Raw genomic sequence first — 40,833 nt, 5'->3', positions numbered from 1 at the left:
AGTTAATTCAAACGGTTGCCTTTCAATTTCTGACCCGCCTCAGGGGCGTGTCCCTCGAAAGAGATGCGTATTCTACAGAGCTCACTTGAGGTGTCAACGGTTCGTTATAACTTTTTCGCGAATCCGGCAATTTAACGTCATAACTCTGTTTTCACGGCTGCCGCCGAGCGGCTGGCTTTCTCTCTAGCCTCTGTTATCGAACCGGCTACTGCAAGAGCGACGCCCATTCGGCGACGCCCCTTGAGTTCCGGCTTACCGAAAAGCCTTATATAGGTGTCGGGTTCGGCCAGAGCGTTTTCAACCCCTGTATAGCTGACCGTATCTGAATCTCCCTCAGGAAGAATAACTGCGGAAGCAGACGGCCCCTGCTGGCCTATCGCCGGTATCGGTAATCCGAGTATCGCGCGGGCGTGCAGAGCAAACTCCGATAAATCCTGAGACACTAGTGTCACCAACCCGGTGTCATGGGGGCGCGGTGATACCTCAGAAAACCACACCTGGTCGTCCCGAACAAACAGCTCAACACCATAGACACCATACCCTCCGAGATCTGACACAACAGCCTCTGCAATCTCACGCGACCTTTTAAGTGCCTTCTCATTCATCGGCTGCGGCTGCCAGGATTCACGGTAATCACCATCCTCCTGGCGATGGCCGATAGGATCACAGAAGGTTATGCCGTCCCGGTGCTTTACCGTCAGTAATGTTATCTCGTAATCGAAGTCCACAAACCCTTCTACGATCACCCGTCCTCTACCGGCCCGGCCGCCTGACTGGGCGTAGTCCCAGGCGGCTTCTATATCACCGTTGGCTTTGACAGTACTCTGGCCCTTTCCAGAGGAGCTCATTACCGGCTTGACCACCAGCGGCAGCCCGATTTCTTCCACCGCGGCAAGATAATCATCTCTGGATTCGGCAAACCGATATGGCGACGTAGGAATCCCCAATTCCTCTGCCGCCAGGCGGCGGATACCTTCACGGTTCATCGTCAGGTTAACAGCCCTCGCTGTCGGGATGACCCCATAGCCTTCACTTTCCAGCTTTACCAGCTCAGGCGTGGCGATGGCCTCGATCTCGGGAACGATCAGGTTAGGCCGCTCCTGTTCAATCACGTGGCGCAGCGCCTCTCCGTCAAGCATATCCACCACATGACTGCGGTGGGCTACCTGCATCGCTGGCGCATTGGCGTAGCGGTCAACGGCGATGACTTCCACCCCGAACCGCTGAAGCTCGATCACCACTTCTTTTCCCAGTTCGCCGGAACCACAAAGAAGAACCCGGTAGGCATTATCTTTCAGCGGGGTTCCTATCTTTACCGATTCAGCCGCAACCGTGTCAGCCATGCTTCGTGGTCCTTTCATTAGTTGATCTTTGCTTTCTGTTCGCGTATCGCGACTTTTTCCAGTACCGCCCGACGCTCTTCGTCGCTCATACGCGACCACTGCATGATTTCATCACTGGTGCGCTGACAACCGACGCAAACATCATTTTCATCCAGCGCACAAATACTGACGCAGGGCGACGATACCCTATCCCTACGGCTCATTGTCCGGGCTCCCAGGGCTTCAGACAGTCCAGGTAGTTACCGGCATTCTTCACATAGTGCGCCGCACTCATCTCCAGCATTTTCTTCTGGCTGTCATTAAGCTCACGCTTTATCTTCCCGGGGGAGCCTACCACCATGGAGCCGTCAGGAACTTCCATACCTTCCGGGATCAGTGTGTTGGCACCGATCAGGCAGTGCTTGCCAATTTTCGCGCCATTCAGCACCACAGCATTGATACCAATCAGCGAGTAGTCTCCAATCTGGCAGCCGTGCAACATTACCTTGTGCCCGACGGTAACCCCCTTCCCCAGGGTCAGCGGGATGCCCGGATCGGTATGCAGAACCGCTCCGTCCTGAACATTGGATTCCGGCCCGACCGTAATCAGCTCGTTATCACCGCGGATGACCACGTTGAACCACACGCTGGCCCTGCCCATCAACCTGACACTGCCAATGATTGTTGCGTTGTCAGCGACAAATTGACCGCCTCCTTCCATTTCGGGTTTCCGGTCACCCAGCTCATAAAACATGTCAGCCTCCTTGAGGGGGTTCGAGAAGATCAATGCCGGCATCGTATACGGCGTTCAGGAAATCAACCAGTACCACAGCGGAAAGCCCCCATATCTGGTAACGCCCCCACCGGTAGCAGGGTACATAAAACGTATTATTGAGAAAATTCAACGGATCCGTGCGGTGACGCTTGTCTTCCAGGAAAAATTCAACAGGTACCCTGAATATACTTTCGATTTCTGCAGGGTTTGCAGTCAGGGGGTGATCGCCGGGTATGACACCAACGTATGGAGTAACCAGTATCTGGTGAAGCGACATTACCTGACTAAGGGGTGCGATCAACTGCACCTGTTCCGGAGGCAGATCGATTTCTTCATGGGTTTCCCTGAGTGCCGTCGCAGCCAGTGATTCGTCCTCGGGGTCGCGCCGGCCGCCGGGAAAAGAGACCTGTCCGCGGTGAGTGCTCAGGTTTTCAGACCTCAGGGTAAAAATGATTTCGGGGTTGTCATGGTTATCAGTAACCGGAACCAGCACGGCAGCTTCGGGGTAATCCAGCGTCAATAAGCGGGGAACGTATCCTGACAGGCGTTTGGTAAGAAGATCGCGCAAAACACGGCTCCGTTTTTACATCTGGCTATTGAATGAGACGCCGGCAGCACGGATAGTTACAATTGCTACCACACATTTGTCCAGTATACGGTGAAACGAATGAAATACTGCAGTACATGCGGCCATCTTGTCGAACAGCGCGTCCCTGAAGGCGACAATCGTCACCGTTATGTGTGCATCAGCTGCGAAACCATTCATTATCAGAATCCCCGGATTGTGGCTGGAACAGTCCCGGTATGGCAGGGCCAGGTGTTGCTATGCCGCAGGGCCATAGAGCCCCGTTACGGTTACTGGACATTGCCTGCAGGATTCATGGAGAACTCTGAAACAACCCTTGAAGCTGCTACCCGGGAAACCAGGGAAGAGGCGCTGGCCGAAGTCACGGTAGACAACCTCTACACCATCATCCATGTGCCCCACATCGACCAGGTCCACATGTTCTACCGTGCAACGCTTACCAGCGAAGATTTTGGGGCCGGCGAGGAATCACTGGAAACGAAACTGTTTGCCCTGGAAGACATTCCGTGGGATGAGCTATCGTTCCCGACCGTGCGTCGCACCCTGGAACTTTATCTGGAGGATGTTCAGAAAGAACACTTCCCTGTGCATGTAGACGATATACGCTATCGCATGACATCCCACGACCAGTAAACGCTACAACTCTTCCATACGAAACACTTCATACGCCGGTTCTTCGTAGGGGTGCGACTCCTTTAGCGCCCGAACCGCCGAGCGGATCAGTTCATCCCTGCAAACCAGCTCGACACGGAACTCGTCAACCTGTTCCACTGCGCCAGTCTGGCCAAGATATGGATTGCTGCCCTCAAGAGGGCGAAACTGACCCCGCCCTTTACACTGCCAGGCGCAGCAATCGTAATCTCCGATGCGGCCAGCACCCGACTCAAAAAGTGCGGCCTTGGTGATCTCCAGGTGACTCTCCGGGACGAAATAACACATCTTATACATGACCATTCAGCTCCTTTTTAACAACGTCCTGCCGGGTCAGGAATCCCGGTTTCAGCGCTGCCGATGCGCATATTATTTGTACAGATTAAGCAGTTAGCTACTTACCCACAGAATCTGTGGATAACTCTGGGGAAAGTTTTTGGGAACATGCCCTCACCCCCCGTAATTACTGCACTTTTGTTAAATTGGCGACAAATTCACCTACTTCATTAATCGTATAATTATCAATAGTTTGAGTGATGTCGATAAACAATGAAGCTGAAACCAACGCTTTGTTTACAGAACGCACAACACTGCACCCGGAATGTGCATAAAGTATTTTAGTCAAGGGGATTTTCGCACTTATAAACAGAAATTTCTCTTGAAAACTGTTGAAATTTCACATCCCGAAAACGAGAAAGCCGGCCCGGGATCAGTCACCATTCTGGTGCATCCGGGCCGGCTTTCTCATCTCTGGTAAAGGCTTAGCCGAACCAGCACCTGGCGTTGCGGAACATACGCATCCATGGCGCATCTTCTGCCCACTCCCGAGGATGCCAGGAATGCTGAGAGGTGCGAAAGACCCGTTCAGGATGAGGCATCATAATGGTGACCCGACCATCTCTTGTGGTAACACCAGTGATGCCCGCCTCGGAACCGTTAGGGTTGTAGGGATAGCGTGTCGTGACATCACCGCGGTTATCCACGTAGCGCAGTGCAATCAGTTCATTCTCGCCCAGCTGGTCAGCCGTGGTGCCGGTGGCAAACTCCACTCTGCCTTCACCATGCGCAACGGCTATCGGCATTCTGGAACCTGCCATGCCATCCATGAACACAGAGGGCGAAGACATCACTTCAGCCATCACCAGCCTGGCCTCGAACTGCTCCGACTGGTTGCGGACAAACCGTGGCCAGCCTTCACTGCCCGGGATCAACTCGTGAAGGTTGGACAACATCTGGCAGCCATTACAGACGCCCAGCGCCAGGGTGTCCTGACGATTAAAGAACGCCGCAAACTGGTCGCGAACCCGGTCACTGAACAGAATAGACTTGGCCCATCCCTCGCCGGCACCCAACACGTCACCGTATGAGAATCCACCGCAGGCCACCATGCTGTTGAACCCCTCCAAAGACACCCTGCCCGACAACAGATCACTCATGTGAACATCAACAGATTCAAAGCCGGCACGATCGAAGGCCGCAGCCATTTCGACCTGGCCGTTCACGCCCTGCTCTCGCAGTACCGCAACCTTTGGCTGGGCGCCCTTGTTGATGTAGGGGGCGGAGATGTCCTCACTGACATCAAAGGCCAGTTTTGCATGCAGGCCGGGATCGTCGGCATCCAGAAGATTATCGAATTCTTCCTGCGCACAGTCTGCGTTGTCGCGAAGCGACTGCACCCGATAACTGGTTTCAGCCCACAAACGCTGCAGGTCAGTACGGGGGCGAGAGATCACCTCGCTACCTTCAAAAGTGTAGCGAATACAGTCGTCCCGGTTCAGGGTGCCAATAACGGAGATGTGGTCACCAAGGCCCGCAGCCGAGAACTGCTGCAGAACGAAGCCGGTTTCCTCGCGCCGAACCTGAATGACAGCCCCCAACTCCTCATTGAACAGTTCACGGGGGAACTGGGATGAGTCCTCTGCCAATCCATCCAGTTTGATATCAATACCCGAACGCGCAGCGAAGCTCATCTCCGCCAGGGTCACGAACAGGCCACCATCCGAGCGATCGTGGTACGCCAGCAACTTGCCATCCTGATTCAGCCCTTGAATCACCGCAAAGAATGCCTTGATGTCTTCCGGGTCATCCAGGTCAGGTGCCACCGCGCCCATTTGCCGGTAAACCTGAGCCAGGGCGGAACCGCCCAGGCGATTCTGACCGGCAGCCAGATCAATCAGAATCAGATCTGTTTCCCCGGCATCGGTAACCAGTTGCGGTGTCAGGGTTCTGTCGACATCGGTCACCGGGGCGAAACCGCTGACAATCAGCGACAAAGGTGAGGTCACGCTTTTCTGCTCACCATTGTCCTCTTCTTCCCAGACGGTTTTCATGGACATCGAGTCCTTGCCCACAGGAATGGTAATACCCAGCGCCGGGCAAAGCTCCATCCCGACGGCACGAACGGTTTCGTAAAGGTTTTCATCTTCACCGGGGTGGCCTGCCGCTGCCATCCAGTTGGCAGACAGACGAATGTCTGACAGCCTGGCAATGGGCGCTGCAGCCAGATTGGTAATCACTTCGCCAACCGCCATGCGACCGGAGGCGGGTGCGTCGATCACCGCCACCGGTGTGCGCTCGCCCATGGCCATGGCTTCGCCGGTTTTGACATCAAACGATGTTGAAGTCACCGCCACATCACTGACCGGCACCTGCCAGGGGCCGGCCATCTGATCCCGGGCCACCAGGCCGGTGATGGTGCGGTCACCAATGGTAATCAGGAAGCTTTTGGAACCTACAGACGGCAACCGCAGAACACGGCTAACCGCATCCTGGAGATCAATTTTGGTGGAATCGAATATGGGTTTGGTGAACGATGAGCGGGAAACACTCCGGTGCATGCGCGGCGGCTTGCCAAAAAGCACATCCATCGGCAGATCAACCGGGCTGTCATCGAAGTAGGAGTCGCCAAGCTCCAGATGGTGCGCCTCAGTGGCCTCACCGATAACTGCATAGGGGCAGCGCTCGCGGCGGCAAAGCGCATCGAACTGCTCCAAGTTCTCAGGCGCAACGGCCATGACGTAGCGTTCCTGGGATTCGTTGCACCATATTTCCAGCGGCGACATGCCGGACTCGTCGCTGGGAATATCCCGCAATTCGAAACGGCCGCCACGGCCACCGTCTTTAACCAACTCCGGCATGGCGTTGGAGAGCCCGCCGGCCCCAACGTCGTGGATGAAGCAGATGGGGTTGTCATCACCCATCTGCCAGCAGCGATCAATCACTTCCTGGCAGCGGCGCTCCATTTCCGGGTTGTCACGCTGAACCGAAGCAAAATCCAGATTTTCATTACTGGAACCGGAATCCATTGAAGATGCAGCGCCACCACCAAGACCGATCAGCATGGAAGGCCCGCCAAGCACGATCAGCCTGGCGCCAACAGGAATATTGCCCTTCTCCACATGGTTGGCCCGGATATTACCCAGGCCACCGGCGATCATGATGGGCTTGTGGTATCCGCGGACTTCCTCACCAGCTGCACCCGGCACCAGTTCCTCGAAGGTACGGAAATAACCGGTCAGGTTCGGGCGCCCGAATTCGTTATTGAACGCCGCACCACCGATGGGGCCCTCAATCATGATATCCAGTGGTGATGAAATCCTGTCCGGCTTGCCATAACCCAGTTCCCAGGGTTGCGGATCACCCGGCAAGTTGAGATTGGAAACCGTGAAGCCGGTCAGACCCGCCTTGGGTTTAGAGCCACGACCGGTAGCACCCTCATCACGGATCTCGCCACCGGAGCCGGTTGCTGCCCCGGCTGCCGGAGCGATTGCGGTGGGATGGTTATGGGTTTCCACCTTCATCAGGATGTGAATATCTTCTTCGTGATAGCGATACACACCGGATCCCGGCTCCGGGAAAAAACGCCCTCCACGGCTGCCGGCAATAACAGACGCATTGTCCTTATACGCAGACAGCACGCCTTCGCTGTTCATTTCGAAGGTATTGCGGATCATGGCAAACAGGGATTTCTCCTGCCCCTCTCCATCAATATCCCAGGAAGCATTAAAAATCTTGTGCCGGCAATGCTCCGAGTTGGCTTGGGCGAACATCATCAACTCAACGTCGGTGGGGTCCCGCTCGAGATCCGAGAAGGACTTCACCAGGTAATCAATCTCGTCTTCCGCCAGAGCCAGGCCAAGCGAACGGTTGGCAGCAACCAGGGCCTGCCGCCCGCCGGCCAGCACCGGGATCCGGTTCAGCGTGCGGGGCTCGTCCGCATGGAACAACAGTTCCGCTCCGCCCATTTCGTGGAATACTTTCTGGGTCATGCGGTCATGCAGCAGTGCTGCGATCTTCTCTCTCTGCGCGAGCCCCAGCTTGCGGCCTGCTTTTATATAATACGCAGTGCCGCGCTCAATTCGCCGAATCTGTCTTAATCCACAGTTGCGGGCTATATCGGTCGCCTTGCTCGACCAGGGCGACAGCGTACCGGGCCGGGGAACCACCAGGAACAACACCCCTTCCGGCTCCTCCGCGGGGACACTGGGCCCGTAGGTCAGCAGCCGATCAAGTACCGCCTGATCGGATTCCGAGAGCGGAGATTCGAGATCGGTAAAGTGCATGAACTCGGCGTACACATGCTCCACTTCGGGAACAATGTCCTGAATGCGGGTATGCAGCTTGCGGGAGCGGAAGGGCGAAAGCGCTGGGGCGCCGCGAAGTTCAAGCATGATCAAAACCTGTACGCGCGAAACTGGGAGCCGGGGCACGCTTCCTGTCTGCCGGAGCGTCCGGGAACAGGAAAATGCTGGCCATTTGAAAGGCCGCAATGATACTTGAAACAGGGTTCGGGATACAGCGTCAAAAAGTCATAACACCGCCACCCTGTTTGACATTGTTTTGCACATTAAATGATCACCTCCATTGACCGGCCACCTCTGACCGGGGATTATTACGGATGGAACAGGGAGTTCAGAATTTGCAAAAGACAGATTGCCAGACACTGGCTGTCAGGTTGACAAGATCTGCTTGTCTGCTTGTGATTGCCCTCGTCGCTGCCGGTTGCTCCAGGCCGACCACTCTCCAGGAAATTCGCTCGGAGGGTGTACTGCATGTCATTACCCGTAACGCCCCGTCCGTTTATTACGAGGGCCGCGACGGCCCCACTGGTTATGACTACGAAATGGTACGACGGTTTGCCAAGGACCTGGGCGTAGAACTCAAGGTGCGGGTGGCGGATGACAACAGCGGCGTGCTTTCTGTGATCGATCAGGACTATGCCCATATGGGGCTGGCCGGGCTCTCGGACCGACCGGACTTTCCTGACCACTATCACACAGTGTCCAACGGCGTTGAAGCGCAATCAGTGGTGGTGTACAACCGCGACACTGAGCGGCCGGAAACCATCGAGGATCTCGAAGGCCAGATCCTTCACCTGGTCTCTGCCAGCAATCACGAACATCAGCTGAAGCAACTGCAGGCAGAAATCGAAGGGCTGCAATGGGAGGTTCATGCAGGCCTGGACGCAGCCGGCATACTGGCGCGTGTTGAGTCTGGCGAATACCCGCTTGCTGTTGTCTCTTCCAACGAACTCGACCTGAACCATGTGTTTTTTCCGATGGTCAAAAGCGCATTTAGCCTGGGCGAACCAGAGGACCTCCTGTGGGTGTTCCCGGGGGAGCAGGACCAGACACTGGCCAGGGCTGCGGAGGATTTTATCAATGAGCTAAGGGCGACCGGCGACCTGGCACAGATTTCCGAGCGCTTTTACGGCCACCTGGACCGCCTCAATTACGTGGGTGCGCGAACATTCGTGCACCACGTGGAAAACCGCCTGCCGAAATATGAAGAGCTGTTTCGCGACTATGCCTCTTCCTACGAGCTGGACTGGCGGTTACTCGCTGCCATCGGGTATCAGGAATCCCACTGGCGGCCCAATGCTGTCTCCCCTACCGGCGTGCGTGGCCTTATGATGTTGACCCGCACAACCGCCAAGCATATCGGCATAAAGAATCGGCTCGATGTTGAACAAAGCATCCAGGGTGGGGCCAAGTATTTCACCATGGTTCATCGCAAGGTTCCTGAGCGCATCCCCGAGCCCGACCGCACCTGGTTCGCGCTGGCGTCTTACAATGTGGGATGGGGCCACGTGGAAGATGCACGCAGGCTGACAGAGGGTGGGGGGAAGGACCCCGACCGCTGGATGGATGTGAAGGAATTCCTGCCATTGCTGACCCAGAAAGAATGGTATTCCAAAACCCGTTTTGGCTATGCCCGTGGCCACGAGCCTGTCATCTATGTCCAGAATATCCGGCGCTACTACGACTTCCTGGCCTGGATGACGGAGCCAACGGAAATGGCCGAAGCCCCGCAGGAGCCCTGGTTCAAAGACCTTGAGGGAATGGAAAAGATTGTACGGCTCATCGAAACCAACCCTGATGGCGAAGTGCGGGCCAGCCTTCCCAGCGAACTGGGCTTTGTTCCCCCTACCCTATAAACGCCGCTCCAGCGCCGACTCGACGTGATCGGACGCGAAGCCTCTTCGGGCAAGGAATCGGGCCTGACGGACTTTCTCATCCCAGTCCTCGGTTATATCGCAGAGCCCGAACCGCTTCTCCCGCAACAGCGTCGCCCGTTCAATCCATTCAGCATCGGTCATTTCACGGACGCAATCCGGCGTATTATGAACCCCCCTTTGCTGGAGTTCCGCCAGGATTCTGAGTGGCCCGTAACCAAGATCCATGCGCTGGCGCGCGTAAATATCGGCAAATCGCTCATCACTCAACCAGCCCTCCCCCTCATAATCGTCCAGAACCCGCTCTATGACGTCTGGCTCGATCTTTCTCTGCCTGAGCTTGAGGGACAATTCAAAGCGGCTGTGTTCCCGGCGAGCGAGCAGCCGCAGTGCAGCAGAGCGGGCTTTGTATTCCTGATCGTCCTGATTCGATGCTTTTCCCATTCAGACTCTTCCCGCAAATGCCGACAAAACGCTAGACTAGTGCCCCGATTGGCTACCCCATTCGATACAGCTGCCGGATGAAACCGGGATAAACAGCTGACGCACCCGGCATCCGCAACAGCGGACAAGGCCGATGTTCGGTGCAGGCTTACTTTGCCGGCACCGGGAACTGGTTTCAATATCAAAGGATAACCCCATGGCTGCATTCATCCAGAAACTGTTCAGAACTCGCAAGGCAAGCCCCACGGCCACCAGCGCGGTTCAACGGGAACCAACGCCTGTAGATCAGGAAAAGGTGAACAGGCAGGATGACAGGCGCGAGCAGCAACTCAGTACTCTCAAGTCCGCACCCTCCGGCGAACAGCTTGAAGAACTGGCAACAGGCGGCATGACTGCGGGGATCCGTATCGAAGCTGCTGGCGCTCTAACAGACAAGTCGGCGCTGCAACGGGTCCAGAAGCTTGCAAAGGGCAAGGACAAAAGCGTTTACCAGGCAGTACGCCAAAAGCTCCAGCTGATCCGTGATGAGGAAGAGCAACAACAGAAACTGGCCGAAGCTATACAGACACTCGTGCGCAACGCCACCGAACAGGCCCGCAGTGAAGACACAAAACTGTTCGAGGCGCGCCTGGAAGCGCTGCTGCAGAAGTGGGCCGACGTTGAGTCCCTGGCATCCCAGGAGCAGACCACCGAATTCCTGCACGCAGTCCACCAGTGCCGTGAGCGCCTGCGCCAGATGCAGGCGGCAAAAGAACAGCTCAGGCAACAGCAGGAACAACTTGGCCAGCGAGCGGAAACCCTGTCGCTGCTGGAAAACACCCTCGAGGAACTGAAGCAGCAGGATCCAGACCTTGAAGCGTCACTGGCCTCTATGGACGCGTTGCAGAAAACCCAGGAGAACCGCTGGCTGGAAGCGACCCGGGATACCCAGGTCGACAAACAGGAACAGAAATCTTACGAAAATCTGATGCAATCCCTACGAGGCTATATATCCGCCGTCAAACGCCTGGGGCAGCACCGGGAAGAAATCGCCGTTCTGCAGAATCCTGCTGAAGGCGAACCGGATGACGAGGCAGCTGCCAGCAAAGCCAGAGAGATACTCGAAGCGGTGGAGTGGCCAAAGGATTTCCGGCGCCCGTCAATGCTGGACTCCCTGTACCGCATAGCCGGCAAGCCCCGCCCGGCGAAAACCGAAAAACCGGATACCGAAGAACAGAAACAGCTGGCCGATGCTTTGCACCAGAATCTGGACAAGCTGGAGACTGCACTGGAGGCCAAACAGCTAAAAGAGTCCCGGCAGCTGTTCAAGGTTGCCCAGCAGCAACTCAAAAACCTGGACCACCGCCACAGCAAATCACTGCAGCCCAGAATTCATCTGCTGGGAGGCCAACTCCGAGAGCTGACTGACTGGCAGGGTTTTGCCACTCGTCCGAAACAGATTTCCCTGTGCGAGCAGATGGAATACCTGGCAGATCAGCCCATGGAGCCCGAAGCCAAGGCCCAGCGCATCAAGGAACTGCAGAACGAGTGGCGCGACCTTGGCGGCTCATCAGACCGCGAGCTGTGGTCACGATTCAAACAGGCCTCTGACCTTGCCTATGAGCCCTGTAAAGCCTATTTTTCCGCGAAATCTGGTCTGAAAAAGGCCAACCTGGAGACCCGCAATACCATCTGCGAGCAGCTCCGCACGTACCTTGAGAACGCCGACTGGCAGACCATCGACTGGAAAGCGGCCGAACGCATCCATCAGACCGCGCGGGAAGAATGGAAAGCAGCCTGGCCGGTAGAATTCCGCGACAACCGGCCGGTACAGAAGCAGTTCGACGACCTCCTCAAGCAGCTGGAGGAGCCACTGGACGAGGAGCGCAAGAAAAACGAAGCACTCAAGCAGGGAATCGTGGAACGGGCGCAGGCGCTGGTAGATCATGAGCCTCTGGGTGATGCCATGAACCAGGCAAAATCCTTGCAGAACGAGTGGACCGGTATCGGTATCACCCGCCATCGCGAGGACAGGAAACTGTGGCAGGCATTCCGCAAGGCCTGTGACCAGATTTTTGCCCGCAGGGACGCCCACAAGAACGAGCAGGAGCAACTGGCCCGGGAAGCCGACCAGAACGCTGCACCAGTGCTAGCCGAGAGCGGATCCGTGGCTGCCGAAGCCAGCCTCGACGACATGGAGGACGCACTGGCAAAGCTGAACGCTCTCAGGAATGAACCCCTGTCAACGAGTGCCAAAGAGCAGGTCAGCAAAGAGCGCAGTCGCATTGCCGGGCTGGTCTCTAACCGCAAACTGCAGAAGCAGATCGAAACCTGGACGCACTGGATTGCCGCCAGAGGCACCGGCACGCTCGCCGACAATGAGCTGCCCGACCACTGGGCCGGACTTGCTGCAAACGTCGGACAGCCAGACCCGGTGGAGCTTGTTATTCGGGCAGAAATACTGGCGGAACTTTCCTCCCCTGACGAAGACCAGGGCCGCCGTATGGAAATCCAGGTACAGCGCCTGACAGAAGGAATGGGCAATGCGGCAAGCGACGACGACAAGTCACAACAGATGGAAATGCTGATCGCGAACTGGTGTCTGGTTCAGCCGGTGGATGTGGTCAGCGAGCCCCTGGCACGGCGGCTTGGCCTGGCACTGGAGGCTGTTCTGGGTAGCCAGAGTCAGTTCGGCTGATGGCTATTCAATCGCGCTGATGGCTCCTCACAAACTCCCTGGCCTCTCTAACGGCGGTCAGGGCATTCTTTTTCATGGTGTCGAGCTCGCCATCGGCAAGGTAGAACATCATATCGACGCTGTGCCGGTAATACTTGGCGGGTAGCCGGTTCAAAGCCACACACATCACATCTTCCAGGTAATCCTGGCTATCGCTGTTTTGCCTCGTTTCCTCAATGGCCTCCGCCACGAGCGGCTCATAGAAGTTATCAATGGCATCTCTCAGGGACATCGCATTTCTCCTGCTCTTGATGTGATCGCCTGACTACACCATAGATCCACCAGTACGAAATGTCATGAACGGCGTGAGCAGTTTCGCCAATGGGATTGGCAGCGCACGTCATTACGCACCATGGCCGCAAACCGCTATGGTTAGCGTTTGAAATACTATTCCCGAGTCAAAGACCAACAGAGGACAGGAAATGACCACCGAAGCCTATATCTTCGATGCCGTTCGCACGCCACGGGGGCGCGGCAAGAAAGACGGTGCCCTGCACAGTGTCAAACCCATCTCGCTGCTGACCATCGTGCTCAAGGCACTGCAGGAAAGAAACAGCCTGGACACGGCCCAGGTTGACGACATCGTTATGGGCTGTGTCACCGCCGTTGGCGACCAGGGCGCGGATATTGCCAAAACCGCTGCCCTGGCAGCGGACTGGGACGAAGTGGTAGCCGGTGTAACTCTCAACCGGTTCTGCGCTTCCGGCCTTGAAGCCGTTAATCTGGCGGCCATGAAAGTGCGCTCTGGCTGGGAAGACCTGGTGGTTGCCGGTGGTGTCGAGGCCATGTCACGGGTCCCCATGGGGTCCGATGGCGGCGCCTGGGCGACTGACCCGGCCACTAACCTGCATACCGGCTTCATGCCCCAGGGCATCGGCGCGGATCTGATCGCCACCCTGGAGGGCTTCAGCCGTGAGGATGTTGACGGATTTGCCGTCAGATCACAGCAAAAAGCCGCCAGCGCCTGGGAAAAAGGCCACTTCGCCAAATCCATCATTCCCATTACCGACCAGAATGGCGTGATGATCCTGGATCGCGACGAGCATGTTCGCAGCAATACCACCGTGGAATCCCTGTCCAGCCTCAAGCCCTCGTTCCAGATAATGGGCGAAATGGGCTTTGACGGTGTCGCCAGTGAAAAATACCACTTCGTGGAGAAGATCAACCACGTACACCATGCTGGCAACTCTTCCGGCATCGTGGACGGCGCCACTGCAATGCTGATCGGCAGCGAAGCCAAGGGCAAGGCAATGGGCCTCAAACCCCGCGCCCGTATCCTGTCAACCGCGGTCACCAGCACTGACCCGACCATCATGCTCACCGGTCCTGCGCCCGCCGCCCGCAAGGCACTGGCAAAAGCCGGCATGACGGCGGACCAGATCGACCTGTTTGAAGTGAACGAAGCCTTTGCTTCTGTGGTCATGCGCTTCCAGAAAGAACTGTCGGTGCCCGACGAGAAAGTGAACGTCAACGGCGGCGCCATCGCCATGGGCCACCCTCTGGGTGCCACCGGTGCCATGATTCTGGGCACCCTGCTCGACGAACTGGAGCGGAGAGAACTGCGCTACGGCCTCGCTACCCTGTGTGTGGGTGGCGGAATGGGTATTGCCACCATTATTGAGCGTGTCTGAGCCGACCACTGATTCTGAGAGGAGAACCGAATATGAGCGCCATTCACTATAACCTGGGTTCAGACCAGATTCTGACCCTCACCATCGACATGCCCAGCCAGTCCGCCAACACCATGAACGCTGACTTCCGCGCAGCGATGACTGAAACCGTGGGCAAAGTCAAAAATGACATCGACAACCTCCGCGGCATCATTGTTACCTCTGCCAAGAAAACCTTCTTTGCCGGCGGCGACCTGAAAGAGCTTTACAAGGTGACCCGCAAAGATGCCGGCGCTTTTGAAGACATGGTCAACGGCATGAAGGCCGAAATGCGGGCCTTGGAAACAACGGGAAAACCCATTGTAGCGGCCATCAACGGCTCGGCCCTGGGCGGCGGCCTGGAAATCTGCCTGGCCTGCCATCACCGCGTGGTGATGGACGATGACAAGATCCAGTTGGGCCTGCCAGAAGTGACCCTGGGCCTGTTACCCGGAGGTGGCGGCACCCAGCGCCTCCCCCGGATGATAGGCCTGGAGGCGGCCTTTCCCTTCCTGATGGAAGGCAAGAAGGTGAACCCGAAAGCGGCCCTGAAGGCGGGCATCGTCGACGAGCTGGCCTCCTCCGCTGATGATATGATGGCCAAAGCCCGGGCCTTTATTGAAGCCAATCCGAAAAGCCAGCAGCCCTGGGACCAGAAAGGTTTCAAATTCCCCGGCGGCGCGCCCCATCATCCGGCCATGGCCCAGAAACTTGCTATTGCACCGGCCATGCTCAAACAGAAGACCAAAGGCTGCTACCCCGCACCTGAACGTATCCTGTCGGCCGCCGCGGAAGGCGCCCAGGTGGACTTCAACAACGGTAGCCTGATCGAAACCCGCTATTTCGCGGAGCTGACCATTGGCCAGGTTGCCAAAAACATGACCGGCACCTTCTGGTTCCAGCTCAACGCCGTCAACGCGGGCGAAAGCCGCCCCGCGGGCGTAGAGAAGGAAATCTTCCGCAAGGTTGGGGTTCTCGGCGCCGGCATGATGGGTGCGGGCATTGCCTATTCCACCGCCAGCCGCGGTATTGAGGTGGTGCTCAAGGACGTGTCCACGGAAAACGCCGAGAAAGGCAAAGCCTACTCGGAAAACCTGCTGGCAAAAAAAGTCAGCCGTGGCCGCATGACCGAGGAGCAGAAAGCCGATGTCCTGAACCGTATCACGGCCACGGGCTCCGCTGCGGACCTTGAAGGTTGCGATCTCGTCATCGAAGCCGTCTTCGAAGACAGCAATCTGAAAGCCAAAGTCACTCAGGAGGCAGAAGCGAAGCTGGTCAAGAACGGCATCTTTGCCTCCAACACTTCCACTATCCCTATCACGCAGTTGGCAGAGGCCTCGGCCTCAGCGGACAGGTTCATTGGCCTGCACTTCTTCTCCCCGGTGGACAAGATGCAACTCGTGGAAATCATCGTGGGGGCCAAAACCTCCGATGAGACCCTGGCCCGGGCCTTTGATTATGTACAGCAGATTGGCAAGATTCCCATCGTGGTTAACGACAGCCGTGGTTTCTTCACTTCTCGCGTGTTCGGCACTTTCGTGAACGAAGGCATCGCCATGCTGGGCGAGGGAATCCACCCTTCCAGCATCGAAAACGCCGGGGTTCTGGCCGGTATGCCGGTGGGCCCGCTGGCTATTTCCGACGAAGTCAGCATGACACTGATGCAGCACATCCGTGACCAGAGCAAAAAAGACACGGAAGCAGCCGGTAACACCTGGAACGCCCATCCCGCCGAGGCGGTGATCGACCAGATGGTCACCAGCCACGACCGCAAAGGCAAGGCCGCGGGCGCCGGATTCTACGAATACCCGGAATCCGGCAAGAAATACCTGTGGCCGGAGCTGGAAAACCTGTTTGTGGACCAGGATAAGGCTCGGGCTACCGAACTGCAGGACCTGAAAGATCGCATTATGTTCATTCAGGCGATCGAAACCGTTCGCTGCCTGGAGGAGGGCGTGCTCCGGACTGTCGAAGATGCCAATATCGGCAGCATTTTCGGTATCGGCTTTGCACCCTGGACCGGGGGCGCCATCCAGTTCATCAACCAGTATGGTGTAAGGGCCTTCGCAGAACGGGCAAAAAATCTGGCGGAGCGTTTTGGTGAACGTTTCACGCCACCGGCCCTGCTGCTGGAAAAAGCAGAAACCAACACAGACTTTAGCTGATCCACTTTCACCCCTGCCAGAGACCTGTGAACTCCGGCAGGGGTTCCTGTCAGCCCTGGCAACTTTCACGTTTACGAACCTGACCACTTCATGGACAGATTGTCACGAACCGATACTTCAACGCTATGGCAACCGCACCTGCGCTTGCCTACAATAAAATCTTGAGTCAATTCGGCGATATTCGCTGACCTCGTCATTGTCACCCGTATCGCCACCCACCGTCAGGTAATCAAGCTTATGAGCATCGCGGAACGATTTTTCAACCGTTGCAGCACCGCCGGCAACGGCGGCAAAGCCGGCAGACAGGCAGCCGTCCTGACGCTGATGATGGCTTTTACCTTTCCGGTATCAGCCAAAGTGGATACCGACAAAGCCTATGAGCCTGTTTCCCCGACGGTCGAGCAGGCCAGGGCCAATATACTGATCGCCAGGCAGCTGCAGTTCACCCATTTCCGCGACATGAGCATTAACGATTCCCTGTCCGGCGACGTATTCGACGCCTACCTGGAATACCTCGACGGCCAGCGCATCTACCTGACAGAAAAAGATGTCGAGAACTTCAATGCCGTGCGCATGGGGCTTGGCTCGGCCCTGAAAACCGGCCAGCTCCAGCCCGGATTCGACATCTACAACCTGGTGCAGCAGCGCATTATCCAACGCCTTGAATTCGCCCTTGGGCTAATTGATAAAGGTATCGACGAACTCGATTTCGAATCCGATGAAAGCATTCTTCTTGACCGCTCCGAGGCGGAGTGGGAAGCCGACCGTGACGCACTGGATGCCCTGTGGGTCAAGAGAATCAAGAACGCCGCGCTAGCCCAGCGTCTCAACGGCGCTGACGACGAAGCCATTGAGGACGCCCTGCGCCGCCGCTATGAAGGCCAGCTGAAGCGCGCCTACCAGGGCCGCAGCGAGGATGCCTTCCAGGCCTACATGAATGCCTTTGCCGGCATGTGGGACCCACACACCTCCTACTTCTCGCCGCGCACATCCGAAAACTTCAACATCAACATGAGCCTCTCGCTGGAAGGCATTGGTGCCGTGTTGCAGGCAGACAACGAATACACCAAAGTTGTTCGCCTGGTTCCGGGTGGGCCTGCGAGCAAGCAAGGCCAGCTTGAGCCGGCAGACCGCATTGTATCCGTCAAACAGGAAGATGAAGACAAAGCGGTCAACGTCATCGGCTGGCGCCTGGATGAAGTTGTGGACCTGATCCGCGGCCCCCGCGAATCAAAAGTGACCCTGGAAGTTATCCCCGCGGATGCCCCTGATGAAACCGTGACCGAAACCATTTCCATCAAGCGCGACAAGGTCAAACTGGAAGAACAGAGCGCCAGCAAGGAAGTCATCGAGTTTGAACGAGGCAGCGAAACCTTCCAGATCGGGGTAATAAACATCCCCACGTTCTACGCTGATTTCAAGGCGATGCAGGATGGCGATCCGAACTACAAAAGCACCACCCGTGACGTCCGTAAACTGATTGATGAACTCAAGGAAGAGGGTGTCGACGGTGTGGTCATGGACCTTCGTAACAATGGCGGCGGAGCCCTTCATGAAGCCAACGAGCTGGTAGGCCTGTTTATCGAGAAGGGTCCCACGGTGCAGATCCGCAACTCTAACAATGACGTGCAGGTGCTGAACGACGAAGACCCCTCGGTTTCCTATGACGGCCCGCTGGTGGTTCTGGTCAACCGGATGAGCGCGTCCGCATCAGAGATATTTGCCGGAGCCATCCAGGATTATGGCCGCGGCCTGGTGGTAGGTTCCCAGACCTTTGGCAAAGGCACTGTACAGGCAGTTCGTCCGCTCAATCATGGGCAGTTGAAGATCACCCAGAGCAAGTTCTATCGGGTTTCCGGCGGTTCCACCCAGCATAAGGGCGTGATTCCCGATATCGAGATCCCTTCCCGGGTCGACAAGACCCGCATCGGCGAAGACGCCCTGGATCACGCCCTGCCCTGGGACCAGATCGAAGCCGTACCCCACGCCCGCTACTTTGACTTCAGCGGCGTGATTGACGAGCTGCGAACAAGGCACGACGACCGGTTCGAGGATCACCCGGAATTCCGGCTGCTGCAGAAAGAAATCGAGTTCCTCAAGCAACAGCGGGAACAGACATCTGTCAGCCTGAATATTGACGATCGCGAGGAACACCAGTCACAGATTGAACGCACACGGCTCAGCATTGCCAATGCCCGCCGCGAGATCCATGGAGACGAGCCATTCGAGAGCCTGGATGAGCTGGATGAATGGCAGGATCAACAGGCCGCAGATCTGGACAGCTCTGATGAGGAAATGGACTTCATCGTTCATGAGGGCGGTAACATCATGGCAGACATGCTGGAACTCGACCAGCGCATGGCGTCCATCCTGGACATCAAACAGATAACCGCTCAGGCACAGTCACGCTGAGCGGCCCAATTTCCTTTGCGAACGGGCGTTAGCCATGGCTGACAAGGAAGAAGACCGGAACCGGGCACGCCTGCTGGAAGGCATGCTGATGGACGCCATGCATGCCATGAGGTCCATGGAGGAGGTCGAGCAGGTTCACGGCAACAACGACAGCGAGGAAAGCAAAGAATCGGAATCCCTGGTGGACCGCATTACCGGTTTCACCGGCTCCGCCCTCCGTTTTGCGGCCAGGTCGACGGATACCTCCCTGCGGGTCGGCCGCGCGCTGATGAACTCCCAGGACCAGTTGCGGGTGATGCTCGGGGCGGGCAAATCACTGAAGGACATTCGCGAAGTGGCAGGGCTGACGCTGTCAGAAATGAGCGAAGCCCTGAACCTGAAGGACAAATCGGTCCTGGAGGCCATCGAGAATGGCACCACCACCCTGTCTTTCGAGCTGATACTGCGCCTGGCAGCACTCATCGCACGCAACGATCCTATCCCGTTCATCCTTCGCATCACCCGCAATTACAACCCGGAAGTCTGGCGTATTCTCAACGACTGGGGTGTCGGCCGGCTGCCCCTGCAGTTCGAGCGGGAGCGCCAGTTCATCAATATCTTCCGCAGCCACGATGACGCCCGCACGCTCTCCGACGAGGGATTCCGGAAGGTTCTGGAATTCACCCGCCAGAGTTTCGAGATGTCGCTGCACTTCATCGAAGAGCAGGAAAAGGAAATGGCAGCCCTGCGGGCAGAAAAGGATGACTCAGCGGAACAGTGACTTCATACCGGTCACATTGGGGGTGCTGACGACTCCCTTTTCGGTCACGATCACGTCGATAAGGCTTGCCGGCGTGACATCGAACACCGGGTTGAATGCTTTCACGCCTGCCGGCGCGATGGCCACTCCCCTGATCTGTTTCAGCTCTGACCCCTCCCGCTCTTCAATCGGGATATCCTTACCGGACTCCAGCGACATATCCACGGTGCTCGAGGGGGCAACCACCATAAATCCGACCTTGTGATGGCGGGCCAGCACAGCGAGGCTGTAGGTGCCGATCTTGTTGGCTACGTCCCCATTGGCGGTAATGCGGTCTGCGCCGACAATCACCCAACGTACTTTACCCGCGGCCATAATCGCTGCGGCCGCCCCATCTGCGTTCAGGGTGACTGGAATGCCATCCCGCGCCAGTTCCCAGGCGGTCAGCCGGCTGCCCTGCAGCCAGGGGCGGGTTTCGTCTGCAAACACGTCCTTCAAAAGCTTCGCTTCATGGAGCCGGCGAATGACACCCAATGCCGTGCCATACCCCCCGGTGGCCAGGGCACCGGTATTGCAATGGGTAAGCACGGAGAATGGCTTGTCCGCGGCCAAATGCGCCAGGGCGTTATCAGCCATGGCCAGATTGGCGGCCAGGTCGTCCTCATGAATACGAATGGCGGCGCTGGCAAGCCGTTTGACGGCTTCATCCAGTGAATGACAGCCAGCAAACTCGCGCTCCATTTCCTGAAGTGCCCAGAACAGATTGATCGCTGTCGGCCTTGAGGCTGCCAGCTCCCGAATTGCCTGCTTGATCTCGGCTTTCCAGTCACCACCGCCGGCATGGCGGGCAGCCAGGGCCACACCATAGGCCGCACTGATGCCAATAGCCGGGGCACCCCTAACCACCATGTCCCGGATACACTGGGCAACACCGGAGGCTCCTTCCAGGGTTATCCAATGTTCCTCGTCGGGCAACAGCCGCTGGTCCAGCAACTCCAGACTGGCGCCGCGCCAGCGCATGGCCACGGTGCCGATGGCTCGGTCAGCATATAAAACGTGGGTGTTGCTCATTCAGTCACTCCAGACAGATTACAAAAAGCCAGTATACCCGTGATAGCGATCCAAACTCAGCCCCCAGGGTAGTTCTCGGCCCGGGTGGTCGCTATACTTTCTGGCTACATTCTTTGGCCGCACGGACGGATTCCGGGCGGCACGGCCAAGGCAGGGTAAATGACGGCAGACACCATTACTGCAGCAGATATTCGCATCAACGCACGCTGGGTTATTCCCATGGAACCGGCCAGGACAGTGCTGGACCACCAGGCTGTCCTCATCCAGGGCGAACGGATTGCCGCCGTGGTCCCCCAGGAAGAAGCGGATGCCCGCTATCGTGCCAAGGAAACCATCGACCTGCCCGACCATGTGGTTCTACCCGGCCTTATCAATATGCATGGCCACGCCGCCATGTCACTGTTCCGCGGGATGGCGGACGACCTGCCACTAATGACCTGGCTGAACGACCATATCTGGCCAGCTGAGGGTGCGTTCGTCAACGAAACATTCATTACCGATGGCACCCAACTGGCCATGGCGGAAATGCTTCGCACCGGCACCACTACCTTTGCGGACATGTACTTTTTTCCCGAGATCGTCGCCCAACTGGCCAGAGACGCCGGCATGCGCGCGCAGGTGTGCTTTCCCCTGCTGGATTTCCCGACGCCCTGGGGATCGGGGCCAGAAGAATACCTGTCCAAGGGCGAGGACTTCATCCGCCAATGGCAGTACGACCCGTTCATTACTCCGGCGATCGGCCCCCATGCCCCCTACACGGTATCAGACGAGCCGCTTTCCAAAGCGGTGGCGCTGTCACGAAACACTGGTGCGCCTATCCAGATCCATCTGCATGAAACCGCCTTCGAGGTGGCCGACGCGCTGGAAAAAACCGGCAAACGCCCCACGGCGAGAATGGCAGAACTGGGCGTTCTAGGGCCTGCAACCCAGTGTGTCCACATGACCCAGATCGATGATTCGGACATACAGTTACTGAAACAGCACGGCGGCCAGGTTATTCATTGCCCCGAATCCAATCTCAAGCTGGCCAGCGGCCTGAGCCCGGTGCAGACATTCCGTAAAGCCGGAATCAATGTCGCCGTAGGTACCGACGGCGCCGCCAGCAATAACGACCTGGACCTGTTTGGCGAAATCAACACCGCAGCCATGCTGGCCAAGGTAGTGGCCGGTGACGCCACCGCACTGTCTGCCCATGATGCCCTGGCCATGGCCACCATCGACGGCGCAAAAGCGTTGGGGCGTGCCCATGAGCTGGGGTCACTGGAGACCGGCAAACTGGCTGACATCATTGCCGTAGACCTGGGCGACCCGTTCCTGCAGCCGGTGTACGACCCGGCCGCGCACATTGTCTACAGCAACCATGGCCGCCAGGTAAGCCATAGCTGGATCAACGGCGTACCTCAGGTACAGGAAGGCAGGCTGACCCGTATTGACGTACCAGACCTGATGCTACGCGTCCGGAGCTGGCAAGACCGTATTCGCGAACAGCAATCCAGCTGACGCCCGACATATCCATTACCAGGCAGAGCCATCTATGAGCAACCAGAACGTAGACCAGAATGAAATCGCGAAATTCGAGGCATTGGCGTCCCGCTGGTGGGACCCTACCAGTGAGTTCCGCCCCCTTCACGACATCAACCCTCTGCGCCTCAACTACATCGATGAGCGCGCACCCCTGGCGGGCAGAAAGGCCCTGGATGTGGGATGCGGCGGCGGGCTGTTGTCCGAAGGGATGGCGCAGCGGGGCGCCCGTGTGACGGGAATCGACATGGGCGAGGCACCTCTGGCAGTGGCAAGACTTCATGGCATGGAAAGCGGCATCGAGGTGGACTACCGCCAGATTACCATCGAAGAACTGGTCAATGACCCTGAACACGCCGGCCAGTACGACGTAGTCACCTGCCTTGAAATGCTGGAGCATGTGCCGGACCCGGCCTCTGTTGTCAGGGCCTGTGCTGCCATGCTTAAGCCCGGCGGGCACCTGTTCGTATCCACCATAAACCGCAACCCCAAGTCCTTCCTGTTTGCGATAGTGGGCGCGGAGTATGTCCTCAGGTTGCTGCCCCGGGGCACGCACGAATGGCGCAAGTTCATCCGCCCATCAGAGATGTCAGATCACCTGCGCCATGCCGGGCTGGAAGTCCGTGAGCTGACCGGCATGACCTACAACCCGATCACCAAGGTTTACCGCCTGGGGCGCGATGTGGACGTCAATTACTTGATGCATGCCATGGATACCCATGAGGAAATCGATCCATCGTGACAGCAACAGCTTCAGCACCCTCAACGGTCCTGTTCGATCTGGACGGCACACTGATTGATACCGCGCCGGATTTTATCCGTTGCCTGAACGAACTCCGGCAGGCCCACGGACTGCCGGCGCTGTCGGCGCCCCACATCCGCCGCTCGGTATCCAATGGTGCCAGAGCCATGATCCGCGTCGGCTTTGGCCTTGAACCGGATCACCCGGATTACCTGGAGAAACACACGGCATTTCTCGACCTCTACGAGGCCGGTGTTGCTGTGGAAACTACCCTGTTCGAAGGCGTGGACACGATCCTGAAGGATCTGGAAGCCCGCAACATTCCCTGGGGCATTGTTACCAATAAACCGGTTCGCTTTGCCGCGCCTTTGGTCAAAGCGCTTGACCTGGCGGAGCGCTGCTCCACCCTGATCTGCCCCGATCATGTCACTCATCGCAAACCCCATCCGGAAGCCCTTTTCCTGGCATGCCAGCAAGTCGGGGCAGATCCGTTCACTGGCGTTTATGTTGGTGACCACGAGCGAGACATTGAAGCAGGGCGTAACGCCGGCATGAAAACCATTGCCGTCCGTTACGGTTATATCGAACAGCCGGAGACGGTTGACCTGTGGCAAGCTGACATCATCGCCGACACCGTCAGCGATCTGGCAAAACTGTTACAATAGCGGCCCGGAGAGGGCGCTTTCGTGCGCCTGACGCACTACTTTTTATTATTTTCCAGTAAGTTCCAGACGGAGACACAGAATGCAGGACTACCAAGCACCGGCCGACTTGCTGAAAGATCGCATCATTATGGTAACCGGTGCAGGCAGCGGCATCGGACGGGCGGCGGCAAAATCCTACGCCGCCCATGGCGCGACCGTGATCCTCGTAGGCCGCACCGTTGTCAAACTTGAATCCGTGTATGACGAAATTGAAGCCGCGGGCCACCCCAAACCGGCCATCGTACCGCTGAACTTGGAAGGTGCAGCGGTCAAGGACTACGAAGAGCTGGCGATGACCATCGAAGACAACTTCGATCACCTGGATGGCCTGCTTCACAACGCAGCCATACTGGGAGCCCGCAGCCCGATCGAACTCTACGATCCCGAAACCTGGAACAAGGTGATGCACGTCAACACCACGGCTCCGTTCCTGCTGAGCCGGGCCATGATTCCCCTGTTGCGAAAGTCCCGGGACGCTTCGGTGATTTTCACTTCTTCCGGTGTTGGCCGCCGCGCCAAACCCTACTGGGGCGCCTACGCGGTATCCAAGTTCGCCATTGAAGGCCTAAGCCAGATGCTCGCGGAAGAGCTGGATGATGATCGCCACAATGTGAGGGTGAACAGTCTTAATCCGGGCGCTACCCGTACCAATATGAGAGCCACCGCGTATCCGGCGGAAAATCCGCAGCAAAATCCCGCTCCCGAGGACCTTATGCCGGTCTACCTGTACCTGATGGGACCGGAAAGCCGGGACGTAAACGGCCAACAGATAGATGCGAAGCCCAAGTAATGGAACTGATTTTCTACACTACCTCCCAGTGCCAGTTATGCGAACTGGCTGAAGCACTGCTGGTGAATACGCCCATGCCCGAGCCGGTTCCAGTAGACGCCGTGGACATTGCCCAGTCCGAACAACTGGTGGAACGCTACGGCACGAGGATACCTGTTCTTCGCCGGAACGACACCGGTGAGGAACTGGACTGGCCGTTTACCAGGGACCAGTTACTGAACTTTCTCCGATGAGGATTGACTGACATGTTAATGGTTATCTCCCCTGCAAAAACGCTGGACTACGAAAGCCCGCTGGCTACCACCAAGGCCACCCAGCCGGACTTTCTGGATGACGCCTGCGAACTGGTAGACCAGCTGAAGGAACTGGAACCCCATGAAATCAGTAACCTGATGGGTGTCAGCGAAAAGCTCGGTCAGCTCAATGCCGAACGTTTCCGCACCTGGCACACACCTTTCACCCCGGAGAATGCGCGCCAGGCTGTGCTGGCGTTCAAGGGGGACGTCTATACCGGGCTGGACGCCGAAAGCTTCAGCGACAGGGAATTCGAGATTGCCCAGCAGCGCCTGCGGATTCTCTCCGGCCTTTACGGCGTGCTCAGACCCCTGGACTTGATGCAGCCCTACCGTCTGGAGATGGGCACAAAGTTCGAGAATCACCGGGGCAAGGACCTGTACGCGTTCTGGGGCAGCAAGATTACCGACGAGCTCAACCGCCTGCTGAAAGCGGACGACGGCGTTCTGGTAAACCTGGCGTCCAACGAATACTTCAAAAGTGTGCGCAAGAAGGAGCTGGACGCCCGCCTGATCACTCCACAGTTCAAGGACTGGAAAAACGGCCAGTACAAGATGATCAGCTTTTACGCCAAGAAAGCCCGTGGCCTGATGTGCCGCTACGCCATCCAGAACAACATTACCCAGGCCGATGATCTGAAGGGATTTGATCTTGAGGGTTACCGTTTCAGCGACGAACAGTCCAGTGCAGACAACTGGGTGTTCCTGCGGGACGAGCAGTAAATCCTTTAACGAACCCGGAGTCATCAATGAACGAAGCCGTATTCGCAGAGCTTTCCATGCTCGTCCTGCTGACCGGCCTGATTGTCTGGATGGGCTTTATTGTCTGGGACCTGGCCAAGAAGTCCCAGGCGGGCCGGTTCGGCACCATTGCCCTGTTCACCATTCTGGGCGCCGGCGTGGTTGGCTTTATCGTTAAAACCGTACTGGTTGAAATCATGCAGATATAAGGCCTCGGCCACATTTCAGAGCAGTCACTTTACGGCCACTGACCGGTGGCCGTATCATCCCTCCCCTTCTTGAATTTCGACATCATCAAATAACCAACAAGGACCCGGACCATGTGGTTTCGTAATGCCCGCGTATTCCGTTTTACCAAGCCATTTGAAATAACCGCAGAAGCCCTGGAAGAGAAGCTTCAGGCCGATGCCTTCAAGCCCTGTGGTCCCCAGGAAACCTCGCGTCAGGGCTGGGTGTCACCCATGGGCAAGCATAGCGACGTGCTGGTTCACAGCGCCGGTGGTTACCACCTGATTGCCCTGCGCAAGGAAGAAAAACTGTTGCCAGCCTCGGTCATCAAAGATCTGGTGGACGAAAAGGCCGAAGTGATCGAGGCCGAGCAGCACCGCAAGGTGCGGCGCAAGGAAAAGGATGAACTGAAAGAAGAAGTGATGCTGGAAATGCTGCCGCGGGCGTTTTCCAAGAATCGCCGCTGCTACGCCTACCTGGCCCCCGCTGATGGCGTGCTGGTGGTAGACGCCGGCTCGGCAAAGCAGGCAGAAGACCTGGCCTCCACACTTCGCAAAAGCGTAGGTTCGCTGCCGGTCCGGCCACCTGCGGTAGAGCAGGCGCCCGCCTTTACCTTCACCGGCTGGCTGAGCGAATCCATCGACGTGCCCGCAAGCATTGAACTGGGCACGGAGTGCGAGCTGAAAGACACCTCGGAAGACGGCGGCGTTGTGCGCTGCAAGGGCCTCGATCTTCAGGGCGATGAAATCCGCAGCCATCTGGATGCCGGCATGCAGGTCACCAAGCTGTCGGTAACCTGGGACGACAACCTGTCCTTCGTACTGGATGAAGAACTGGGCATTCGTCGGCTGAAGTTCGGCGACACCCTGCAGGAGAAGCTGGACGATGTGGACGCAGACGACGCTGCGGCCCGTTTCGATGCCGCCTTTTCCCTGATGACACTGGAACTGGCCCGCCTAATACCCGGCCTGCTGGAAGCCCTTGGCGGGGAAGACCGCTCCGCCATTGTTGCAGAAGGCTGATACCTCTGGTCAGTGGGAGGTCTGTTCCAGGCGCTCCCGCTGCCAGTCTTTTTCCGGCTCGTTCAGCACCAGGGTAAGATCCATCACTTCCTCTTCCGGATTGTAGTGGATTTCGAAGCCCAGGTGCTCTGCCAACTGAAGCATCGGGCGATTGTCCGGCAGCACATTGCCAACCATTTCCACCGTGCCCTTGGCGCGGCAGTAATCGATCATTTTCTGCATCAGGGCCACGCCCAGCCCTTCGCCCTTCATCTTGTCATGCACCATCACCGCAAACTCACAGCGCAGATTGTCGGCGTCAGTCCAGGTGCGGACCGTACCCAGGGTTTCCTCCCCCTCGCCATCCTCCCGGGGGGCATTGGCAATAAAGACCATCTCACGGTCGTAGTCAATCTGGACCATCTGGGCCACGTCTTCCCGTGAGAAATGCTTGCGATACTGGAAAAAACGATAGCGGATGGATTCCGGAGACTGCAGCTCATGGAAAGCCCGGTGGGCGGGCTCGTCTTCCGCCAGCACCGGGCGGATAATCACCCGGCGGCCAGATCTCGGGAGCATTATCCATTCTTCCAGCTCCCTGGGATAGGGCTGGATAATGGGTCGTCCCGGCTTGTCCGAAAGGTCAATGGCGACATTGACGGCAACAGCGCCCTGCTCATTGAACAGCAGCGGCGCAATTTCCAGGCCACGGATCTCCGGAATATCGATAACGATCTGGGACAGGGTTACCAGAGTTTCCGATACTGCGCGGATATCCTCTTCCGGTTTCAGGCTGTGTTCTTTCAGCAGCTTGTACATGTAGGTACGCCGCAAAAGCTCCCGGGCCAGCACCATATTCAACGGTGGCAGGGCAATCTGCCGATCCGTCATTATGTTGATCTGGGCACCGGCGGCACCGCATACCACCAACGGGCCAAACAATTTGTCTCTGGTAATACCAACGCTGAACTCGATGCCGCCAACGTGCTGATAGGAACGCTGGACCGCAAATCCCAGAAAACCGCTGTTGGGATAGTGTTTCTTGTACTCTTCCATCAGAAAACGGCAGGAGTCCATAATGGCCCCCTCGCTGTTCAGCTTCTGCACCGTCCCTTTGTAACGTCGCTGCCCGGGGCTCAGCTCTGTCAGGGGATGGCATGACTGCTCATGAATCAGCGTAATGTCTACCGGGCGACGCTCCACCGCAAAGGCTTCCAGCACTTCTTCCATATCGTCGCAATAGATGGTGTCCACGGCATTAATGCCATAGTCGCGGATCAGATCCCGTGCTTCCCGGTTGGAGAGGTGGCTGCGTCCCGAGCGCAGAGCATTGACCACGATCCGACGTGTCTGCGTGTGGTCGTCGAGATGGTCGGTAAACGACTCCGGTGTTTCCGTCAGCAACCGCTGCACACGCTGGTGACGCACATGCCGCATGAAGGCTGTGACGGCTTTCTCCGGGTTGAAGAACGACGGAAGCCCGGCCCGGTAAAACTCATCACGGGCGTCCAGCACCGTGCTCTGCCCCAGCCAACAGGTAAACACATTCATACGCGTGCCCTTGGATGCCTGTACCACAGCGTCTGCGATCTGCAGGCTGTCCTGAGTCAGGCTCGGCGCATACATGATCAGTACGTTGGCCACAGCCGGATCCTTGGCGAGAATCTTGATGGCTTGGGCGTAAAGCTCCGGCGAGGCGTCGTAGCCCAGGTCGATGGGATTCTTGCGGGTCCAGTAAGGCGGCAGGGTCTCCGCCAGGGCATCAACGGACTTGCCAGACAGTTCTGCCAACTCACCGCCCAGATGGGCCAGCCGGTCCACCGCCAGCACACCGGGCCCGACACCGTTTGCCATGATCGCCAGGGTTTCCCGCCGCAGAGGGCGCATCCTGGTGAGGGTTTCCAGGGCATCGAACATCTGTCCCAGGCCATCCACGCGCAGAACACCGGCGCGCTGCAGCATGGCATCGTAGATCGGGTCGCTGCGGGTGAGACCGGCAGGCAACTCATGGTGAAACCACTCCGACTCGGGCACGCGGCCGCTTTTCAGCGCAATCACCGGCTTGGTGCGCGAAGCCACACGAACAGCAGACATGAAACGGCGCGGGTTGGGAATATTCTCGATGTGCAGCAGTATTGCCCGGGTCTGGCTGTCCTGGGCCAGATAGTCGATCAGATCGTCGTGATCGATATCCATGCCGTCGCCCAGGGTGAGGAAGTAGGAGAACCCCACCCCACGGGCGAACGCCCAGTCAATGATCGAGCTGGAAATGGTGCCGGACTGGCCAACAAAAGCCACCTTGCCGGGAATCGCGCCCATGTGGGCATAGGTTGCGTTGAGGCTCCGCGCTGGAACCATCAGGCCGATGGTATTCGGACCGAGCACCCGAATGCCGGTCTCCCGGGCGGCGTCGCGAACCGAATACATCAGCGGCTGGCCGGTCTTGCTGTGGCTCCGGGACATGCCGCCGGTCATCACGATGGCGGTACGCACGCCTGCCTCGCCCAGCCGCCGGATCATTTTCGGCACGGTATCCGGGGGCGTACAGACAATGGCCAGGTCCGGGCTGAATCCCATGCGGGACACTTTCTTGACGCAGGGCGCGCCGTGCACGTTGTCGTAATCGTTCTGGTTAACCACCAGCAACTGCCCAGGGTAACCACCGCCCATGAGGTTCCGCAGCACCATACCGCCCAGGTTATCCGCCCGCTCCGAGGCGCCGATAACCACTATGGAAGAGGGGTTGAAAAGGCTTTCCAGATATCGGGTGCTCAAGCTGTGCTCCTTGCTTTGGATCGACCGGGGCTGACGTTCACCCTATCTTAGGCGCTTGTCTGTTGATGTAAAATATCTATCCACGCCATAAGACCAAAGAAACACGGCAAAGGGGCCGTATCCCTGATAATATTGGACAAAATACAAGCACAACCATAGCGTTCGGGACCAGCATGACAACCGGTATTTTCTCTCACGACGACTGCATGAAACACACCATGGGGGCAGAACATCCTGAATCCCCGGAGCGGCTTGCTGCCATTATCAGTTACCTGGCGGATACCGGCCTGGAACAGGATCTTGACTGGGTAAGGCCGGATGAAGCCACCCGGGACCAGTTGCTGACCGTGCACCCCGAGCGTTATCTGCATCAGCTGGATCTTATGCAGCCCACCCGGGGCCGGGTGTACGTTGACCCGGACACCGCGATCATGCCTGACACCCTGAGGGCCGCCCGCCTGGCCGCCGGTGCCAGCATTGAAGCAGTAGACATGGTACTGAGCAGCCAGCTCACCAATGCCTTCGTATGTGCCAGGCCGCCGGGGCACCACGCCGAGCGCAGCAAGTCCATGGGCTTCTGCTTCTACAACAACATTGCCCTCGCTGCGATGCGGGCCCTGACGTTCCACCATCTGGAGCGGGTGGCGATCATTGACTTCGATGTTCACCAGGGCAATGGCACCGTGGATATCGTGGGGGGCGATGAACGCATTCTCATGTGCTCTAGTTTCCAGCATCCATTCTATCCCCACTCCCACGTGCACCGGCAGGCGGAGAACATCATCAATACGCCTATCGAGGCCGGCGCATCGGCCGATGAATATCGCAAAACGGTCGAAGCTGCCTGGCTGAAACGGCTGCAGGACTTCCGGCCACAACTGGTGCTGATTTCTGCCGGTTTTGACGGCCACCGGCTGGACCCGATGGCGGAACTGAATCTGGAAGTGGAAGATTACCGGTGGCTGACGGAAATGATCACCAGCATCGCCGCTGACTCAGCCAATGACCGGATCATCTCAACCCTTGAAGGGGGGTATCATCTGAGGGCTCTGGCAGAAAGCGTGAATGCGCATCTGGAAGTGCTCAATACCGTCCGCTGAATCCATCCCTGATGCGTCAAGTGCTCGGCGTTGCCGCGTCGTAGCCGTTGGCCTGCTGGAGATCCGGCCGTTCCCCTTCCCGCTGCAGGCGGATGGTGGTGCGGCGGTTATCTGCCGGGCGGCGTGATACCTGGTACTGGTCCGCATGGGCCCTCACCGTCACCATATTGGTATCAATACCTTCGCTGATCAGGTATTCCGCCACCACATTGGCCCGCTCTTCGGACAATGCCCGGTTGTCGATACGGCTACCGCTGCTGTCGGTATGGCCGTCCACGAAAATCCGCTCGACGGTGGAGTCCGCCTGGACGTAGGCCACTATGTTATCCAGCAGTTCCCTGTCTGCCCCGGAAAGGCCGGTACTGCCGGACGCAAAGGGGATGCGGGAGCGCTTGATCTGGTCGTAATTCACCGGCAGAAGGCCCGTCGTGCAGGAACGGTACCCGGAAAACTGGCCGGCAAAATTGATATTGGAGACTTTCACACGAACCGGGCTGCCGTCGTACCAGGACTCCCGGGTAACCGTCGGGTCCATGCCCTCGAGCAACCCCTGAACCAGTACCATGGCCTGTCGGGAATCCAGTGAAACCGGGCGACGACTGTCGTCCACGTTGACCCGGCCCACCGGGCGGGGAGCCATTCCCGGGCGCCACGATGGCGCTTCCACTACCAGCATGCCCCGGCCAGGGCGCATTACAGGCGTTTCGGACTCCAGGAAGAAAGACAGGGATTCACCGGCCCGATGGCGGAATACCGCTCTGCCGTACCCCGGAACCTGATGCACCAGGGTACATTCGAAAACAGACTCCGACAGGTACCACTGGCTATTCTCGATGCCGGCACCATAGGTAGCGGCCTGGGCCGCATTAGCGGCAACCAGCACAGAACATGCACCGGAGATAACTGCACTACGCAGGAAGGCTGGAATTCGTGCCATACCATCAGTCCGTCAAAAAGGGTTCGCTGGTTCCTTAACGGCCAGTGGAAAGCATTCTTTAGGGTTCCCGCCCGAAACAATCAGCGACGGCTTCTGATATAATTCCGCCAGAATTTATCAGGGGCAATCTCATCCAGCGCCCCGGCAAGCCGGAAACCATCAATGACTGATCAGATCACCATTACCCGCCCCGATGACTGGCATCTCCATGTCCGGGACGGTGACATTCTCAGAGACGTGGTGCCCGCCACGGCCCGCTGCTTTGGCCGCGCCATCATCATGCCCAACCTGGTGCCACCTGTGACCGATGCGGCACAGGCCATGGCCTACCGCGGCAGAATCCTGGATGCTGCGGGCGGCCATCGGTTCGAGCCTCTGATGACCCTTTACCTGACGGAGGCCACAACACCGGAGCAGATCCGCGAAGCAAAAGCGGCCGGCGTGGTTGCCGCCAAGCTGTATCCGGCTGGCGCGACCACCAACTCTGCGTCCGGAGTTACCGACATCCGCAAGATCTATCCGGTACTGGATGCCATGAGCAATTGTGGCATGCTGCTGCTGGTCCACGGCGAAGTGACTGACCAGGGCATTGATATCTTTGACCGCGAGAAGATATTCCTGGAGCGGGTGCTGGCGCCCACCCTGGAAGCCTTTCCGGCACTTCGGGTTGTTCTTGAACACATCACCACGGCGGACTCTGCCGAGTTTGTCCGCAATCACGCGGGTGGCAACCTGGGGGCAACCATCACTCCCCAGCACCTGATGTACAACCGGAACCACATGCTGGTGGGTGGCATTCGGCCGCACCTGTACTGCCTGCCGATCCTCAAACGTGACCGGCACCAACAGGCACTGCGGGATGCGGTTGTCAGTGGTGACCGCCGTTTCTTCCTCGGTACCGACTCGGCACCCCACTCCAAAGACCGTAAAGAAACCGCCTGCGGCTGTGCCGGTTGCTACTCCGCCTACAGCGCTATCGTCCTTTACGCAGAGGTCTTCGAGGACCTCGATATTCTGGACAGTCTGGAAGCCTTTGCCAGTTTCAACGGGCCTGATTTTTACGGGCTGCCACGAAACACAGACACCATAACCCTGGTGCGGGAAAGCTGGAAAATGCCTGATGAACTGCCCCTGGCAGACGGCACTATCGTTCCCCTGAAAGCCGGCGAGAGCCTCAGATGGCGCCTCACCAAGAACTGATTTAACGCCTTTATCTGTACCCGGCCGGTTGACCTGGCCCGAAACTCCGGGAGTTCAAGTGACTGACGAAAACAAAGAACGCCACCCCATGTCCCGCCGCTTTCGCGGGTTCCTGCCTGTTGTGGTGGACGTGGAAACAGGCGGATTCAATCCCGAGCGGGATGCCCTGCTGGAAATTGCCGCCGTCATACTGACCATGGACAAAGATGGCTGGCTGATCCGCGGAGAAACCCACTTGCAGCAGATTGATCCGTTTGAAGGTGCCAACCTGGAACAGTCAGCCCTGGATTTCACCGGCATTGACCCCTGGAGCCCCGAGCGGGAAGCGGTTCCCGAGCGCGAGGGCCTGAGCGAGATTTTCGGGCCGATTCGCAAGGCGGTCAAAGCCCACGACTGCAAGCGAGCCGTGCTTGTGGGCCATAACGCCACTTTCGACCACAATTTCGTGTTCGCCGCTGCCCTGCGTGCGGATATCCGCCGCAATCCGTTTCACCCCTTCTCCACATTTGATACCGCCACCCTGGCCGGGCTCGCCTACGGCCATACCGTACTGGCGCAGGCGTGCAAGCTGGCTGGCATACCCTTCAGTAACAAGGAAGCCCACTCTGCTGCCTATGACGCGGAGAAAACCGCCGACCTGTTCTGCGGCATTGTGAACCGGTGGCGGGAGATTGGCGGATTTCCACCACCCCCTGTTGCAGACGAGCCGGAATAACGGCCACAAAAAACCCCGCCTCTGTGGAAGCGGGGTTTTTGTTTTCAGGGTAAGTCTTACCAGTAAATACCCCGCATGATTGCGGCGAACGCCACCTGTTCGGAGGAAACCTTCGGCTTCTCGCCCGAGCGGCTTCCAGCAGCTGCCGGGGAATCCGGGAACATCCGGTAGCCAGTGTTCATTACGATCTCGCCCATCTTCGGTGCCAGCGCTTGCAAAACCTGGGCAAAGATACCCAGCCGAGTTGCGATGCGCTTGGGCCGGTAGACAATCGCATCCACCACCATGTCGGCGGCTTCATCCGGTGTCAGCGTCGGCACCGAATCGTAGATCTTGGTAGGCGCAATCATCGGGGTCTTCACCAGCGGCATATTGATGGTGGTGAAGGTCACGTTGCGGTCCGACCACTCTGCAGCTGCACAGCGGCTGAAAGCATCCAATGCAGACTTGGAAGCAACGTAGGCAGAGAACCGCGGGGCGTTGGTCAGTACACCAATGGAAGAAATATTGATCACGTGGCCACGGTGGCGCTCCAGCATGGCCGGCGCAAAGCCCATGATCAGGCGAACCGAGCCGAAATAGTTCAGCTGCATGGTACGCTCGAAATCGTGGAAACGGTCGAACGACAGCGCCAGTGAACGACGAATGGAGCGGCCGGCGTTATTGACCAGAACATCCACATGCCCATGGTTATCGAGCACGGTTTTCACAAACCGGTCGCAGTCTTCCATCTCGGCGAAGTCACACTGGTAGGCGTGGACGTTACCGCCGCGTGCCTCGAGCTCCGCCGCCACTTCCATCAGTCGTTCTTTCTTGCGGGCACCGATCACCAGGATGGCACCGGCATCCGCCAGTTTTTCCGCAGTGGCCAGTCCGATACCGGAGGTACCACCGGTGATGACACAGACCTTGCCTTCAACCGTGCCGCGCAGGGTGCGGTCCTTGAACAGATCAGGGTCGAGATTGCGCTCCCAGTAATCCCAGATCACGGCAGCATAACTATCAAGACGCGGCACTTCGATGCTGGTGTCCTTGAGAACGCGCTCGGTCTCACGGGCGTCAAAACGCGTGGGGTAGTTGATGAACGACAGTACGGAAGGCGGAATACCCATATCATCCAGCACTGCGGTCGTCAGACGCTTCACCGGAGGCAGGTTCTTCAGACTCTGGCGGATAAACGGCGGAACAAAACCGAAAATCCGTGAATCCAGACGCATGGCCATCCGGGGCGCGTGACCGGCCTCGGAGAAAATATTGAGAATCTCGCCAACCTTGTAGGGATCGGAATCGACCAGATGGAAGCAGTTGCCATCCTCGCCTTCGAGGTGCGCGATGTGGTCCATGGCATTGACCACAAAATCCACGGGAACGATGTTCAGACGGCCACCTTCAATGCCGATGGTCGGCATCCACTGGGGCAATGCGTGGCGGATTTTCTGAATCATTTTGAAGAAGTAGTAAGGCCCGTCAACCTTGTCCATTTCGCCGGTTTTCGAGTGGCCGATGACCATGCCCGGGCGGTAGATCCGGAAAGGAACCTTGCAGCTCTCGCGAACCACCTTCTCCGACTCGTGCTTGGTCATCAGATAGGGGTGGTCCAGCTTCTCGGCTTCCTCGAACATGTCCTCGCGGAAAGTGCCCTTGAACATACCGGCAGCGGCAATGGATGAAACGTGGTGGAAGCAACCCGCTTCCATCGCTTCTGCTGCCTGCACCGCGCTCTGGGTGCCCTCGATGTTGGTCGCCTGCTGGGCCTGCTCGTCCGCGCCCATGTCGTAAACCGCGGCAAGGTGGAAGAAATGATCAATGTTTCCCTTAAGCGATTTCATCGTCTTGGCGTCAATGCCCAGGTTCGGGCTTGTAAGGTCGCCGATCACTGCTTTGACCCGGGACTCGTCTGCACCCCAGCGCTCCCGCAGCTGGTTCAGCTTGTCCTGTGATTGCTCACGCACCAGTACGTGTACTGTGCCGCCGCGAGCGAGCAGTTTTTCAACGAGAAAACGGCCGATAAACCCGGTGCCACCCGTCAGAAAGTAATTCATTGATAGTCCACCCTGCTTGTTGCTCAATTGTTGTCTGTCCCTTTGTCGCCAGCAGAGGCATTAGACCAAAGTCTTATACTCTACCGGCACGCCGGCATTGTACTTAATTGCAAGTGTCATGTACCGAACTTTTTTAGAGCAATTACTCTGTAACCCTTTGTTTTATTTAGAGCTATTACTCTAGCATTAGTATGAAAGGCACATCTTGCCCGGTTTGCTTGCCCAACATACTGAAATTGAGACTAGCACATGGTGTGCAGCCTGCCCGCAATTCCCTACCATTACAGGCAGGAAATGAAACCTGTCAGTAGCAGTGACATAATCGGAACCAATCACGACAGATTCTGTCCTAACATCCCGGTTTTGCGGAACTCCAACTATGCACAAAGACGACCCCAACGCTGAACGCTACATCGCCATCGCCCGAGCCTGTCTGAAAGCCATCAACGACACAGCGGCGGATGCCGGCACCAGAGAGCAGAAAATCCAGGCGGTCTACCAGGCGATTGACCATGCCTTCCAGGCCGAGTTCGCAGACTATCGCCAGTCTGTCGCTGTAATGGGGACTGTTCTCGAGCGTATTGCCTCCGGTCAGCTTGATGCAGATGCCGCGGCCAGCCTTGCGAAAAAGACCCTGGATCAGCAACCGGAAAACACTCGCAACGAACTGATTCACTGAACCACTTATTGCAAAGAGAGGCACTATGCGTCCCGGCATTCATGGATTCGCCAACGGTTTCCTGAGTCTTAAGGAAGGGTTTGTCCTGTTATTCCTTCTGGCCTTCTGTTCGGCCGCATTGGCGGATACTTCACCCGTCAAAAGCCCGAACGATGACAACGAGTACCGTTACGTTCAGCTGGACAACCAGCTGAGAGTACTGCTGATTTCCGCACACGATTCCGACAAGGCGGCCGCTTCCATGAACGTAGCGGTAGGCAGCGGGGATGACCCCGCTGACCGGGAAGGCCTCTCACACTTCCTCGAGCACATGCTGTTCCTCGGCACAGAGAAGTACCCTGACCCGGGCGAATACCAGCAGTTCATCAAGAGCCACGGTGGCAGCCATAACGCCTTTACGGCCTTCCAGGACACCAACTATTTCTTTGATGTACAGGCCGAACACCTGGAGGACGCCCTCGACCGTTTCGCCGAGCAGTTCTCCGCCCCGCTGTTCACACCGGAACTGGTGGACCGTGAGCGCCGCGCCGTTCACTCCGAGTTCAGCTCCAAGCAGAAAGAAGACGGCCGCCGTTTCTACTCCGTCAAAAAGGCCATAAGCAACCCGGAACACGCCTTCCACCAGTTCGCCGTGGGTAATCTGACCACCCTGGAGAATACCGAAGAACGGCCTCTGCGCCCTGACCTGATCGATTTCTGGAAGCAGCACTACTCCTCCAACCTGATGACACTGGCAGTTTATGGTCCGCAGTCACTGGACGAGCTGGAAGCCATGGTGCGGGGGCGCTTTGATCGCATCGAGAACCGTAACCTGAAAGCAAAAGTGCACGACCAACCGCTGTTCAGCGAGGACAGGCTGCCGGCCAGGCTGACCGTAGACGCGCTCAAGGATATCCGCAGCCTGACGCTGACCTTCCCGATCCCGTCACAACAGGAGAATTACCGCGACAAACCTGCCAATTACGTCGCCAACCTGCTGGGCCATGAAGGTCCTGGCAGCCTGTTCGACGTTCTGAAGCAGGAAGGCCTGGTGGAAAGCCTGTCTGCGGGCAGCGGCATGGATACCGGCGAAGAAGCCACGCTTGAGCTCAAGATGTCACTGACGCCGGAAGGTCTTGGGGAGCAGGAGGAAATCCTCGAGCTCACCTTTGCCTACATCGACAAGGTGCGGGAAGAGGGCGTTGCCCGCCAGCGTTTTGAGGAAATGAAACAACTGGCACAGATCGATTTCCGCTTCCGTGAGAAAAACCGGCCAGTGCAGGAAGTCATGCACCTGTCGAGGCAAATGCGACACGTGGCGCCGGAAGACGTTCTGCAGGCACCCTGGATGATGGAGGACTACGCTCCTGATCAGTACCAGAGCATTCTGGGGCAGCTGACGCCGGACAACGTGCTGGTTTCGGTGCTGGAACCCCAACCGGAAATCGACACCCCCAGCCTGACCGAATGGTACGAAGCCGCCTTCGAGATCAAACCCCTCGATGCCGGATCGTTCACCGCAGCGGACGACAATCCGCGTACAGCCAGGCTGGCACTGCCACTTGAGAACCCGTTCATCCCCGAAGAGCTGGGAATGATTTCCGGCCCGACCATGGACCATCCCGTTTCAATGGGCACCATCAGCGGCATGGACGTGTGGTACGCCAGGGATACCCGTTTCGAAACCCCCAAGGCCAACGTTTATCTGAGCCTGCGAACCCCGGCCACCCGGGCATCTGCCCGCAGCAATGTTCTTTCCACATTGCTGGTGGATGCCATCAACACCAACGTGAACGCCTGGGCCTACCCGGCCCAACTGGCAGGGCTGGATTATAGTATTTACCCGCACCTGCGCGGCATTACCATCCGTGTTGGCGGCTACAGCGACAAGCTGCACACCCTGATGGCGCGACTACTGACCCAGGTAGCTGAGCCCGAGCTGACCGAACAGCGATTCAACATCGCCCGCCAGAAAATGATCGACCGGCTGCAGAACAAGGCCAAGGAACGCCCGGTCCAGCAGACCTCAGAATTCATCCAGAGCCTGTTAATTGAAGGCGCCTGGAGCACGGAAGAAAAACTCAAGGCTGCCCGGGAAGTGACGCTGGATGAACTCAGATCCTTTGCGGATACCTTCCTGGCCGAGGTCGACCCTGTGCTGCTGGCACATGGCAATCTGAGCGAAGCCTCTGCGCTGAATCTTACCAACCGGATTCACGCCATGGTGCTGGATGAGAGTGAGATGGCAACCGTAAAACGTAGCAACGTTCGGGCGCTGCCGGCAGGGGAAACCTCCGTGCCGCTGGAAGTCGATCATCCGGACACCGGCTATACCCTCTATGTGCAGGGCGAGAACACCGGTTTCGAGGAACGCGCCGCTTTCCGCCTGCTGGGCCAGATTATCAGCAGCCCCTTCTACGAAGAGCTTCGCACCAACCGGCAGCTTGGCTACATTGTATACGCCACCCCCTTCGAAATGCTCGAAACCCCGGCACTGGGTTTCGTGGTGCAGTCTCCGGAGGCCAGCGGCGAGGACATCGACAAGGCCGTGAGGGAGTTCTCGCAAACTTTCAGGGAAACCCTGTCAGAGATGTCCGAGCAAGACCTGAAACGGGAGAAGCAGGCGGTCATCAGTAAACTGATGGAACAGGACCGTCGCCTGGGAGAAATATCAGAACGTTACTGGCGCGAGATCGACCGGGGCGAAACCGGCTTTGACTCACGGGAAAGACTGGCAGAAGCCATAAACGGAGTAAGCCACGAAGCCCTGATGAGAACCCTGGAAAACCAGGTGATCGAGCGCCAGAAAGCTCTGCGCGTGTTCACCGGTGAAGACACTCCGGACAACACCGACGTCATCAAGCAACTGACGCAACGTTCCAGCGTACCCGACGCCTGAGGCAACTCAGCCTGAAGACTGGCCGATAAACCGGCGCCAGTCTTCAGGCTCATCCACATCCCATTTTTCAGGAAGAAGCGCAAACGTCAGCCCGGCCTGCGCAAGCCGGTCGCAAGTTTGTTCGAGCGCGTTTTGAGTTCCCCAGGCCACACCCGCCAGCATACCCGGAACAACAACACGGGCGCCGATCAGGACATAGCCGCCATCATTCGAGGGCCCAAGCACCACATCCACCTCGTCCAGCGTGGCAACCGCCAGGCGCACATACTCTGCATCAACCGACGGGCAATCGCTGCCCACAACCATTGCCTTGGCAACCCGCTGCAAGCCGGATTCCAGTGCCTGCATCATACGCTCGCCCAGCACATCACCGTGCTGCCATGACTGCCCTACGCCAAGCACTTCAAGCTGCTCCAGAATGGGCGAAGCGGCTTCGGGCGCGTCGTCCAGTTGCCTGTCCCACAGAAACCGCACGTCATGGCCGCTGTCAACCAGGTTCTCAAGCACAGCCAGGCTCAGCCGCACATGGGCATTCATTGCCCCTTCCGCGCCCAGCTCCGGCATCAGACGGGTTTTAACCCTGCCCGCTTCGGGCCACTTGGCAAACTGCATAACCAGGACTGAATCCGGATCAACTCTTTGCATGTCGTACATCCGCCCGATAGGCCGCCGCCAGCGATTCCGGCGATTCACCCCGCCAATAGCGCCAGCGCAACCTCCACATCAGAAAAATGGTGCGCCAGGCACCCCCCTGCTCCCACCGCCGGCTGTCCGTGGTAACCGGACTGCCGATACAGTAAGGCTTTGAAACGCTGCAAAGCCGCTTGCTCAACTCAACGTCTTCCATCAACGGAATCGGAGCAAACCCCTGCAACGCCCGGAACGCCGACGTACGAACAAACATCGCCTGATCACCAGTGGCAATGCCCGTCAGCCGGCTGCGCCGGTTCATGAACCAGGCCACCACCCGGAAAATGGTTCGCCGGCCACTGAGCCGAACATCAAAACGCCCCCACTGCTCCGAGGTGCTGAAGAAGCTCTCAAGATGGTCAATGGCGGTCTCCGGCAGACGTGTATCTGCATGCAGGAACAACAGCACATTGCCCCTCGCGGCGTCTGCCCCCGCATTCATCTGCAGGGCCCGGCCTTTTGCCCCTACAAGAACCAGGTCGCACCAGGGGCGGGCCAGATCCGCTGTGCCATCATCACTTCCCACATCCACCACAATCACTTCATGCCCCGCCGTACGCACCGGCTGCAGGGATTGCAGGAAAGACTGAATGGTGGCGGCCTCCCGCCATACAGGCACAATGACACTGAGCGAAAGTGATTCAGACAAAACACCTCCCGGAATACAAGACGAATCCGCAACACACCTTGAGCCGCAGGCTTCAGGCCGCTATCATACCGCCCTTCTTGCAGAGATGCCCCCGTAGCTCATCTGGATAGAGCGTCCCCCTCCTAAGGGGAAGGTAGCAGGTTCGAGTCCTGCCGGGGGTACCA

34 protein-coding genes and 1 tRNA gene are annotated in these 40,833 nt (G+C 57.8%); 21 read left to right on the top strand and 14 right to left on the bottom strand.

Annotated elements, in window-relative coordinates:
- Positions 1 to 137 precede the first annotated feature (137 nt).
- Genes purT through ACESMB_RS08550 form a run of 4 tightly spaced genes read right to left on the bottom strand, consistent with a single transcriptional unit; the run spans position 138 to position 2,665 of the window.
- The gene (gene purT / locus ACESMB_RS08565; protein WP_372971328.1) at positions 138 to 1,343 is read right to left on the bottom strand and encodes a formate-dependent phosphoribosylglycinamide formyltransferase; all 1,206 of its coding nucleotides are present in this window, start codon (positions 1,341 to 1,343) and stop codon (positions 138 to 140) included.
- Positions 1,344 to 1,360: 17 nt separating this feature from the next.
- Positions 1,361 to 1,546, bottom strand: a complete 186-nt coding sequence (locus tag ACESMB_RS08560; protein WP_372971327.1) for a DUF1289 domain-containing protein — start codon at positions 1,544 to 1,546, stop codon at positions 1,361 to 1,363.
- The gene (locus tag ACESMB_RS08555; protein WP_372927098.1) at positions 1,543 to 2,076 is read right to left on the bottom strand and encodes a gamma carbonic anhydrase family protein; all 534 of its coding nucleotides are present in this window, start codon (positions 2,074 to 2,076) and stop codon (positions 1,543 to 1,545) included. The genes ACESMB_RS08560 and ACESMB_RS08555 overlap by 4 nt, the downstream gene beginning before the upstream one ends.
- A gap of 1 nt (position 2,077) precedes the next feature.
- Entirely contained in the window at positions 2,078 to 2,665 is a 588-nt protein-coding gene (locus ACESMB_RS08550; protein WP_372971326.1) for an NUDIX hydrolase, read from the bottom strand.
- A gap of 99 nt (positions 2,666 to 2,764) precedes the next feature.
- Between ACESMB_RS08550 and ACESMB_RS08545 the strand changes: the two genes are divergently transcribed.
- Entirely contained in the window at positions 2,765 to 3,316 is a 552-nt protein-coding gene (locus ACESMB_RS08545) for an NUDIX hydrolase (RefSeq protein ID WP_372927100.1), read from the top strand.
- A 3-nt stretch (positions 3,317 to 3,319) separates the two neighbouring features.
- Here ACESMB_RS08545 and ACESMB_RS08540 read toward each other — a convergent pair whose 3' ends face one another.
- Together ACESMB_RS08540 and purL are read right to left on the bottom strand one after the other, a co-directional pair.
- Positions 3,320 to 3,631: an NGG1p interacting factor NIF3 gene (locus ACESMB_RS08540; protein ID WP_372927101.1), complete on the bottom strand. Its 312-nt coding sequence runs from the start codon at positions 3,629 to 3,631 to the stop codon at positions 3,320 to 3,322.
- Between the two features lie 464 nt (positions 3,632 to 4,095).
- Complete coding sequence (gene purL, locus ACESMB_RS08535) at positions 4,096 to 8,004, bottom strand: phosphoribosylformylglycinamidine synthase (protein WP_372971325.1); 3,909 nt, start codon at positions 8,002 to 8,004, stop codon at positions 4,096 to 4,098.
- A gap of 302 nt (positions 8,005 to 8,306) precedes the next feature.
- Between purL and mltF the strand changes: the two genes are divergently transcribed.
- Positions 8,307 to 9,770 carry a membrane-bound lytic murein transglycosylase MltF gene (gene mltF / locus ACESMB_RS08530; RefSeq protein ID WP_372971329.1) on the top strand — a complete coding sequence of 488 codons (1,464 nt, stop codon included), beginning with the start codon at positions 8,307 to 8,309 and terminating at the stop codon, positions 9,768 to 9,770.
- On the opposite strand, the gene ACESMB_RS08525 is transcribed toward mltF, so the two are convergent.
- Complete coding sequence (locus tag ACESMB_RS08525; protein ID WP_372927103.1) at positions 9,765 to 10,232, bottom strand: regulatory protein RecX; 468 nt, start codon at positions 10,230 to 10,232, stop codon at positions 9,765 to 9,767. The genes mltF and ACESMB_RS08525 overlap by 6 nt on opposite strands.
- Before the next feature lie 196 nt (positions 10,233 to 10,428).
- Here ACESMB_RS08525 and ACESMB_RS08520 point away from each other — a divergent pair, with 196 nt between their 5' ends.
- Positions 10,429 to 12,909 carry a DUF349 domain-containing protein gene (locus ACESMB_RS08520; protein ID WP_372971324.1) on the top strand — a complete coding sequence of 827 codons (2,481 nt, stop codon included), beginning with the start codon at positions 10,429 to 10,431 and terminating at the stop codon, positions 12,907 to 12,909.
- A gap of 7 nt (positions 12,910 to 12,916) precedes the next feature.
- Here ACESMB_RS08520 and ACESMB_RS08515 read toward each other — a convergent pair whose 3' ends face one another.
- The gene (locus ACESMB_RS08515; RefSeq protein ID WP_372927106.1) at positions 12,917 to 13,180 is read right to left on the bottom strand and encodes a late competence development ComFB family protein; all 264 of its coding nucleotides are present in this window, start codon (positions 13,178 to 13,180) and stop codon (positions 12,917 to 12,919) included.
- A gap of 190 nt (positions 13,181 to 13,370) precedes the next feature.
- Here ACESMB_RS08515 and ACESMB_RS08510 point away from each other — a divergent pair, with 190 nt between their 5' ends.
- From ACESMB_RS08510 to ACESMB_RS08495, 4 genes are all read left to right on the top strand, one after another.
- A complete protein-coding gene (locus tag ACESMB_RS08510; protein WP_372971323.1) occupies positions 13,371 to 14,579 on the top strand; it encodes an acetyl-CoA C-acetyltransferase in 1,209 nt (402 codons plus the stop codon).
- A gap of 32 nt (positions 14,580 to 14,611) precedes the next feature.
- Positions 14,612 to 16,762, top strand: coding sequence for a 3-hydroxyacyl-CoA dehydrogenase NAD-binding domain-containing protein (locus ACESMB_RS08505; protein WP_372971322.1), 2,151 nt, complete (start codon positions 14,612 to 14,614; stop codon positions 16,760 to 16,762).
- A gap of 237 nt (positions 16,763 to 16,999) precedes the next feature.
- Positions 17,000 to 19,174, top strand: coding sequence for a carboxy terminal-processing peptidase (locus tag ACESMB_RS08500; protein ID WP_372971321.1), 2,175 nt, complete (start codon positions 17,000 to 17,002; stop codon positions 19,172 to 19,174).
- 34 nt (positions 19,175 to 19,208) lie between these two features.
- Positions 19,209 to 19,934 carry a helix-turn-helix domain-containing protein gene (locus ACESMB_RS08495; protein ID WP_372971320.1) on the top strand — a complete coding sequence of 242 codons (726 nt, stop codon included), beginning with the start codon at positions 19,209 to 19,211 and terminating at the stop codon, positions 19,932 to 19,934.
- Here the strand turns inward: ACESMB_RS08495 and mtnA are convergent.
- The gene (gene mtnA / locus ACESMB_RS08490; protein WP_372971319.1) at positions 19,920 to 20,984 is read right to left on the bottom strand and encodes an S-methyl-5-thioribose-1-phosphate isomerase; all 1,065 of its coding nucleotides are present in this window, start codon (positions 20,982 to 20,984) and stop codon (positions 19,920 to 19,922) included. The two genes, ACESMB_RS08495 and mtnA, sit on opposite strands and share 15 nt — an antisense overlap.
- 159 nt (positions 20,985 to 21,143) lie before the next feature.
- On the opposite strand from mtnA, the gene ACESMB_RS08485 reads away from it, so the two are divergent.
- From ACESMB_RS08485 to rdgC, 8 genes are all read left to right on the top strand, one after another.
- Positions 21,144 to 22,484 (top strand): TRZ/ATZ family hydrolase, encoded by a 1,341-nt coding sequence (locus tag ACESMB_RS08485; RefSeq protein WP_372971318.1) that lies wholly within the window; start codon positions 21,144 to 21,146, stop codon positions 22,482 to 22,484.
- Between the two features lie 34 nt (positions 22,485 to 22,518).
- Positions 22,519 to 23,247 (top strand): bifunctional 2-polyprenyl-6-hydroxyphenol methylase/3-demethylubiquinol 3-O-methyltransferase UbiG, encoded by a 729-nt coding sequence (gene ubiG, locus ACESMB_RS08480; protein WP_372926618.1) that lies wholly within the window; start codon positions 22,519 to 22,521, stop codon positions 23,245 to 23,247.
- Positions 23,244 to 23,912: an HAD-IA family hydrolase gene (locus tag ACESMB_RS08475; RefSeq protein ID WP_372926619.1), complete on the top strand. Its 669-nt coding sequence runs from the start codon at positions 23,244 to 23,246 to the stop codon at positions 23,910 to 23,912. The genes ubiG and ACESMB_RS08475 overlap by 4 nt, the downstream gene beginning before the upstream one ends.
- A 79-nt stretch (positions 23,913 to 23,991) precedes the next feature.
- On the top strand, positions 23,992 to 24,741 hold the full coding sequence (locus tag ACESMB_RS08470) for a YciK family oxidoreductase (protein ID WP_372971317.1): 750 nt from the start codon (positions 23,992 to 23,994) through the stop codon (positions 24,739 to 24,741).
- Entirely contained in the window at positions 24,741 to 24,974 is a 234-nt protein-coding gene (locus ACESMB_RS08465; protein WP_372926621.1) for a glutaredoxin family protein, read from the top strand. Before ACESMB_RS08470 ends, ACESMB_RS08465 begins: the two co-directional genes overlap by 1 nt.
- Before the next feature lie 12 nt (positions 24,975 to 24,986).
- Entirely contained in the window at positions 24,987 to 25,757 is a 771-nt protein-coding gene (gene yaaA / locus ACESMB_RS08460) for a peroxide stress protein YaaA (RefSeq protein ID WP_372971316.1), read from the top strand.
- Between the two features lie 26 nt (positions 25,758 to 25,783).
- Positions 25,784 to 25,984 carry a DUF2788 domain-containing protein gene (locus tag ACESMB_RS08455; RefSeq protein ID WP_150993899.1) on the top strand — a complete coding sequence of 67 codons (201 nt, stop codon included), beginning with the start codon at positions 25,784 to 25,786 and terminating at the stop codon, positions 25,982 to 25,984.
- A 111-nt stretch (positions 25,985 to 26,095) separates the two neighbouring features.
- Positions 26,096 to 27,025 (top strand): recombination-associated protein RdgC, encoded by a 930-nt coding sequence (gene rdgC / locus ACESMB_RS08450; protein ID WP_372926623.1) that lies wholly within the window; start codon positions 26,096 to 26,098, stop codon positions 27,023 to 27,025.
- A 9-nt stretch (positions 27,026 to 27,034) separates the two neighbouring features.
- Here rdgC and ACESMB_RS08445 read toward each other — a convergent pair whose 3' ends face one another.
- A complete protein-coding gene (locus ACESMB_RS08445) occupies positions 27,035 to 29,779 on the bottom strand; it encodes a GNAT family N-acetyltransferase (protein ID WP_372971315.1) in 2,745 nt (914 codons plus the stop codon).
- A 173-nt stretch (positions 29,780 to 29,952) separates the two neighbouring features.
- On the opposite strand from ACESMB_RS08445, the gene ACESMB_RS08440 reads away from it, so the two are divergent.
- Positions 29,953 to 30,879, top strand: coding sequence for a histone deacetylase family protein (locus ACESMB_RS08440; protein ID WP_372926625.1), 927 nt, complete (start codon positions 29,953 to 29,955; stop codon positions 30,877 to 30,879).
- A gap of 16 nt (positions 30,880 to 30,895) precedes the next feature.
- Here the strand turns inward: ACESMB_RS08440 and ACESMB_RS08435 are convergent, their stop codons facing one another.
- On the bottom strand, positions 30,896 to 31,816 hold the full coding sequence (locus ACESMB_RS08435; RefSeq protein ID WP_372926626.1) for a flagellar protein MotY: 921 nt from the start codon (positions 31,814 to 31,816) through the stop codon (positions 30,896 to 30,898).
- 162 nt (positions 31,817 to 31,978) lie between these two features.
- Here ACESMB_RS08435 and pyrC point away from each other — a divergent pair, with 162 nt between their 5' ends.
- Entirely contained in the window at positions 31,979 to 33,016 is a 1,038-nt protein-coding gene (pyrC, locus tag ACESMB_RS08430; protein WP_372971314.1) for a dihydroorotase, read from the top strand.
- A gap of 58 nt (positions 33,017 to 33,074) precedes the next feature.
- Entirely contained in the window at positions 33,075 to 33,731 is a 657-nt protein-coding gene (rnt, locus tag ACESMB_RS08425) for a ribonuclease T (RefSeq protein WP_372926628.1), read from the top strand.
- Positions 33,732 to 33,787: 56 nt separating this feature from the next.
- Here rnt and ACESMB_RS08420 read toward each other — a convergent pair whose 3' ends face one another.
- On the bottom strand, positions 33,788 to 35,773 hold the full coding sequence (locus tag ACESMB_RS08420; RefSeq protein WP_372926629.1) for an SDR family oxidoreductase: 1,986 nt from the start codon (positions 35,771 to 35,773) through the stop codon (positions 33,788 to 33,790).
- A 379-nt stretch (positions 35,774 to 36,152) separates the two neighbouring features.
- Between ACESMB_RS08420 and ACESMB_RS08415 the strand changes: the two genes are divergently transcribed.
- Together ACESMB_RS08415 and ACESMB_RS08410 are read left to right on the top strand one after the other, a co-directional pair.
- Positions 36,153 to 36,452, top strand: a complete 300-nt coding sequence (locus tag ACESMB_RS08415; RefSeq protein WP_372926630.1) for a hypothetical protein — start codon at positions 36,153 to 36,155, stop codon at positions 36,450 to 36,452.
- Positions 36,453 to 36,477: 25 nt separating this feature from the next.
- A complete protein-coding gene (locus ACESMB_RS08410; protein WP_372971313.1) occupies positions 36,478 to 39,330 on the top strand; it encodes an insulinase family protein in 2,853 nt (950 codons plus the stop codon).
- 6 nt (positions 39,331 to 39,336) lie between these two features.
- Here ACESMB_RS08410 and ACESMB_RS08405 read toward each other — a convergent pair whose 3' ends face one another.
- Positions 39,337 to 39,975, bottom strand: coding sequence for a TIGR04282 family arsenosugar biosynthesis glycosyltransferase (locus ACESMB_RS08405; protein WP_372971312.1), 639 nt, complete (start codon positions 39,973 to 39,975; stop codon positions 39,337 to 39,339).
- Positions 39,962 to 40,669: a TIGR04283 family arsenosugar biosynthesis glycosyltransferase gene (locus ACESMB_RS08400; protein WP_372971311.1), complete on the bottom strand. Its 708-nt coding sequence runs from the start codon at positions 40,667 to 40,669 to the stop codon at positions 39,962 to 39,964. The genes ACESMB_RS08405 and ACESMB_RS08400 overlap by 14 nt, the downstream gene beginning before the upstream one ends.
- Positions 40,670 to 40,756: 87 nt before the next feature.
- Between ACESMB_RS08400 and ACESMB_RS08395 the strand changes: the two genes are divergently transcribed.
- Positions 40,757 to 40,833, top strand: a tRNA-Arg gene (locus ACESMB_RS08395).

The organism is Marinobacter sp. (assembly GCF_041686475.1).
Classification (GTDB): domain Bacteria; phylum Pseudomonadota; class Gammaproteobacteria; order Pseudomonadales; family Oleiphilaceae; genus Marinobacter.
Note: the sequence above shows the minus strand (reverse complement) of the source record. Positions and strands in the feature narration are given on the sequence as shown.

What these genes read in the sequence shown, in the direction of transcription:
- purT (WP_372971328.1), bottom strand. Translation starts at nt 1,343, where the DNA reads ATGGCTGACACGGTTGCGGCTGAATCGGTAAAGATAGGAACCCCGCTG.
- ACESMB_RS08560 (WP_372971327.1), bottom strand. Translation starts at nt 1,546, where the DNA reads ATGAGCCGTAGGGATAGGGTATCGTCGCCCTGCGTCAGTATTTGTGCG.
- ACESMB_RS08555 (WP_372927098.1), bottom strand. Translation starts at nt 2,076, where the DNA reads ATGTTTTATGAGCTGGGTGACCGGAAACCCGAAATGGAAGGAGGCGGT.
- ACESMB_RS08545 (WP_372927100.1), top strand. Translation starts at nt 2,765, where the DNA reads ATGAAATACTGCAGTACATGCGGCCATCTTGTCGAACAGCGCGTCCCT.
- ACESMB_RS08540 (WP_372927101.1), bottom strand. Translation starts at nt 3,631, where the DNA reads ATGTATAAGATGTGTTATTTCGTCCCGGAGAGTCACCTGGAGATCACC.
- purL (WP_372971325.1), bottom strand. Translation starts at nt 8,004, where the DNA reads ATGCTTGAACTTCGCGGCGCCCCAGCGCTTTCGCCCTTCCGCTCCCGC.
- ACESMB_RS08525 (WP_372927103.1), bottom strand. Translation starts at nt 10,232, where the DNA reads ATGGGAAAAGCATCGAATCAGGACGATCAGGAATACAAAGCCCGCTCT.
- ACESMB_RS08520 (WP_372971324.1), top strand. Translation starts at nt 10,429, where the DNA reads ATGGCTGCATTCATCCAGAAACTGTTCAGAACTCGCAAGGCAAGCCCC.
- ACESMB_RS08515 (WP_372927106.1), bottom strand. Translation starts at nt 13,180, where the DNA reads ATGTCCCTGAGAGATGCCATTGATAACTTCTATGAGCCGCTCGTGGCG.
- ACESMB_RS08510 (WP_372971323.1), top strand. Translation starts at nt 13,371, where the DNA reads ATGACCACCGAAGCCTATATCTTCGATGCCGTTCGCACGCCACGGGGG.
- ACESMB_RS08505 (WP_372971322.1), top strand. Translation starts at nt 14,612, where the DNA reads ATGAGCGCCATTCACTATAACCTGGGTTCAGACCAGATTCTGACCCTC.
- ACESMB_RS08500 (WP_372971321.1), top strand. Translation starts at nt 17,000, where the DNA reads ATGAGCATCGCGGAACGATTTTTCAACCGTTGCAGCACCGCCGGCAAC.
- ACESMB_RS08495 (WP_372971320.1), top strand. Translation starts at nt 19,209, where the DNA reads ATGGCTGACAAGGAAGAAGACCGGAACCGGGCACGCCTGCTGGAAGGC.
- mtnA (WP_372971319.1), bottom strand. Translation starts at nt 20,984, where the DNA reads ATGAGCAACACCCACGTTTTATATGCTGACCGAGCCATCGGCACCGTG.
- ACESMB_RS08485 (WP_372971318.1), top strand. Translation starts at nt 21,144, where the DNA reads ATGACGGCAGACACCATTACTGCAGCAGATATTCGCATCAACGCACGC.
- ubiG (WP_372926618.1), top strand. Translation starts at nt 22,519, where the DNA reads ATGAGCAACCAGAACGTAGACCAGAATGAAATCGCGAAATTCGAGGCA.
- ACESMB_RS08470 (WP_372971317.1), top strand. Translation starts at nt 23,992, where the DNA reads ATGCAGGACTACCAAGCACCGGCCGACTTGCTGAAAGATCGCATCATT.
- ACESMB_RS08465 (WP_372926621.1), top strand. Translation starts at nt 24,741, where the DNA reads ATGGAACTGATTTTCTACACTACCTCCCAGTGCCAGTTATGCGAACTG.
- yaaA (WP_372971316.1), top strand. Translation starts at nt 24,987, where the DNA reads ATGTTAATGGTTATCTCCCCTGCAAAAACGCTGGACTACGAAAGCCCG.
- ACESMB_RS08455 (WP_150993899.1), top strand. Translation starts at nt 25,784, where the DNA reads ATGAACGAAGCCGTATTCGCAGAGCTTTCCATGCTCGTCCTGCTGACC.
- rdgC (WP_372926623.1), top strand. Translation starts at nt 26,096, where the DNA reads ATGTGGTTTCGTAATGCCCGCGTATTCCGTTTTACCAAGCCATTTGAA.
- ACESMB_RS08440 (WP_372926625.1), top strand. Translation starts at nt 29,953, where the DNA reads ATGACAACCGGTATTTTCTCTCACGACGACTGCATGAAACACACCATG.
- ACESMB_RS08435 (WP_372926626.1), bottom strand. Translation starts at nt 31,816, where the DNA reads ATGGCACGAATTCCAGCCTTCCTGCGTAGTGCAGTTATCTCCGGTGCA.
- pyrC (WP_372971314.1), top strand. Translation starts at nt 31,979, where the DNA reads ATGACTGATCAGATCACCATTACCCGCCCCGATGACTGGCATCTCCAT.
- ACESMB_RS08420 (WP_372926629.1), bottom strand. Translation starts at nt 35,773, where the DNA reads ATGAATTACTTTCTGACGGGTGGCACCGGGTTTATCGGCCGTTTTCTC.
- ACESMB_RS08415 (WP_372926630.1), top strand. Translation starts at nt 36,153, where the DNA reads ATGCACAAAGACGACCCCAACGCTGAACGCTACATCGCCATCGCCCGA.
- ACESMB_RS08410 (WP_372971313.1), top strand. Translation starts at nt 36,478, where the DNA reads ATGCGTCCCGGCATTCATGGATTCGCCAACGGTTTCCTGAGTCTTAAG.
- ACESMB_RS08405 (WP_372971312.1), bottom strand. Translation starts at nt 39,975, where the DNA reads ATGCAAAGAGTTGATCCGGATTCAGTCCTGGTTATGCAGTTTGCCAAG.